The organism is Ensifer sp. LC163, from assembly GCF_001695855.1.
GTDB lineage: Bacteria > Pseudomonadota > Alphaproteobacteria > Rhizobiales > Rhizobiaceae > Ensifer.
The window spans coordinates 1-57,503 of sequence record NZ_MBSS01000030.1; the positions used below are offsets into that span (position 1 = coordinate 1).

At 60.3% G+C, this 57,503-nt stretch carries 54 protein-coding genes and 1 pseudogene (1 of these 55 running past the window's edge); 30 read left to right on the forward strand and 25 right to left on the reverse strand.

What is annotated here, in order from left to right; translation table 11 throughout:
• Positions 1-174: 174 nt before the first annotated feature.
• Genes BC360_RS21870 through BC360_RS21880 form a run of 3 tightly spaced genes read right to left on the reverse strand, consistent with a single transcriptional unit; the run spans position 175 to position 3,450 of the window.
• Positions 175-1,293 (reverse strand): iron-containing alcohol dehydrogenase, encoded by a 1,119-nt coding sequence (locus BC360_RS21870; protein ID WP_065796910.1) that lies wholly within the window; start codon positions 1,291-1,293, stop codon positions 175-177.
• A gap of 7 nt (positions 1,294-1,300) precedes the next feature.
• Positions 1,301-2,257, reverse strand: a complete 957-nt coding sequence (gene pdxA / locus BC360_RS21875; protein WP_065796911.1) for a 4-hydroxythreonine-4-phosphate dehydrogenase PdxA — start codon at positions 2,255-2,257, stop codon at positions 1,301-1,303.
• Positions 2,254-3,450, reverse strand: coding sequence for a sialidase family protein (locus BC360_RS21880; protein WP_065796912.1), 1,197 nt, complete (start codon positions 3,448-3,450; stop codon positions 2,254-2,256). Before BC360_RS21880 ends, pdxA begins: the two co-directional genes overlap by 4 nt.
• 237 nt (positions 3,451-3,687) lie before the next feature.
• Here BC360_RS21880 and BC360_RS21885 point away from each other — a divergent pair, with 237 nt between their 5' ends.
• From BC360_RS21885 to BC360_RS21910, 6 genes are all read left to right on the forward strand, one after another.
• A complete protein-coding gene (locus tag BC360_RS21885; protein WP_065796913.1) occupies positions 3,688-4,572 on the forward strand; it encodes a DMT family transporter in 885 nt (294 codons plus the stop codon).
• A gap of 27 nt (positions 4,573-4,599) precedes the next feature.
• Positions 4,600-6,099, forward strand: a complete 1,500-nt coding sequence (locus BC360_RS21890) for an ABC transporter substrate-binding protein (protein WP_065796914.1) — start codon at positions 4,600-4,602, stop codon at positions 6,097-6,099.
• 88 nt (positions 6,100-6,187) lie between these two features.
• On the forward strand, positions 6,188-7,102 hold the full coding sequence (locus tag BC360_RS21895) for an ABC transporter permease (RefSeq protein WP_065796915.1): 915 nt from the start codon (positions 6,188-6,190) through the stop codon (positions 7,100-7,102).
• An 11-nt stretch (positions 7,103-7,113) separates the two neighbouring features.
• Positions 7,114-8,037, forward strand: a complete 924-nt coding sequence (locus BC360_RS21900) for an ABC transporter permease (protein ID WP_065796916.1) — start codon at positions 7,114-7,116, stop codon at positions 8,035-8,037.
• Positions 8,030-9,649, forward strand: a complete 1,620-nt coding sequence (locus BC360_RS21905; RefSeq protein ID WP_065796917.1) for a dipeptide ABC transporter ATP-binding protein — start codon at positions 8,030-8,032, stop codon at positions 9,647-9,649. Before BC360_RS21900 ends, BC360_RS21905 begins: the two co-directional genes overlap by 8 nt.
• A gap of 27 nt (positions 9,650-9,676) precedes the next feature.
• On the forward strand, positions 9,677-10,558 hold the full coding sequence (locus BC360_RS21910; protein ID WP_065781779.1) for a dihydrodipicolinate synthase family protein: 882 nt from the start codon (positions 9,677-9,679) through the stop codon (positions 10,556-10,558).
• A 167-nt stretch (positions 10,559-10,725) separates the two neighbouring features.
• Here BC360_RS21910 and BC360_RS21915 read toward each other — a convergent pair whose 3' ends face one another.
• Both BC360_RS21915 and BC360_RS21920 read right to left on the reverse strand, forming a co-directional pair.
• A complete protein-coding gene (locus BC360_RS21915; protein WP_065796918.1) occupies positions 10,726-11,847 on the reverse strand; it encodes an HPP family protein in 1,122 nt (373 codons plus the stop codon).
• A gap of 61 nt (positions 11,848-11,908) precedes the next feature.
• Complete coding sequence (locus tag BC360_RS21920) at positions 11,909-12,793, reverse strand: LysR substrate-binding domain-containing protein (RefSeq protein ID WP_065796919.1); 885 nt, start codon at positions 12,791-12,793, stop codon at positions 11,909-11,911.
• 118 nt (positions 12,794-12,911) lie between these two features.
• On the opposite strand from BC360_RS21920, the gene BC360_RS21925 reads away from it, so the two are divergent.
• The gene (locus BC360_RS21925) at positions 12,912-13,583 is read left to right on the forward strand and encodes a 5-formyltetrahydrofolate cyclo-ligase (RefSeq protein WP_065781869.1); all 672 of its coding nucleotides are present in this window, start codon (positions 12,912-12,914) and stop codon (positions 13,581-13,583) included.
• A 39-nt stretch (positions 13,584-13,622) separates the two neighbouring features.
• Here the strand turns inward: BC360_RS21925 and BC360_RS21930 are convergent, their stop codons facing one another.
• A complete protein-coding gene (locus BC360_RS21930) occupies positions 13,623-13,949 on the reverse strand; it encodes a hypothetical protein (protein ID WP_065781782.1) in 327 nt (108 codons plus the stop codon).
• Positions 13,950-14,184: 235 nt separating this feature from the next.
• On the opposite strand from BC360_RS21930, the gene BC360_RS21935 reads away from it, so the two are divergent.
• Positions 14,185-14,580, forward strand: a complete 396-nt coding sequence (locus BC360_RS21935; protein ID WP_139110150.1) for a hypothetical protein — start codon at positions 14,185-14,187, stop codon at positions 14,578-14,580.
• Positions 14,581-14,620: 40 nt separating this feature from the next.
• Here the strand turns inward: BC360_RS21935 and BC360_RS31795 are convergent, their stop codons facing one another.
• Positions 14,621-14,950 carry a DUF6522 family protein gene (locus BC360_RS31795; RefSeq protein WP_139110151.1) on the reverse strand — a complete coding sequence of 110 codons (330 nt, stop codon included), beginning with the start codon at positions 14,948-14,950 and terminating at the stop codon, positions 14,621-14,623.
• Between the two features lie 280 nt (positions 14,951-15,230).
• On the opposite strand from BC360_RS31795, the gene BC360_RS21940 reads away from it, so the two are divergent.
• Positions 15,231-15,914: a pyrroline-5-carboxylate reductase gene (locus tag BC360_RS21940; protein WP_244512851.1), complete on the forward strand. Its 684-nt coding sequence runs from the start codon at positions 15,231-15,233 to the stop codon at positions 15,912-15,914.
• Positions 15,915-15,979: 65 nt separating this feature from the next.
• Here BC360_RS21940 and BC360_RS21945 read toward each other — a convergent pair whose 3' ends face one another.
• From BC360_RS21945 to BC360_RS21960, 4 genes are all read right to left on the reverse strand, one after another.
• A complete protein-coding gene (locus BC360_RS21945; RefSeq protein ID WP_065796920.1) occupies positions 15,980-17,590 on the reverse strand; it encodes a DHA2 family efflux MFS transporter permease subunit in 1,611 nt (536 codons plus the stop codon).
• Complete coding sequence (locus BC360_RS21950) at positions 17,587-18,684, reverse strand: HlyD family secretion protein (protein WP_065796921.1); 1,098 nt, start codon at positions 18,682-18,684, stop codon at positions 17,587-17,589. The genes BC360_RS21945 and BC360_RS21950 overlap by 4 nt, the downstream gene beginning before the upstream one ends.
• 92 nt (positions 18,685-18,776) lie before the next feature.
• Complete coding sequence (locus tag BC360_RS21955; RefSeq protein ID WP_065796922.1) at positions 18,777-19,190, reverse strand: cupin domain-containing protein; 414 nt, start codon at positions 19,188-19,190, stop codon at positions 18,777-18,779.
• Positions 19,191-19,270: 80 nt separating this feature from the next.
• Positions 19,271-20,023: an SDR family oxidoreductase gene (locus BC360_RS21960; protein WP_065796923.1), complete on the reverse strand. Its 753-nt coding sequence runs from the start codon at positions 20,021-20,023 to the stop codon at positions 19,271-19,273.
• A gap of 251 nt (positions 20,024-20,274) precedes the next feature.
• On the opposite strand from BC360_RS21960, the gene BC360_RS21965 reads away from it, so the two are divergent.
• Positions 20,275-21,870: a winged helix-turn-helix domain-containing tetratricopeptide repeat protein gene (locus BC360_RS21965; protein WP_065796950.1), complete on the forward strand. Its 1,596-nt coding sequence runs from the start codon at positions 20,275-20,277 to the stop codon at positions 21,868-21,870.
• A gap of 163 nt (positions 21,871-22,033) precedes the next feature.
• On the opposite strand, the gene BC360_RS21970 is transcribed toward BC360_RS21965, so the two are convergent.
• From BC360_RS21970 to gspD, 10 genes are all read right to left on the reverse strand, one after another.
• On the reverse strand, positions 22,034-22,828 hold the full coding sequence (locus tag BC360_RS21970; protein ID WP_065796924.1) for an ABC transporter ATP-binding protein: 795 nt from the start codon (positions 22,826-22,828) through the stop codon (positions 22,034-22,036).
• Entirely contained in the window at positions 22,821-23,774 is a 954-nt protein-coding gene (locus tag BC360_RS21975; protein WP_065796951.1) for an ABC transporter ATP-binding protein, read from the reverse strand. The genes BC360_RS21970 and BC360_RS21975 overlap by 8 nt, the downstream gene beginning before the upstream one ends.
• Positions 23,761-24,603: an ABC transporter permease gene (locus BC360_RS21980; protein WP_065781799.1), complete on the reverse strand. Its 843-nt coding sequence runs from the start codon at positions 24,601-24,603 to the stop codon at positions 23,761-23,763. The genes BC360_RS21975 and BC360_RS21980 overlap by 14 nt, the downstream gene beginning before the upstream one ends.
• Positions 24,600-25,619, reverse strand: coding sequence for an ABC transporter permease (locus BC360_RS21985; RefSeq protein ID WP_083222684.1), 1,020 nt, complete (start codon positions 25,617-25,619; stop codon positions 24,600-24,602). Before BC360_RS21985 ends, BC360_RS21980 begins: the two co-directional genes overlap by 4 nt.
• 18 nt (positions 25,620-25,637) lie before the next feature.
• On the reverse strand, positions 25,638-27,215 hold the full coding sequence (locus tag BC360_RS21990; RefSeq protein ID WP_065796925.1) for an ABC transporter substrate-binding protein: 1,578 nt from the start codon (positions 27,213-27,215) through the stop codon (positions 25,638-25,640).
• Positions 27,215-28,378, reverse strand: a complete 1,164-nt coding sequence (locus BC360_RS21995; protein WP_065781804.1) for a DUF917 domain-containing protein — start codon at positions 28,376-28,378, stop codon at positions 27,215-27,217. The genes BC360_RS21990 and BC360_RS21995 overlap by 1 nt, the downstream gene beginning before the upstream one ends.
• On the reverse strand, positions 28,375-29,928 hold the full coding sequence (locus tag BC360_RS22000) for a hydantoinase/oxoprolinase N-terminal domain-containing protein (protein WP_065796926.1): 1,554 nt from the start codon (positions 29,926-29,928) through the stop codon (positions 28,375-28,377). The genes BC360_RS21995 and BC360_RS22000 overlap by 4 nt, the downstream gene beginning before the upstream one ends.
• A complete protein-coding gene (locus BC360_RS32210) occupies positions 29,925-30,446 on the reverse strand; it encodes an Lrp/AsnC family transcriptional regulator (RefSeq protein ID WP_065781808.1) in 522 nt (173 codons plus the stop codon). The genes BC360_RS22000 and BC360_RS32210 overlap by 4 nt, the downstream gene beginning before the upstream one ends.
• Positions 30,447-30,896: 450 nt before the next feature.
• A complete protein-coding gene (locus BC360_RS22010) occupies positions 30,897-31,469 on the reverse strand; it encodes a prepilin peptidase (protein WP_244512853.1) in 573 nt (190 codons plus the stop codon).
• A complete protein-coding gene (gspD, locus tag BC360_RS22015) occupies positions 31,469-33,472 on the reverse strand; it encodes a type II secretion system secretin GspD (protein ID WP_244512856.1) in 2,004 nt (667 codons plus the stop codon). The genes BC360_RS22010 and gspD overlap by 1 nt, the downstream gene beginning before the upstream one ends.
• Before the next feature lie 470 nt (positions 33,473-33,942).
• Here gspD and BC360_RS32560 point away from each other — a divergent pair, with 470 nt between their 5' ends.
• The 8 genes and pseudogenes from BC360_RS32560 to BC360_RS22050 all read left to right on the forward strand — a co-directional run bounded on the left by BC360_RS32560 (position 33,943) and on the right by BC360_RS22050 (position 42,795).
• Positions 33,943-34,269 (forward strand): hypothetical protein, encoded by a 327-nt coding sequence (locus BC360_RS32560; RefSeq protein WP_139110152.1) that lies wholly within the window; start codon positions 33,943-33,945, stop codon positions 34,267-34,269.
• Positions 34,270-34,405: 136 nt separating this feature from the next.
• Positions 34,406-36,727, forward strand: coding sequence for a multicopper oxidase family protein (locus BC360_RS22025; protein ID WP_065796929.1), 2,322 nt, complete (start codon positions 34,406-34,408; stop codon positions 36,725-36,727).
• A gap of 108 nt (positions 36,728-36,835) precedes the next feature.
• The gene (locus BC360_RS22030; protein WP_065796930.1) at positions 36,836-37,825 is read left to right on the forward strand and encodes an SCO family protein; all 990 of its coding nucleotides are present in this window, start codon (positions 36,836-36,838) and stop codon (positions 37,823-37,825) included.
• A 226-nt stretch (positions 37,826-38,051) separates the two neighbouring features.
• Positions 38,052-38,299, forward strand: a pseudogene (locus BC360_RS32810) (hypothetical protein); the annotation flags it as partial.
• 404 nt (positions 38,300-38,703) lie between these two features.
• Positions 38,704-38,991 carry a DUF982 domain-containing protein gene (locus BC360_RS22035; RefSeq protein WP_413813764.1) on the forward strand — a complete coding sequence of 96 codons (288 nt, stop codon included), beginning with the start codon at positions 38,704-38,706 and terminating at the stop codon, positions 38,989-38,991.
• 1,115 nt (positions 38,992-40,106) lie between these two features.
• On the forward strand, positions 40,107-40,880 hold the full coding sequence (locus BC360_RS22040; protein ID WP_065796932.1) for a helix-turn-helix transcriptional regulator: 774 nt from the start codon (positions 40,107-40,109) through the stop codon (positions 40,878-40,880).
• A gap of 716 nt (positions 40,881-41,596) precedes the next feature.
• Positions 41,597-42,166 carry a recombinase family protein gene (locus BC360_RS22045; protein ID WP_065796933.1) on the forward strand — a complete coding sequence of 190 codons (570 nt, stop codon included), beginning with the start codon at positions 41,597-41,599 and terminating at the stop codon, positions 42,164-42,166.
• Positions 42,167-42,477: 311 nt separating this feature from the next.
• Positions 42,478-42,795 carry a hypothetical protein gene (locus BC360_RS22050; RefSeq protein ID WP_065796934.1) on the forward strand — a complete coding sequence of 106 codons (318 nt, stop codon included), beginning with the start codon at positions 42,478-42,480 and terminating at the stop codon, positions 42,793-42,795.
• A 19-nt stretch (positions 42,796-42,814) separates the two neighbouring features.
• On the opposite strand, the gene BC360_RS22055 is transcribed toward BC360_RS22050, so the two are convergent.
• On the reverse strand, positions 42,815-43,111 hold the full coding sequence (locus BC360_RS22055; RefSeq protein WP_244512858.1) for a hypothetical protein: 297 nt from the start codon (positions 43,109-43,111) through the stop codon (positions 42,815-42,817).
• Positions 43,112-43,759: 648 nt separating this feature from the next.
• Here BC360_RS22055 and BC360_RS22065 point away from each other — a divergent pair.
• A complete protein-coding gene (locus BC360_RS22065; RefSeq protein ID WP_065796935.1) occupies positions 43,760-44,062 on the forward strand; it encodes a hypothetical protein in 303 nt (100 codons plus the stop codon).
• Positions 44,063-44,881: 819 nt separating this feature from the next.
• On the opposite strand, the gene BC360_RS32815 is transcribed toward BC360_RS22065, so the two are convergent.
• A complete protein-coding gene (locus tag BC360_RS32815) occupies positions 44,882-45,067 on the reverse strand; it encodes a hypothetical protein (RefSeq protein WP_065796936.1) in 186 nt (61 codons plus the stop codon).
• 719 nt (positions 45,068-45,786) lie between these two features.
• Here BC360_RS32815 and BC360_RS22075 point away from each other — a divergent pair.
• Together BC360_RS22075 and BC360_RS22080 are read left to right on the forward strand one after the other, a co-directional pair.
• A complete protein-coding gene (locus tag BC360_RS22075; RefSeq protein WP_065796937.1) occupies positions 45,787-46,185 on the forward strand; it encodes a hypothetical protein in 399 nt (132 codons plus the stop codon).
• A gap of 138 nt (positions 46,186-46,323) precedes the next feature.
• A complete protein-coding gene (locus tag BC360_RS22080; RefSeq protein WP_274533948.1) occupies positions 46,324-46,962 on the forward strand; it encodes a response regulator in 639 nt (212 codons plus the stop codon).
• A 499-nt stretch (positions 46,963-47,461) separates the two neighbouring features.
• On the opposite strand, the gene BC360_RS22085 is transcribed toward BC360_RS22080, so the two are convergent.
• On the reverse strand, positions 47,462-48,559 hold the full coding sequence (locus tag BC360_RS22085) for an IS1595 family transposase (RefSeq protein WP_065796939.1): 1,098 nt from the start codon (positions 48,557-48,559) through the stop codon (positions 47,462-47,464).
• Positions 48,560-48,701: 142 nt separating this feature from the next.
• The gene (locus BC360_RS22090) at positions 48,702-49,598 is read right to left on the reverse strand and encodes an SMP-30/gluconolactonase/LRE family protein (protein WP_065796940.1); all 897 of its coding nucleotides are present in this window, start codon (positions 49,596-49,598) and stop codon (positions 48,702-48,704) included.
• Between the two features lie 109 nt (positions 49,599-49,707).
• Here BC360_RS22090 and BC360_RS22095 point away from each other — a divergent pair, with 109 nt between their 5' ends.
• The 9 genes from BC360_RS22095 to BC360_RS22135 all read left to right on the forward strand — a co-directional run.
• Positions 49,708-50,430, forward strand: coding sequence for a FadR/GntR family transcriptional regulator (locus BC360_RS22095; RefSeq protein ID WP_244512859.1), 723 nt, complete (start codon positions 49,708-49,710; stop codon positions 50,428-50,430).
• Positions 50,431-50,441: 11 nt separating this feature from the next.
• The gene (locus BC360_RS22100; RefSeq protein ID WP_065796941.1) at positions 50,442-51,644 is read left to right on the forward strand and encodes a mandelate racemase/muconate lactonizing enzyme family protein; all 1,203 of its coding nucleotides are present in this window, start codon (positions 50,442-50,444) and stop codon (positions 51,642-51,644) included.
• 40 nt (positions 51,645-51,684) lie between these two features.
• Entirely contained in the window at positions 51,685-52,665 is a 981-nt protein-coding gene (locus BC360_RS22105; RefSeq protein WP_065796942.1) for a sugar ABC transporter substrate-binding protein, read from the forward strand.
• Between the two features lie 141 nt (positions 52,666-52,806).
• Positions 52,807-53,784 carry an ABC transporter permease gene (locus BC360_RS22110; RefSeq protein WP_065796943.1) on the forward strand — a complete coding sequence of 326 codons (978 nt, stop codon included), beginning with the start codon at positions 52,807-52,809 and terminating at the stop codon, positions 53,782-53,784.
• Positions 53,785-53,787: 3 nt separating this feature from the next.
• A complete protein-coding gene (locus BC360_RS22115; RefSeq protein ID WP_065796944.1) occupies positions 53,788-54,519 on the forward strand; it encodes an ATP-binding cassette domain-containing protein in 732 nt (243 codons plus the stop codon).
• Positions 54,520-54,531: 12 nt separating this feature from the next.
• The gene (locus BC360_RS22120) at positions 54,532-55,272 is read left to right on the forward strand and encodes an SDR family oxidoreductase (RefSeq protein ID WP_139110153.1); all 741 of its coding nucleotides are present in this window, start codon (positions 54,532-54,534) and stop codon (positions 55,270-55,272) included.
• Positions 55,273-56,172, forward strand: coding sequence for an aldose 1-epimerase (locus BC360_RS22125; protein ID WP_065796946.1), 900 nt, complete (start codon positions 55,273-55,275; stop codon positions 56,170-56,172).
• A complete protein-coding gene (locus BC360_RS22130) occupies positions 56,159-57,295 on the forward strand; it encodes a fumarylacetoacetate hydrolase family protein (protein WP_139110154.1) in 1,137 nt (378 codons plus the stop codon). Before BC360_RS22125 ends, BC360_RS22130 begins: the two co-directional genes overlap by 14 nt.
• 12 nt (positions 57,296-57,307) lie before the next feature.
• Positions 57,308-57,503, forward strand: the 5' end (the start) of a protein-coding gene (locus tag BC360_RS22135) for an aldehyde dehydrogenase family protein (RefSeq protein ID WP_065796948.1). 1,238 nt of this gene lie beyond the right edge of the window; the window shows 196 of its 1,434 coding nt (coding positions 1-196); it begins with the start codon at positions 57,308-57,310; its stop codon lies off the right edge, out of view.

The following is a 57,503-nucleotide window of genomic DNA, read 5'->3' on the forward strand; positions in this document are numbered from 1 at the left end:
GGCACCAGACTGTCGAGCGTCACCATCTCGAGCGCCGTCTGTTCGGGAACGGGTTTCTTCAACATGTCCCAATGAATCATAAACCCCTGGACGGTGCCAGGGGTTTGTCAGCGGTCTGATGCCTCGGCTTTCCGCCGAGGCATTTTTCTTTGAGGGGAAGGCAGGCTGACCCGTCTAAAAGGCTGCGCGATACACAGACAGGACATCCTCGACACTCATATCGATCGGATTGTTGTCCATCAGGCGGCGGTTTGCGTGCGCTTCACTTGCATAGCGAGGCAGATCATCCGCTGTCGCGCCGTGGGCTGCAAGTGACATCTCGATACCGAGGTTGCTGCAAAAGCCGTGTGCAGCGCTCAAAAGCTGAGCTTCGGACAGGGCTTCGCCGAACCCGAGGGCAAGCGCGATCTCATCCGTCTTCTTCGCCGCAACTGCTTGGTTGAAGGCGAGCACGTGCGGAAATATGATGGCGTTGGCGAGCCCGTGCGGCAAACCGAGCCGTGTCCCAAGCGGATAGGCAATGGCGTGTCCGGCTGCCGTGTTGACTGGGCCGAGGCAGATGCCGCCGTAGTAGGACGCAAGCATAAGCCCTTCCCGCGCCTCTGTGTCTGACCCGTCTTCGACCGCGCGCGCCAGATATTTGCCCACAAGATGGAAGCCCATTCGCGCAAACCCGTCGATCATCGGATGCGCCCGCCGATTGGTGAACGCCTCGACGCAATGGGCCATCGCATCGACACCAGTCGCTGCCGTGACCGCCGGCGGCACCGAATAGGTCAATTCCGGGTCGAGGACGGCAAAATCCGCGATCATGTGCGGGCTTTCCACGGCGATCTTGTTGCCCTTTGCGGGGTCGGTAATCAACGAGCGGATACCCGCCTCAGAGCCGGTTCCCGCTGTTGTCGCGACCTGAACCAGGCGCGTATTGCGGCCAGCAACGCGGTTCGGCCCGGCGACGTCCGCAAGCGTCTGATCCGAATCCCAAAGTACGGCAACCAGCTTTGCCACGTCGAGCACCGAACCACCGCCGAGCCCGACGATCAGGTCCGGCTTGCACCGGCGCGCTGTATCGAGCGCCGCCTCCAGCGTCGCGATATCCGGTTCCCCCGGGATTGCGTCGAACACCGTGATGCGGCCGGAAAGCTTCAGCCGATCGGCAAACCCGGCCGTTATCGGCGTTGCTATCACCAAGGTGGACTGCGCGTCTGCCGCCCAGGCGCCGACCTCGCCGATGAGACCGGCTCCGACGGCCAGCCGGCGGGGTTGATGAAGGGTGATTTGAGCGATGGTCATGGCTTGGTCATCCTTGCTTGGCACGGCCGGCGACGAGCTTGCGCGCGTAGGCGATGGCGGAGTTCATGTTGCCGTGGTTGGCGATGCCCTTTCCGGCGATGTCGAAAGCCGTCCCGTGGTCGACGGACGTGCGATCGATCGGCAGATCCACCGAGACGTTCACAGCGGTGTCGAAGGCGACGAGCTTGATGGGGATGTGTCCCTGATCGTGGTACTGGGCGACGATGAGATCGAATGCACCGGAATAGGCGCGATAAAACACGGTGTCGGCCGAAATCGGCCCATGAACGTCGATCCCTTCCGCACGCGCCGCTGCGACCGCGGGCGCGATTTGGTCGTCATCCTCCATGCCGAACAGGCCATTCTCGCCGCAATGCGGATTGATGCCGGCGACCGCGATTTTTGGCGCGGCGTAACCGATGCGCTTCAGATGCGCGTCGCCTGCCCTGATCGTCGCCAGCACCCTGTCGGTCGTCGCCCGCCTGATGGCTTCCTGCAGCGAGACGTGCGTCGATACGTGGATGACCTTCAGCCGGTCGGAGGCGAGCAGCATATAGGCGGCCTTCGACCCGGTCAGGCTGCGCAGCATGCCGGTGTGGCCATCATAGTGATGGCCGGCGAGGTTCAGCGCCTCCTTGTTGATCGGTGCCGTGACGATGCAGCCGACCGCACCGGTTTCGGCGTCCCGCACCGCCTTCTCGATAAAGCGGAAAGCCGCGTCGCCCGCGACCGCGCTCAATTGCCCCCACGGCAGAGGTGCGCCTTCGATCGGCAGATCGACCACGAAAGGCGCAAGATCGATATCAAGGCCGAGTGCGGATCGAGCTGTTTCGAGCGTGGTCAGATTGCCGTAGATCCGCGTCTGGGCACGATCCTCAGGGGACATTTCAGCCAGGGCGCGGACCGAGATCTCGGGACCGACCCCACATGGGTCACCCATGGTTATTCCGATGATGTTGCTCATGAAACACTCCGTCGAGCCGCACTGTCCCAGCCGGGAGCCAGGCGGACATATTTGATCGCGCGCCGATGATAGGTGTAGGCGAGATGCATGGTGCCGTCGGGACCTTCGAGCAGCCACGGGTAGGACATTTCCTGGTTGCGGCCATCGGTCGAATCATTGGACAGGCAGGTACCGGGACCATCTTCGATTGACTGGCGCATCGCAAAGGAACGCCCCCCATCGTCGGAGAGGCAGAGCGCCACGGGTGCGCGCGGCACACCCCAGACCGGAACGCAACCTCCGCTTGGATCCGCATCGGGCCGGCTATCCTCCTCGCCCAGCTCGTCATAGAGCGAGGCGCGTCGATCGGTCGACGAGAGCGCATTGACGGGATTGCAGATCATGGCGATCCGACCGTCGCGAAGACGGGCGGCGGCAAGTGATGAATTATTGTTCGGCACATCAGTGGCGTGAGGCACGGACCAGGACCGCCCGCCATCGCTGCTGTCGCTGCGATAGACGAAGTCGGCCTGCCGACGGCGAAAGAAGGCGGCATATCGGTCCTCTCCGAGCGCCACGGGCGACATGTGCACGCAGCCCGTGGACTGGTCGATATCGTCGAGGTGCCAGCTCTCGCCGCCATCGATCGATACGCCGACGGCTGCCGTATCGTGGCTGCCGTTCCATTTCTGGCCGGGGCGCTGCACGCAGCGGAAGATCGGCAAGAGCCACGCTCCGTCATCGCGAACGACAACGGGTGCGCGGACGAAGCAACCACGCGGCAGATCGAGATAGTGACCTTGTTTGGCGACGAGCTTTTGCGGATCCGCTGGATCGCGCACTACCTCGGCCATGCGGATCCGGCATTCATCCTGATTTCCGGAAGGCTGGGAAGTATGAAAGAGCCAGAGTGCCCCGCCCGGCGTGGAAAACAACACCGGGTTCTGCTCCGAGTGCGAGGGATCATCACTCAGGCGCTGGGGCGGTCCCCAGGTCGTCGCGCCTTCCGTCAGCACCGAAGCGAAGATGGAAATATCCGACTTGCCCTCGAGCGTTCCACCGAACCAGGCGCACACGAGCGTGCCGTCATCGAGCAGGTGCAGAAATGCCGCATGATTCTGAATCATTGGCGAAGGCAGCAAGGCTTCGTCGCGCCCTGGGGATGCGGATCGAAGCACGCCGTTCATGTTGCGAGCGATTTCATCGGGATGCATTTAGGCCCTCCAGTCACGCTCGAAAATCGCCAAATTTTCCAAGTTGTCAAGTTTTTTAATGTTATTTTGTTAGCATCTGCAACATTACATTACATCTTATCTTATTGAAGATAAAGCCTTTTCTAGAAATGAAAGATCGCAAATAAATTTTACATAGCAAAATAATTTGACAAACTTCTTCGAACGTTAGATGGTCACGACAACCCGGCGCGAGGATGCCGGGGACGGAGGACCTTCATGTACAACGCCAGCAGCCGCCACCAGGCTACGACGGCCGTCGTCTTTGCAGCGGGAGCAGCAACGCTCGCAGCGACAGATGCCGTGATCGTGCGGGCGCTGAGCGGTGCGGTACACCCTTTCGTCATCGGATTTTTTCGCGCGTTCTTCGGCGCGCTCATCCTTCTTCCCTGGATCGCGCTGCGCCCATCCGTTCTGCGTACGACGCACCCGATGCGTCAGCACGCGCTCCGCGCCGCTTTCAAGCTCCTTGCGATGATCGCACTGTTTGCCGCCTTCAGTTGGGGACCGCTGGCCGACGTGACCGCCATCGCCTTCACCTCCCCGATCTTTGTCGTGCTTGGCGCAGCATTGACGTTGGGCGAGCGACCAGGCCCGGCGATGATAGCAGCGGTCGCCCTCGGTTTTGCCGGCGCCATGCTGGTGATCGGCCCGTCGGGAACAGGCTTCACGCTGGCGATCTTGCTGGCGCTTGCAGGCGCCATGCTTCAATCAGCGATCCAGCTGATCCTGAAATCCATGTCGAAAGGTGACGCCACGTCGACGCTCGTGGTGTGGAACCTTCTCCTGACCGTGCCGATCGCCCTGCTGCTCGCCATCCCCTTCTTCGCCATTCCTGGCCCAAGGGAAATGGGGCTGCTTGCGCTTCAGGGCGTGGTCGGTACCGCCTGCATGGGACTGATGACCCATGCCTTTTCGTTGGCGCCGGCGACCGTCGTGGCGCCGGTGGACTTCCTGCGCCTGCCGCTTGTGGCCTTCGGCGGATTTGCCCTGTTCGGCGAAACCGCCGCGCTGACCACCATCGGCGGCGGTGCGCTCATATGCTGCGCCGCATTGATGGCCGCGCGTTCCGGAAAAATCGGATCTGACAACACGTCGAACTGAACCAGACTTTCTAGGGAGGAGAATGCAATGAAGAAAACGCTTATCCTGGGTGCGCTTATGTTGGGCTCGGCCATGTCGCCCGTCTTTGCAGCATCAGGGCCGATCAAGATTGTGCTGGCGGAGGAAGCCGATCTGCTCGAGCCCTGCATGGCGACCCGTTCGAATATCGGCCGCGTCATCATGCAGAATGTCAGCGAAACCCTGACCGAACTCGACGTTCGCGGCGGCAAGGGCGTCATGCCGCGCCTTGCCGAGAAGTGGGAGCAGAATGAGGACGGAAGCTGGCGTTTTCATCTTCGCCAAGGGGTGACATTCTCTGATGGCACGACCTTTGACGCCAAGGACGTCAAGCATAGTTTCGACCGCATCATGAGCGACAAGAATGCCTGTGAGTCCCGCCGCTACTTCGGCGGGATGACGGTCACCGCGAACGTCGTCGACGATCATACGATCGATTTCAGCGCCGATCCGGTCCAGCCGATCCTGCCGCTGTTGATGTCGCTGGTCACGATCGTTCCGGAAGAAACGCCGCTCGAGTTCATCCGCGAGCCGATCGGCACCGGCCCCTACAAGCTGACCAACTGGACGCCAGGCCAGCAGATCGTTCTGAGTGGACGCGATGACTATTGGGGCCAGAAGCCGCAGGTCACGGAAGCGACCTATCTGTTCCGTGCAGACCCGTCCGTGCGTGCCGCGATGGTTCAGGCCGGCGAGGCCGACCTCTCGCCCTCCATCTCGCAGCTCGACGCAACAAACCCCAAGACCGACTTCTCCTATCTCGACAGCGAGACCGTCTATCTGCGCATCGACCACAACATCGAGCCGATGAACGACGTGCGCGTCCGCCGTGCCCTCAACATGGCCATCGACCGTCAGGCGTTCCTTGGCACTCTGGTTCCAGACAGCGCGCTACTCGCTACGGCAATCGTGCCGCCGCCGACGCTCGGCTGGAACCCGGACGTCAAGGTTTCCCCGTTTGATCCGGAGGGAGCGAAAAAGCTGCTGGAAGAAGCCAAGGCGGAAGGCGTGAAGGTCGAGACACCGATCACCATCATCGCGCGCTCGGCAAACTTCCCGAACGTGACGGAGATCATGGAAGCCATTCAGGCCCAGTTGCAGGAAGTCGGCTTCAAGATCGATCTCAAGTTCGTCGAGGTGGCAGAGCATGAAGGCTACTATTCCAAGCCGTTCAAGGAGGGTCGCGGCCCGCAGCTCGTCGCCGCCATGCACGACAACTCCAAGGGTGACCCGTCCTTCTCGATGTTCTTCAAATACGCAACCGAGGGCACGCAGTCAGGTTTCTCCGACCTCAAGGTCGACGATCTGATCAAGCGCGCCTCGGCAGCTGTCGGCGAAGAACGCGCCAAGCTCTGGTCGCAGACCATCGCCTATGTGCATGATGAGGTGGTGGCCGACGTGCTGCTCTTCCACATGGTCGGCTTCTCGCGCGTTTCCGAACGCCTGGACTTCAAGCCCACCATGGCGACCAACTCGATGCTTCAGCTTTCGGAGATCGGCATCAAGTGAACCGTTCTGGCGATCGTCAGATCCGCCAGGGACAGACGCAATCAAGGCGGCGGGACGATCTCGCCGCCCTATGCAATGGAGGGGCACAATGATGAGCTTCATTCGTAAACGCGCAGTGGCCAGCCTGATTTCCCTTATCGGGCTGATCGTGATGGTCTTCTTCCTCTCGCGTCTGACGGGAGATCCCGCCGCCCTGTTCCTTCCCGTCGAAGCCTCGGCGGAAATGAAGCAGCAATTTCGCGAGATCCACGGCCTCAACGATCCGCTCATGGTTCAGTTTGCCCGCTATGTCGGTGACGTCGTAACCGGCGATTTCGGCGAGTCCCTGCGCAAGGCACGCCCGGCGCTCGACGTCGTTCTGGAAGCTTTCGTGTGGACGCTCTGGCTTGCCGCCATCACCATGTCCCTGGTGACAGGCGCTGCCATCGTCGTCGGCTCGCTGGCCGCATTCCGCGCCGGCGGCTTTTTCGATCGCCTCTCTTCGGTCATCTCGCTGATCGGTGCGGCCGTACCGGATTTCTGGCTCGCCATTGTCGCGATCGTGGTTTTCTCGGTGAACCTTGCCTGGCTTCCCACATCCGGCACCGGTTCGCTCCTGCACTGGATCCTGCCCATCAGCGTGCTTTTCGTTCGCCCGTTCGGCATCATCGTCCAGGTCGTTCGCGGCTCGATGATCGGCGCGCTTTCTTCGGCTTACGTCAAGACGGCACGCGCCAAGGGCGTCAAATCAGGGCCGATCATCTTCCTCCACGCGTTGCGCAACGCCATGCTTCCCGTCATCACCGTCATCGGCGATCAGGCGGCCAGCCTTTTGAACGGCGCGGTCATCGTCGAAACCATTTTCGGTTTTCCCGGCGTTGGAAAGCTGATGATCGACAGCATCCTGCAGCGTGACTTCAATGTCGTGCTCGCCGCCATTCTCGTCACCGCGCTCGCGATCTTCGTCATGAATCTGCTGATCGACCTCGCCTATGCGCTGCTCGATCCACGCATCCGTCATTGAAGAGTTCTGCCATGACCTTACAGACGACAGATACGACGATCGCCGCCGAACCGGGGTTCGTGGTCCGCATGGCGCGCATGCTTTGGGCGGACAAGTTCGCCCTCTGTGCCGCCATCTTCCTCATCGTCATCCTCGTCCTGGCCATCGTCGGCCCGAGTTGGCTCGGCGATCTTGCGACCAAGCAGAACCTGCGAGGCCGAAATGCTGCCCCGTTCGAGTGGGAACGCGGCTGGGTCTGGTGGATGGGGGCGGATGCCCTCGGGCGTCCGCTGTTTGCCCGCATCATCGTGGCGACGCAAAACACGCTGATGGTCGCGGCCGGCGCCGTGGCGATCTCCGCCGTCGTCGGCACGACCCTCGGCCTGATCGCGGGCTTCTCCTCCGCGCGCGTCAACCAGATCATCATGCGGCTGGCCGACGTCATCATGTCGTTCCCGTCGCTCTTGATCGCGGTGATCGTGCTTTATGTCCTCGGTTCGTCGATCCTGAACCTGATGCTGGTCCTCTCGATCACGCGCATTCCGGTCTACCTGCGCACGACCCGCGCCGAGGTGCTGGAGATCCGCGAGCGCATGTTCGTGCAGGCGGCGCGCGTCATGGGCGCATCGAGCAGGCGCATCCTGTTCCGGCATATCCTGCCGGTGGTTCTGCCGACGCTGACAACGCTCGCCACCCTCGACTTCGCCTATGTCATGCTGGCGGAAAGCGCGCTTTCCTTCCTCGGCATCGGCATTCAGCCGCCCGAGATCACCTGGGGCCTGATGATTTCCCAAGGGAGGCAGTATCTCACCAATGCCTGGTGGCTGTCCTTCTGGCCGGGCCTTGCAATCATCCTGACGACGATGTCGCTGAACCTGCTTTCGAACTGGATGCGCATCGCGCTCGATCCCGTCCAGCGCTGGCGCCTGGAAATGAAAGGCCGCAGAAATGGCTGACCATCTGCTGGAAGTGCGCAACCTCTCGGTTGAATTTCACACGGTCATGGGCGTGGTCAAAGCCGTCCGCAACATCTCCTACCATCTCGATCGCGGCGAGACGCTGGCGATCCTTGGAGAAAGCGGGTCGGGCAAGTCGGTCTCCTCGTCGGCGATCATGAACCTGATCGACATGCCGCCAGGGCATATCAGCTCGGGCGAGATCCTGCTCGACGGCGTCGACCTCCTGAAGATGCCGGCGCAGAAACGACGCGAGGTGAACGGTCGCCGCGTTGCGATGATCTTTCAGGATCCGCTCAGCCATCTGAACCCGGTCTATACGGTCGGCTGGCAGATACGCGAGGCATTGACGACCCATGGCGCCGCGAGCGCCGCGGCACAGTCGGAGGCCCTGCGCCTGCTCACCCGCGTCGGCATTCCCGACCCGGAAAAATCGCTCGACAAATATCCGCACGAATTCTCCGGCGGCCAGCGCCAGCGCGTCATGATCGCCATGGCGCTTGCGCTTCGCCCCGATTTGCTGATCGCCGACGAGCCGACGACGGCGCTCGACGTGACGGTACAGGCCGAAGTGCTGGCGCTTCTCGAAGAGCTGCAGCAGGAAACAGGTATGGCGGTTCTCATCATCACGCATGACCTTGGCGTCGTCGCCGAGATCGCCGACCGCGTCGTCGTGATGGAGAAGGGCGAACTGGTTGAGGCGGGAACGGTCCGCGATGTCTACAAGAACCCGCAGCACCCCTACACGCGCAAGCTGATCGCCGCCGCCCCCGGAAAGGGCAAAATGCACGCGCCAGGCGCGCGTGGCGAGCCGGTTCTGTCGGTCCGCGACGTGCGCAAGCATTACGGCAACTTCGAAGCGCTGAAAGGCATCTCCTTTGACCTCATGCCCGGCCAGACCATGGCCGTCGTCGGCGAGAGCGGCTCGGGCAAATCCACTCTCGCGCGCATTCTGCTCAGGCTCGACGAGCCCGACAGCGGCAGCGCGCTGTGGAAGGGCCGCGATCTTTTTCAGCTGTCGCCGGCGGAACTCTACAAATTGCGGCGCGACCTGCAGATGGTGTTCCAGGATCCCACCCAGTCGCTTAACCCGCGCATGACCGTCTACCAATTGATCTCCGAGGCCTGGGTGATCCATCCGGACATTCTGCCGAAGTCAAAATGGCGGGAACGTGTGGCCGAACTCCTGGTTCAGGTGGGCCTCGGCCCGGAACACATGGGGCGATATCCGCATCAATTTTCCGGGGGCCAGCGCCAACGCATCGCCATTGCCCGGGCGCTGGCGCTCGAGCCGCAGTTGATCATCTGCGACGAGGCGGTTTCGGCGCTTGACGTCTCGGTCCAGGCCCAGGTCATTGCCTTGCTCGACAAGCTTCGCAAGGACATGGGCATCGCCTTCATCTTCATTGCGCACGACCTTCCCGTCGTGCGTGACTTCGCCGACCACGTCATGGTGATGCAGAAGGGCAATGTCGTGGAATTGGGCACGGTGCAGGAGGTATTCGAAACCCCGCGCCAGAACTATACCCGCGCGCTGCTGGCAGCCGGACTTGATCCCGACCCCGATGTTCAGGCGGCCAATCGCACTGCCCGGCTCGAATGCGCCTCTTGAGGCGTCCCCCAATCCCTGGAGACTGAAATGTCCAAGCAAGCCTTTGTCGCGCTCGTCACCTGTTTCAACGACGATGAGACAATCAACTACGAAGCAACGCGCGCCCAAGTCCGCCGACAGGTCGACGCCGGCAACAACATCATGTGCGCGGGCACCAACGGTGACTTCAGTGCCCTCACCTTCGAAGAAAAAGTTCGCCTGACGACGGAGGTGGTTGATGAAGTCGCCGGTCGCGTCAAGGTAATCGTCAATGCGGGCATGCCCGCCACCTTCGAAACGCTGAAGCTCTCACGCGAATTCGACCGCATCGGCGTCGACGGTATCGCCGTGATAACGCCGTTCTTCATCGCCTGCACTCAGGACGGTCTGATCCGTCACTTCTCGACCGTCGCCGATGCCGTCGAAACGCCCGTCTATCTCTACGACATTCCCGCCCGCACGCAGAACCACATCGAGCCGGAGACCGCCCGCACGCTGTCGCGCCACGGTAACATCGCCGGCATCAAGGATTCGGGCGGAGCGAAAGAAACGCTTGAGGCCTATCTCGAAGTGGCCGGAGACGTGAAGGGTTTCGAAGTCTACTCCGGCCCCGACCATCTGGTCCTCTGGGCGCTGCAGAACGGCGCCGCCGGATGCATATCGGGCCTCGGCAATGCCATGCCGAACGTTCTGGCGGGGATTTTGAACGCCTTCAACACCGGCGATATCGCCGAAGCCGAGCGGCAACAGGCGATCTACTCCGCCTTCCGTACGGATCTGTACGCCCTCGGCTTCGCGCCTGCGATGGTCAAGCGCTCGCTCTATCTGCAGGACGCCTCCGTCGGCGCCAGCCGCCAGCCGGCCCTTTTGCCCAACAGGAATCAAGACGCCCAGATCGAGGAAATTCTGCGCCGGTACGAGCTCCTGTGACCGGCGCCACCTTTCGCCATCGCCGTTAAATCCCTCCAACGCCGTCGATGGGCCTGCGACGAAACCATCTGAAGGCAGGCGGCATTTGCACGGTGAGGGGAGTGGCAAGATAGGATGGTCGCCGGGATACCAGCCACGAGGATGTGCCATCGGCCGTGCGTTGTCGATTACGCCGCGTCCTCGTCGGCAACCCTGCTTTCAAAAATCGCTCTTGCGGCCGCAGCTAACAGATCGGTCTGAGAGATTAGCCCCAGGACATGGCTGTTTTCATCGACGATGATGACGGCGTGTATCCTGCCGCTCGTCAAAGCGGGCAGAAGGCTCATGGCCCGGTCCTGCGGGCCGGCTGTTACCGGCACCGCGAGACTGTTGGAAAGCGTCGTGCCGGCTTGTGAGAGCTCTCTCAGCCCAACTGTGCCCACGAGCCGATCATCCCCGTCCTTGACCGGCAGAATGCGAACATTGTGCTTGAGCAGAAGCGAGCGCGCCAAATCACTGTTGTCTTCATCACGCACGCTGATGACGTCGCGCGACATGATATCGCGGCACAGAATATTTGGTGTCGCGCGGATCGCAGCCTGCAATTCCACCTGCCGCAACAGCCGATCGAGGTCGTCGCGACTAATGTCGAAAGTCTCCTCGAGCGCCTCGAGTGCCGCGTCGACGTCAGCACTCGTGAAACCGACACGTCGATCCGACGGTGGGTCAACTGTCTGATGGGCATTCGAAACCGGCGCCGCCACATGAGGGTAGTTGCGTCTGGCGAGCTTGTGAAACAGGACGCCGAGCGCAACCAGCAGGCACGAATTGAGCGCAACGGGCACCAGAGGGAACCAAAGGCCCCAATTTGCAACGACCGGACCTCCAAGCACCGCCGTCAAGGCGGCAGCGCCGCCTGGCGGATGGAGGCAGCGGGCAAATGACATGGCAGCGATTGCAAGCGCAACACCGATACCGGTCGCAACTAGCGGGTCCGGTATAAGCATCGCTGACAGGACGCCGATAAACGCTGAGATCGTATTGCCCCCGATGATTGACCAGGGCTGAGCAAGTGGACTGGCCGGCACAGCGAACAGGAGAACTGCGGACGCACCCATGGGCGCCACGATCAGCGGAAGGCTGGCACCAGCACCGAAAAAGCTGCCGCTAATCATACCGGTCAACAGGATGCCAACCAGTGCCCCGAGGCAGCCGAGCAGACGCTCGCGCAATGTGGCTCCGGCAAGAATTGGCACAAAGAAACGCCGGGGCGGCCTTGCGGGCGGCACGATGTTGGGTGAATCGACCATGGGGTTTTCCGTTACTGGCGGTGCGTTCGAAATCGAGATAGCCGATTGCCGGTTCGAGAAATCAGCGTGCGTACGGGCCGGGATTGGCCAGCATCGCGTGATGCAGGATCTCGACCGCCGGGGAGCGACTGCCCTTGCGGCAGATAAGCAGTGTCTGGACATCGCGCAACGGGTATATCCTGACCGCACCCGGCCAATCCATGAGATCAAATACGGATCTCGGCATCACACCGATCGCGTCGCCCGCTGCGACGCTTGCCAGCATCGCGTGGTAGGACGAGACTTCCGTGGTCGTTATCGACCCGGCTGACCTGGTCCAGGTTTCCGCCACGCGCCGATAGGTGCAGCCGGGCTCAAGCGCTGCCAAGGAAGTGACCCGCACGTCGGCAGCCGTCGTGATCGGCGGGTGGGAAGCGGGCAATACGATGAGCACCTCCTCCCGGTAGATCGGCTCCGCATCAAGATCATCTGATATCTCTGACCGTGCATCGACAATGTCGGCTGGCATCCGTGCGATCAAGGCGCAGTCGATTTCCTCGGCAAGGACAGCGCGGGTCAATTCCTCCGACGAACCCATTGTCAATCGCACGGCGATATCCGGATGGGCCAGATTGAATGCCTGCAGCACCAGTGGCAGACGTGTGGCGGCGGTACTTTCCATGCTGCCTACCCGCAGCATGTTGGGCATCGCCGAAGGCTTGAGCGCGTCGCGCGCTTCCTTGCCTAGCGCGAGCAGACGGCTGGCATAGGACCGAAACGTTCGACCATCGCGCGTCAAGGTCATCTTCTTGCCTTGGCGACTGAAGAGTTCGACGCCCAGTTCCTCCTCAAGGGCACGAACGCGGTTCGTCACATTGGATGGTGCGCGACCCGCCGCAGTGGCTGCCCGCGTCACGCTGGCATGCTCGGCGACCGCCAGAAAGATTTCGAGACTCGTGAAGTCCATTATCAGCCTGCAGGAAGAATGAAACTGCCTTATTGTTCTCGATGTCGGAATGACAATCAAGGCGGCCGCAGGAATTGGATTTCGAAACTTCGCCGGATCAAGAGAAAGGCAGACGATCATGAACGGAAACAATGAGGACGACATTTCGCCGACCTATTCGTCGTCACCATGTCGCATGAACGAGGTGGATCCTACCTATATCGGTCTCGGAGAGGCCGAACCGAACTCGACCTACGAATGGCGCAAACCGTTGCGTCAAGCGCTGATCAATTCGAGACAGACCCCACTTGCTGCGGAACGCGCAGTGTGGTCACAGGCGATCCAGGCGGCGATTGATCCACTCGTGCCTGACGTCGAGGGCAAGGCGATTGCTCTTTATTGGCCGTTTCGTGGCGAACCGGACCTGCGCCCCTGGATGAACGCGCTCGTTGAGCGCGGAGCCCTCTGTCTGTTGCCGGTCGTTGTTGCCAAAGCGCAGCCGTTGAGTTTTCGATCATGGCGACCGGGCGAACCGCTGGAAAGAGGCGTCTGGGGCATCCCGGTGCCGGCCGGCGGACAGCCTGTCGAACCGTCGGTCGTCGTTGCACCTGTGGTGGGTTTCGACAAGGACGGTTTTCGCCTGGGCTACGGCGGCGGCTATTATGACCGCACGCTGGCCGTTCTCAGGCCAAAACCACTTGTGATCGGAGTGGGTTTCGAACGGCAGAAGATCGAGAGCATTCGTCCGCAATGGCACGACATTGCCATGGACGCGATCGTCACCGAAATGCGGACACGGTTGCGAACATGAGGCCAATGCACGGGCCTGCGCCTACTCTCGGGCCGGTGGTCAAACGGTTGAAACCAACAGCCCCCCTAGCTGCAAATAGACGCAAAGGGCGACGGTCGAGATGATGAGCGAGGTCGTCTGCGACATCAGCCGGCCAGCCACAAGCGAAAGTCCCACTCCAAACAACACGGCTGCCACGCCAAGCCACAGACCCTGATAGCTGAACACCAGTCCGAGCGCGGTCAGGCCGACGGACGTCGCGACAGTTGCCCGCACCGCGTTGCCGCGCGCCACCTGGACATGCTCGCTCAATACGGAGCAGACCCCCTTGAGACTGAGCCCCATCGAAATGCTCAGCAACAGCGATAGCAGCAATCCATTCCACATCGTCTCTCCAACCCTTGAGCTCGTGCGCCAGATGGAGAGAAGCAAAAGGCGGGCCATCCGGCGACACCTCGCTTCGGCGCGCTTAAACCTACGCAAAAGGAAACGGTTTGCGGGAAAATCCGGCACGCGGCCGGGCAGATTGCTCGTTCGTTGTGCAGATCAAGCAATCGCAGCGAGGGCTTCAGCAAGATCATCCCTCAGATCCCGCTCGCGCAATTCACCTGAGCGTTCTTTGTTGGAACGCAAGTTCAATACGGCGAGATCGCGACCACCGCCGCTTTTCTCCCGCTCTGGCATGAATGCACTGCAGACAACGGATCGCCGCCGCTGCAAAGACCTGAGCGCGTTGCCGCAGACGCTTTTCGTGCTCGCGCTCGCAAAGGTCGAGGTGTCGCTCGATCAGGAATTCGCAGAGCACCGCTGCCGAAATTGGCTCACCCACTGGTCGCGGCACGAGCCCCGACGGCGCGGTAAAGGGAACATCGGCATCTCGCCAATGGCGAACGCTTCTGGACCCATGCCTTCGAATAAACGCGTGAGCGTCATTGCGGATGACGCAGTGAGCGCGGATCTCGGCATCGACCTTTTGAGCCAGGCGGGCAATCGGGCGCGCTTCAGTCTCGTGGCGTAGGAACCGGGCGCAACGGAAGTCAGGGCGACGTGGGCGGTCGTCAGCGACACGAACCATGGTTACCGTGACGGCGGCGCCAACTGGCCAGACGCTCGCGATCAAACGAGAAAACTTCGTCCATCACCGTTCCGTCGGCAGAAACCGTCGCGGTCCAGAGGCGACCCCCGCATCGCAACGTTAGTCTGAATGTTCCAGAGTGCTCACCTTGACCGATCTCGACCTGGCTTTTGACTTCCCCGCGGCTCAGGCGGTTCTTCAACTCCGTCGGCGGCAGGCGGAGTGCTGACGACATCGTTGCTGCCGGAACGGAAAAATCACCGCCGGCGTCGCGCTCGACACGTAAAACCCGTCTTTTTGTCAGCGTCAGCATTGAACTGCTCTTCCTGAGGATGCGGCTCTCTCGATGAGGCGCAAAGCGCCGATGTTCGCCCTCTTCGAGGTTTCAATCTTCGCGCTACCAGCCAAGCCAAGGCAATAGCAAATGGTCGTAAAAAGGGATCTCAGACCTGTTTCCAACGATGAAGGACTGTTGTGACAAATAAGGGTACGCGGGCATCCATCCTGATCACCATGGTCATCACGGCATGCGAGCTCACAGATCACAACAAAACCGCTTCTGGCCATCAGAAGGTCCTCGCCAGTCGCCGTTCATGCTTTCGTCGCGCAATGCGGAAATTTCCGCAAAACTCGCCGCCGATCTCCCCAACGTTGTTGTCTCAGTCGACAACCAGACGATCATCGATGAGTGCGATACCGTCGTCCTTGCGATCCGGCCGCAGATTGCCGAAGCGGTCATCCGCCCCCTCCGGTTCCGCAACGGCCAGAAGGTAATCAGCGTCATCGCCGCAACCGGCCGACCCGTGCTATCGGACTGGATCGGGGCGGACGTGCACCTGACCCAGGCTATTCCACTGCCTTTTGTGTCCAGGCGGAAAGGTGTCACGGCCGTCTATCCGCCGGATCGCGAAACCGCTGCGATCTTCAATGCGCTCGGCAACGCCGTCGAATGCGATACCAGGGAAGAATACGATCTCCTCGCGGCGGCGAGCGCCTTGATGGGCACCTATTTCGGGATCATGCAGCGCACGACGGAGTGGCTCGCCGATCAAGGGCTGCCGGAAGAAAAAGCCCGCGCCTATCTCGCTCCCCTGTTCGTGGAGCTGTCACAAACGGCGGCCGCGGCGGGCGAGGACGTTGCTTTCATCGAGCTCAGCCGCGAGTTTTCCACCAAGGGTGGATTGAATGAGCAAGCTTTCCGGGACTTCGAGCAAGAAGGCGGATCAGACGCTCTGGCGCGAGCGCTTACCAATGTGCATGCGCGAATTAAGGGTTAGTTTTCGAGAGGATCGCCTTCATTGCCGCGATCGATGATCCGGAAAATCCTGTTCGGTCCGCCTTTTTACAGTTGAACTGCTTTGCCTTGCATCCGCCGAGCGGGTGCCCTTGCACATCGGGACAATCCGATCTTGATGCCGACCAGCAGGGGGGCGGCGATCAGAAAAAGCAGGGCGACTGCGTTGAACGCAGTGTCGAAGGCAATCACCGTCGACTGACCTGTCACGACCCGGCCCAAAAGGCTCGTCGCGGCCCGGCTTGCGGCGGCTCCTTCCATCCCTTTCGCCATCAGCATGGCTGTGGTGGCCTTCAGCCGTTCGAGGACCGCAATCTCCCCTGCGGTCACGTCGGCGGCAAGCACTGCGACATTGGCGGCGACGTTGTGATCGATCAATGTCTGGAGGCCTGCGACCCCGATAAGTCCGCCAAGCTGGCGACCCGTATTGAACAGGCCGATCCCGGAAGCGAGGTTTCGGCTGTTGAGGTTGCTGAAGGCAATCAGGGTAATCGATAGAAACAGGAAGCCAAGACCCAGACCGCGCAACAGGATCGCTGCCATCATATCGTCCGCGCCACTCTCGCTGGTCGAGCCTGACAGCATCCACATCGCTCCCATGATCATCAGGATGCCAAAGGGCACCGTGGCAAAAGGAGGAAGGTGGCAGGCCTGCATCAGGAAGGCGGCCAGAAGAAGCGCGCCGATGAAGAGTGCGCCGCTCGGCAACAGGAGCTGCCCGGCGTCGGTAGGGGTGAACGCGAGAACGGACACGGCAAATGACGGAATGAGGAAGGCGCTCCCGAACAATGCGGCGCCGGCAACGAAGCTGACGATGAAGGCGAAGCTGAAATCCTCCGATCTGAACAGGGTAAAGTCGAGCAGGCCCTGACCTTCAGCGAGTATCTGCTGGCCGAGAAACGCCAGCAGCGTGGCCGTACCAATCACCGTTAGCCACAGGATGCGCGGCTCCTCGAACCAATCCCATCGGCTGCCCTGGCCGAGGACATAAGTGCCGCAGAAGAGCGTGACGGACATCAATGTGAAGCCGATCCAGTCAAACGGTCGTTGCGCGGTCCTGGCGGGCATTGGTCCGTCTGCAATCAGCAGGAGCCCGGCCGCGGCAAGCGACACCGGGACGATGCTGAAGAAGATCCACATCCAGGATTGGCTGTCTAATAACCATCCCTGAAGGGCCGGCGCGATGGTCGCGGGCGCGACAACGGCTCCCATGGCGAACAATGCTTGCAGCACCGGCTGGCGGGTTCGAGGATAGGCAAGGAAGATAATCGCCTGGCCGCTAACCAGCAGGGTGCCGCCGGAGAAGCCCTGGATCAGGCGAAGGCCGACCAGCAGGTCCAGGCGAGCTGTCATGGCGGCAATGGCGCACGCCATGCCCATGGCAAGTGTCGAGCCAAGGATCAGCGCCCGCGGATTGATGCGGCTAAGCAGCCAAGGGGTCGCCATGAAGCCGATGAGCTTGAGAGTTGTGTATCCGATGTCCAGCCAGGCGAACTCATCAGGCGTCGCATAGGTGTCGCCGATGATATCACCGCGCCCGAGCGACAGGGCGGTGCTGGCAATTGCCTCCGTCAGTGCGGCAAGCACGATGCCCGCGACAAGAAGGGCCCCGGTTGTCGATCTCTCACGGCTCGGGATCGCGGTGACGGCCGTCGTCATGATCCCCTCCCCAGCTCGATCGCGACGCGCGCGGAAAGGCCTGACACGAGACGGCCGGGAAGCGGATTGCCGGCAAAGCGGATCTTCACCGGAACGCGCTGGACGACACGAACGAAGTTGCCTGTGGCGTTGTCGGCGGGGAGCAGGCTGAAGGCAGACCCGCTGCCTGGCGCAAAACTGTCGACCACGCCCTCAAGGGCCTCGTTGGGATAACCGTCAACGCGAATGCGAACGCGCTGGCCGTGCCGGATATGTTCGAGCTGGGTTTCCTTGAAGTTCGCCACGACCGACACGCCGGCGACCGGAACGATATCAAGCAAGGCGTTGCCCGGCGCTACAAGCCTGCCGACGCGAACCTGGCGGTTGCCGACAACACCGGAGACAGGCGCGCGAACCACTGTGCTTTCGAGATCGATCTGGGCTAAATCGCGAGCGGCCTCTGCCTGCGCCACGGCCGCAACGGCCGCTTCGCGCTGCGCTGCCAGGACGGCGATGCGTTGCTGTTGAGCCTCGACCGTTGCGGAGGCGGCGGATACGCTCGCCTCGGCTCTCGACCGCGCCGCGTCGCTTTCATCGACATGCGCCTGACTGATCGTCTTGCTGCGGATAAGCTCACGTCGACGCCCATAGGCCTTGGTCGCCAGATTCATCTCAGCGACGGCCGAACGTCTCTGAGCTTCGGCCTGTCGAATGAGCGCCCGCTGAAGCTCAGACTCCGCATCAACATTGATGAGGCGGGCTTGAGCGGCTTCCACATTCGCGACCGCCTGGGCAAGCCGTGCCCTGTAATCTCGATCATCGATCCGGAACAGCACCTGCCCTGTGCTTACGGTCTGGTTGTCATCAACCTCCACCGTCGTGACGTAGCCCCCAACTTTTGGGGCAAGCGAGGTAACATCTCCGCGCACATATGCATTGTCGGTCGATACCTCGCCGCTCGGACGAGCCCAGGCCCATCCGCCAGCAACGGCTATCACGGCGCCAAGGCACAGAAGCAGACCGACGATCTTTTTCTTGTTGGCTGGCGCGACGGCGTCACCGATCGCGGCGCGCTTGCCTGCGACGATGGCGGCCTTGTCCTCGAGCGAATCCATTTTCTCAGTTCCTGCTGGGTGTGGGTGACCGCGGGGCAGCCTTTAGACGGGAATTGCCGAAGGCTGCCCGCGCGGAAAAACGTTCGATGCGGCTATTCGCCGATGGGCGTGGTCAGTTCCTTTTCGTCGGTGTCGACGATGAACACCGCGAGCAATCGCGCCGGCTTCGTGTCGCTGGCGTTTGCGCTGACGCCGTGACGAGCGCCGGGCTCCTCGTAGAAGTTCTCGCCGGCTTCGTAGACCCGTTCCGGCGCGCCATTGACGCTGCTGCGGATCGAGCCTTCAAGCACCGTTGCGTAGATGAAGGCGGAGTCCGGATGCGTATGGCCGGGCGATGCGCCACCTGGCCCATATTCGACGAGCACTCCCTTCATGCTCTTGCCGGGGACATTCGGAAGGGCGTGATCGAAGACGATCGTCACCTTGCCCTCCGGCTGATCGGCGGCCGACGCCGCGGTGATCGAGAGCGCGGTGAGGGCAAAGGCCTGAAGTAACCGTGTAAGCATTGTCATTCTCCTTTGAGAGTATCTATCGGGAAGTGGCGCCCGGTCCCGGGCGAGGCTCTTCTGTTTTGTCCGCGCAAGCCTCAGTGTGCGGCTTGCTGGCCGAGCCAGTCATCGAAGCGGATCCTGCCGAGGCGCGGTTTTTCGCCTGGTGTCAGCGACTGATCGTCGAGCACGGCGCCGAAGTAGCGTGCGTGAACGTCGGGCACGACCTTGCGCGTGTCGCACTTTGCCTTCAGGAAGCGCCTCACCAGTTCATCGAGCGGAACAGCCTCCGGGCCGGCGACTTCGACCGTGCCGTTGACCGGCGGTGCGAGTGCGACATCGGTGAGCGCGGCCGCCACGTCGTCGGACGCGATCGGCTGGAAGAGCGCCGGCGACAGGCGGATCTCGCCATCGACGGTGGCCGATTGCGCAATGCCGTCGACAAACTCGAAGAACTGCGTGGCGCGCAGGATGGTGTAGGGAATGCCGGACGCCTTGATGAGGTTTTCCTGCGCGATCTTCGCTCGGAAGTAGCCGTTGTCCGGAAGCCTCTCGCTGCCGACGATCGACAGGGTGATGTGATGGCGAACGCCCGCCGCGGCTTCGGCCGCCAGCAGGTTACGACCAGAGGTCTCGAAAAACTCCAGCACGGCCTTGTCTTCCCAAACTGGCGCATTCGCCACGTCGACAACGATCTCGGCTCCATCCATCGCTCCCGCGAGGCCCTCGCGGGTAATGGTATTCACGCCCGTGTTGGGGGCGGCTGCGAGCACGTCATGACCGCGCTCGCGCAGGTTCTTCACAAGTTTCGATCCGATGAGGCCGGTGCCTCCGATGACGACGATCTTCATGGGTTTTCTCCGCTTTTCCCGACCGCAACCATTGCCGTCTATGCAAATGGAGAGTACCTGCGGGTATGCGAGAAGTCCTTGAGGCAGGCTTGAATTGCCCTTGGAGGATGCTTGAATATATGTCCAAGACGCCTGCCTGGCCGACGCCCTTGCGGGCGGGTGGGCGGGCCAGGCGTTCGCCATCGATGTCAGATATTTTTCGTCAGTTGCCTCGGCCGGGAGCCGGTGGCGCGCGGTCAGGGATGCCGGCCTTGCGGTTCATGTTTGGAGACTACGTGCTCGATCAGGAGCGCAGGGAACTGACCTTGCGCGGGCAAGTCGTGGGCGTTGGACCGCAGGTCTTCGACCTTCTGCTGCACCTGGTGGCGAACCGCAACCGGGTCGTCAGCAAGGACGACCTGCTGGAGGCGGTGTGGGGCGGCCGGGTGGTCTCGGAATCGACGATCACCAGCCACATCAACGCGGTTCGCAAGGCCATCGGAGACAGCGGCGAGGAGCAGCGCCTGGTTCGCACGATCGCGCGCAAGGGCTTCCGCTTCGTGGGCGACATCGCGGTCGATGAGACCGGACAGGCACGCCAGCCTGGCGGGGCTGGCGCCACTGAAGACGCCTCCGACAGATTGAAGGAGCAACCGTCTGCGCTGGTACTTCCGGACAAGCCATCCATGACCGTCCTGCCGTTCCAGAACCTGAGCGGCGATCCGGAGCAGGAGTATTTTGCCGACGGCGTGGTCGAAGACATCATCACGGCGTTGTCGCGCATCCGCTGGCTGTTCGTCATCGCGCGCAATTCGAGCTTTACCTACAAGGGCCGAGCGGTGGATGTGAAGGAAGTCGGCCGGGAACTGGGCGTGCGCTATGTGCTCGAAGGCAGCCTGCGCAAGGCCGGCAACCAGGTGCGCATCACCGGGCAACTGATCGACGCCACGACCGGCGCGCATCTGTGGGCAGAGCGCTTCGAGGGCACGCTCGACAACATCTTCGAACTTCAGGATCAGATTTCGGCAAGCGTCGTCGGCGCGATCTCGCCGCAACTCGAACGGGCGGAAATCGAGCGCGCCAAGCGCAAGCCGACGGAAAGCCTGGATGCCTACGACTACTACCTGCGCGCCATGGCAAAGCTGCATATCGGCACCCACGAAGCGATCGAGACGGCACGCACCCTGTTCTACAAGGCAATCGAGCTCGACCCCGAATTTGCATCAGCCTATGGCGGGGCGGCCTGGTGTTATTTCTGGCGCAAGCTGAACGGCTGGATGGTCGACCGACCCCGCGAGATCGCCGAAGGCGTGCGGCTGGCGCGGCTGGCCGTGGAACTTGGCCGGGATGATGCGGTGGCGCTGACGCGAGGCGGGCACGCGCTCGGGCATCTTGCCGGCGATCTTGACGGCGGCATCGCGCTCATCGACAGGGCGCGGCTGCTCAATCCCAATTTTGCCCCCGCCTGGTTCCTCGGCGCGGCGCTGCGCGTTTTCCGTGGTGAAACGGGGAGCGCGATCGAGGATCTAGCGCATGCCGTTCGCCTGAGCCCGTTGGATCCGGAGATGTTTCGCATGCAGGCCGCGACGTCTCTCGCGCATTTTTTTGCCGGGCGCTTCGATTCCGCCTCTGCCTGGGCGGAAAAGGCGCTCGGGAACTTGCCGAGCCTGCTGGTCGCAGCCGCCCTGTTGGCGTCGAGCCAAGCGCTTGCGGGAAGACAAGAGGAAGCGCGGCAGGCGATGCAGCGCCTGCGCACGCTCGACCCATCCTTGCGCATCTCCAACCTCAAGGACTGGCTTCCGATCCATCGCTCGGAGGATTTTGCGCGGTTCGCCGATGGCCTGCGCCGGGCGGGGTTGCCCGAGTGACCACGGCGCGATTTCTCCCCGCCGACGCTTCGCGGATCACGGTCCTCCGCCCGCACGCAAGTCAGAACTTGGGCCGGTGCTGCAGCATGTGCACCAATAACCGCACCACGACACCTTGATCTAGCTTTCGCCGGCACCGCCGTCGGCAGCGCGGTGACTTCCATCATCTGGACCTATCGCGCAGATTGCCCCCATATCCCATCAGCTGGCGCGTGTACTCCTCCGCTGGTGCAAACGATATCTGTTCGGTCGAGCCGGCTTCGACGACCCGACCGCTCCGCATGACGACCAGCGTATCGGAAACATGGCGGACAACCTTGAGATTGTGCGTGACGAACAACATCGACAGCCCCAACTCCTGCTTGAGGTCGGCCAGAAGGTTGAGGATCTGGGCCTGCACGGAAATGTCGAGTGCCGAGGTCGGCTCGTCGAGAATGAGGAGCTTGGGCTGCAGCACCAACGCTCGCGCGATGGCGACACGCTGTGCCTGCCCACCTGAAAGTTCCCGCGCCCGACGGGTGAGGAAAGTGCCGGGCAGCCCACAACGTTCGAGCATGTCGGCTGCACGCTCACGCAGCTCCTGGGCAGGGACACGGCCTTGTGCCGTCATAGGTTCCGCCAGGATTTCCGCGATGGTCAGCCGCGGACTAAGGGAGAGGAAGGGGTTTTGCGCAACGACGCCGATCGCGCGGCGGCGCTCGCGCAAGACCTGTTCCGGCAAAGCCAGCCAGTCGTCGCCGTCGAGCCGGATGGTGCCGCTTTCGACCGGGACAAGCCGCAGGATGGCCCGCAGCAGACTGCTCTTGCCCGAGCCGGATTCACCGACGAGACCAAGCGTGCTGCCGCTCGCCAGTTCGAGGCTAATTGCGTTGACAGCCGGTGGCGGCGGGGCCGAGAAAAAGCCCGTTCGGCGATAGCGCACCACGAGATCGCGTATCTGTAGCAACGGCTCATCCATGGTGGGGCTCCAGGTGGCATGTCCAACAATGCTGCCCATCGCCCCGCTGCGGTGGCTTCGCCTCGCGACAGATCGGCAAGGCGCTTGCGCAACGCGGCGCGAAAGCACAGCCCTGGATCACGGCAAAGGGAGGTGGAATGTGGCCTTCGATCGACGCCAGCTTCTCGCCTTTGGCCACCGCATCCGGCAGTGCCGCGAGCAGGGCCCGGGTGTAGGGATGGCATGGCGTCGCCAAGAGTTCGCTCGTGCGTCCTGTCTCCACCGTATGGCCGGCATAAAGCACGGTGGCGCTGTCGCAACATTCGACAACGACGTCCATGTCGTGCGTGATCATCAACACCGTCAGTGCACGCTCGCGAACAAGCCGCTTCAGCAGCGCCAGCACCTGCGCGCCGACCGTCACGTCGAGCGCAGTCGTCGGCTCGTCGGCGATGATGAAGTCGGCGCCGGTCGCAAGCGCCTGCGCGATGACCACACGCTGCTGCATGCCGCCCGAAAGCTGATGCGGATAGCTCTTCAGGACCCGCCGCGGATCCGGAAGACCGGTCGCCGCCAGCAATTCCTCGGCCGCTGCGCGCCGCTGGAAGCGCGGCAGGCCGCTGTGGCTCTTGAGCACATCATCCATTTGCCTGCCGATCCGCAGCACCGGGTTGAGAGCTGCGGCAGGGTCCTGCGAAATCATGGCAATGCGCCGACCGCGCAGGCTTTTGGCGACATCGAGAAGATTGAGGCCGTCGAAGCGAAAGACGTCGGCCGAAACGCGCGCACTTTGCGGCAACAGACCGAGCAGCGCCATGCCGGAAATGGTCTTGCCGCAGCCGGATTCCCCGATCAAGCCATGGATCGTCCCGCGCTCGATCGTCAGGTCGACGTGACGAACAGCATGGATGGGATTGTGGAGGCTGCCAAAGCGGATCGACAGGTCCTTGATTTCAACGAGCGGCATCGCCCAGCCCTCCATCGTCGCCGCGCAGCGCGTCTCCCAGCACCGAAAAAGCAAGCGCAAGCACGAAGATGGTCACGCCCGGGGCAGCGGCGTACCACCAGCGCAGCGGAAAGAAGGAGCGACCGGCGTTGACCATCTGCCCCCAGTCGGCCGTCGGCGGCAGGATGCCAAGACCAAGAAATGACAGCGCTGACGCCGTCAGGAGTGCCGGACCGAAATCGAGCGCCGCCTGCACGGCGAGCGGTCGGCTGGTGCTCGGCAAGATGTGACGCAGGATGATCGTGCCATGAGAGACCCCCATCACCCTTGCCGCCTCGACATAGGGCTGGCCGCGCAGGACGAGGACTTCGGCACGCGCCAGCCGCGCATACCACGGCCACCAGGTGACAGCGACAGCAACGGTCGAGTTGACCATGCCCGCTCCCATTGCCGCCGCCATGAGAACCGCGAGCAAAAGCGCCGGGAAAGCCAGGAAGACATCGGTGACGCGCATCAGCGCATCATCGATCCACCCGCCGAAATAGCCCGCCAACAGGCCGACAGGCAGCCCGATTGCCAGCGAAAGGGCAACGATCAACATGCCTGTCGTCAAGGAGACACGAGCGCCATAGATGACCCGGCTGACCATGTCGCGCCCGAGATGATCGGTACCCAACCAATGCTCGGCCGACGGCGGCATCAGCTTGTCGGTGATATTGGGCGTGCCCATGCCCTGCGCCGGAAAGGGCGCGACCACAGGTGCAAGGATCGCCAGGAGAAAACAGAAGACGATGATCCCGAGGCTGATGGAGCCGGCCCAGCCCAGCCGCTTGAAAAGACTGCGCATCATAGGGCCACCCTCGGATCAAAGATCGCCTGTGCAAGGTCGATCAGGAGGTTCATCGCGACATAGCAGATCGTCACCACCAGGGTTGCCGCCGCGATCACCGGAAAGTCTTTGGACAGGATCGCCTCGGAGACATAGCGGCCAAGGCCGGGCCAGGCGAAGATGATCTCGACCAGCACGGCTCCAGTCAGCGCATAGGCAAAACTCAAGCCGACAACCGTCAGCGCGGGCCCCATGGCGTTCGGCAGCGCGTGTCCAAAGAGGATGCGCGACCCCGACAGGCCGAGCGCACGCGCGGCCACGATGTGCCGTCGCTGCAGGATCTCGATCATGGCCGATCGAGTGAGCCGCATGGCCACACCAGCGGGATAGCTGGCAAGGGTCAATGCCGGCAACACGAGATGCGACACGGTATCGAAGAACGCCGCGGGGCGCCCGGCCAGGAGCGAATCCACCAGGTTGAAGCCAGTGACGGTTGGCAGCGGCGCAAGCACCGCGAACTCCTTTGACAGTCGGCCCGAAAGCGGCAGGATGCCGAGCCACTGCGCAAAGAAAGCCTGCAGAAGCATGGCCAGGAAGAAGGTGGGCATCGCCACAGCGGCAATCGAGCTTAGTCCGCCCAGCCGATCGAGCAGCCCGCCGCGCCCGGCTGCCGTCAGCACACCGGCTGGCACGCCGATCAGCAGCGCCAGCACAGTGGAGAAGACAGCGAGTTCCAGCGTCGCCGGTAGAAAGACGGACAAGTCATCGGCGATCAACCGCCGCGTCTTGTAGGAAGCGCCGAATTCTCCGGTAGCCATTCTGGCGGCGAAGGAGAAGAAGCGTTCATGCAGCGGCGCATCGAGCGCCAGCACCCTGCGCGCCGTCTCGATCTGTTCAGCCGTCGGCCGAGGACCGGCATAAAGTGCCGCCGGATCGGAGGGCACCACCTGGGCCACGACGAAGACCAGCAGAGTGACACCGAGCACGACGAAGACCGAGAGAACCAACCTTCGCAACAAATAACGCATCAGGTGCATGACGCCTCGCTCCCCGCCTCAGCGGCTCAGTTCGTGGACGAAGGTCACATGGCCATAGGCCGGGTTGTCGGCGTAGTTCTTGATATCGGCGCGAATGATGTGAACATTCGGCTTGTCGACGACAAAGACGGCAGCTGCCTCGTCGATCAGGATGCGCTGCGCCTTTTTGAAGGACGCCTCCGCAGCGTGCCTGTCGGTCGCCGATCGTGTGTTGGCCTCATCAATCAGCTTGTCGAATTCCGCATTGGCGTAATAGCCGAGGTTGAAATTCGGCGCCGTCTCGGAATGGAAGAGATTGAACAGGTAATCGTAGGGCGTGACGAAGGTCGGCCACCAGTACATGAGGAAGATATCCTGCCCCGCCGCGGGATCGGCCTTGGCCAGTTGCCATTGCGCCTCCCAGGCCATCGGCTGCAGCGTCAGCGTAATGCCCAACTGCTCGAGATTGGCCTTCCAGAGTTCGCCGGCCAGCGCCTCGAGCGCGTCGCCGGTCGCATAGGTGAGCGTCAGCTCCAGTCCGCCTTCGGCAATGCCGGCTTCCGCCAGCAATGCCCGTGCCTTCTCGATGTCCGTTACCGGGATCGGCGCCTCCGCATCGTGCCCCCAGATACCAGGCGGAATGACCCCCTTGGCACGGGCGCCAAGGCCAGCGGTTCCGGCGGCGATGACGTCGTCATAGGGAAATGCGATGGACAGCGCCTGGCGGACCTTGACGTTGTCGAGTGGAGCACGGCGCGTGTTGTACATGCCCACCAGCGTTTCGAAGGACGGGTTCGCCACGACGGCCAGTTCCGGGCGTTCCTTCAGGCTTTCGAGATTGTCGTAGGGAATGCCGAAGGTCCAGTCGGCCTCTCCGCTTTCGAGCTTGTTCTGCGCCAGCACCACATCTTCGATGACCTCGAAGACCACCTTGTCGAAGGCGCCCTGCTGCCACCCGCCCCAGTAACCTTCGTTGCGGGTGAGGATCGCGCGTTGGCCGGGCTCGTAGGATTCGATCTTGTAAGGGCCGGTGCCGGCGCTGTTGCCGGCGTTGAACCAGGCATTGTCCTTGTCGATCGAGGCGGGGCTATAGATCCAGGCGGCAAAGCCGGCTGCCGCGGTTATGTCCATTGGCTGCGCCGTCTTGAGACGCATGATCACTGTTGCGGCATCCGGCGTCTCGATCGTCTCGACCGGCGCCCAGATGAAGGAGGCGCCGCCGGCTATCTTCTTGGTCCGTTCGATCGAGGCTTTTACCGCCTGCGCGGTCAGCTCCGCCCCATCATGGAACTTGATGCCGGGGCGCAGGCGGAATGTCCAGGTCAGGCCGTCCGGCGAGGACTGCCAGCTTTCGGCCAGCAAAGGCTCCACCTTGGCCTCGACACCGTCGCGTGCGGGAATGTAGCGCGTCAGGGTTTCGTAGGTATTGGCCAGCACAGCACCGTCATTCGAAAACGAGGTGGCGGGGTCGAGATCGGGAAAGCCCGCGGGATAGGCGAGCGTGAAGATCGACGTGCCATCGGCGGCCATCGCCTGGCGCCCACGCAAGGCAGGCACCCCGGCACCGAAGGCAAAAGCGGCAAAACCAGCAGTTTTCAGCAGATCACGACGGTTCATCACAGTGCTCCCACGGGAGCCGAAGAGGTTTCGCGCTCCATCTGTTTGTCGTTGACATAGGCATGCACGGGCTCGGCCATGTTCGGCTTGCCCAACGGCTCAAAATCAAACCCGTAGCCGAAAGCACGCGGGCCGACGGACGCAAGCGCCCGCTCGGTGCGCAACAGCGCCGGCGACGGGATCGCGAAGACGCTGACACGCAGACCGTAGCGCTGCTCTTCCGTGGCGATCGGCCGCCCCGTTTCACTGTCGACCATGCAGATCAGGTCGGGGACCATTGCCAAAGTCCGCCCGTCCTCGCGTGCGACCAGATATTCGTTCTGAATATCGACCTCGACCGAACGGCCCGAGAACTGACCCAGTCCGGCGATCGTCATCCGCCCGCGCACGAAGCCGCCCTCGATCTTGCGACCGATATCGATGACCTTGCCCTGCAGGAGCAGCGTTCCGCCTTCCTGGTTCAGCACGGCAGCCACCGGGTCCGTCTTGGCAGCGCGCGCTGCAAGGACGGCATCGCCGAGCCGCCAAGCCTGGCTCACTGTGTGCGGAACGCCGAAACGGCGGACGAAATCACCGGTCATCGGCGCCGTGCACATATGCGCTGTGCACCCCATCGCAATCGTTCCGGCACGCATCAGCTTTTCCAGCATTTCCGGGCTGGTCGCTTCGGTGACGACGAGCACATTTCCGGAGGCATCGGCGAGTGCAGAGGGTGCAGAGGGATGGCCGTTGATGAAGAACGTGGTCATCTGCACTTCGGGAAAGGCGCGCCCCATGCCGTCGGCATCGACGACCGGGATGTCGAGTTTTGCCGCGGTGATCATCGGCGAGATGCCATTGGCCCCGCCGATCTCATCGGCGATGACGGCGTCGATCTGGCGGCCGATCAGCGCTTCGATCGAGCGCAGCACCCGTATGCCTTCGTCGCCCTCTTCCATCTTTTCGATGCCGACGGTCGGCGCACCGATGCCGCCAAGCGCCAATATCATGGAATCCGGCGCCAGGTCGGCCGGGCGGACCACCCTGATTTGGCGCCCCTGCCGAAGTTGCGCCTTGGCCATCAGCGCGCCGAGATAGGGGCTGCCGCCGCCACCGGTGCCGAGGATGCCGGCACCAAGCGCGATCCGGTCGATATCGGTTTCCTGCAAGTTCCAGAACTTCATGGGCTGAGATCCCCTACCACCTTGGCCGCGATCCGCATGGCATTGCCGGGCAGATAGGAGAGCGGCGTTTCATCGATTTCGGCGAGCGTCACGGTTGCTTCTGCCGCCCCTGCTTCGACAGCACGCCGGCGCGCCTCGGCGATAACGCCATCAAGCGCCGCCTGTCGCGACTGGCCATCAAGCGACACGATGTTGTCGACTTCTCCGGAGACCTGGGCGATCGCTGCACCGATGGCGTTTGCCGAACCGAAGTGGTCGGGCCGCAACGAGACGCTCGTTCCCTCCAAGAGGCCATCGACCAGCACCGAGCCGCCGCCGACAAGGATCGCCGGAATGGGCTCAGGCCCCGGCTTCATCTGGTCGACAACGGCCTCGACATCGCTTTTCATCTTGGCAAGCGCAGCCGCCACCATTGCGCCGTCGAGATGTTTCAGTCGCGTCTTGTCGCCAAGATCGACGAGCCCGGCGGCAGCGGCGACATCGGTCGCCGTCAAAGTGTCCCCGCCAAAGCAGAGCGCCTTTTCCGGCAGACGGAAGCCAACAGACTCTGGCCCGATGCGCAATCCACCCTCGTCACGCACGAGGCTGCCGCCCCCGAGGCCGAAGGAGAACACGTCCGGCACCCGGAAATTGGTTGGTACGCCGGCAATCGATGCACCCTCGCCGCGGCTGCGCGGGAAGCCGCCGATCAGCATGCCGATATCTGTCGTCGTGCCGCCGATATCGATGACGACGGCATCTTTCAGGCCGGTAAGGAAAGCCGCACCGCGCATGGAATTGGTCGGGCCGGAAGCGATGGTGAAGACGGGAAAGCGCTCTGCATAGTCCGCCGACATCAACGTGCCGTCATTCTGGGTGAGGTAGAGTGGGCAGGACAGTCCGAGCTCGCCGAAGGCCTGGCGAAAGGCCGCGATTGTCTCATGCCCGATGCGGTGGAGGCTGGCATTGAGGATCGCGGCGCTCTCACGCTGCAAAAGCCCGGTGCGGCCAATGCGGTGGGACAGGCTGATTGAGGCGCCGGGCAATTCCTCGGAGACGATTGCAGCCGCCTCCTGCTCCATACGGGAGTCAACCAGTGCAAACACCGAGCAAATGGCAATTGCGCTGATACCGCGGTCGCGCCAGTCGCGGCAGGCCTGCCGGATCGCATCGGCGTCGAGCGATGCGATCGCCGAACCATCGTAGTTCACGCCGCCGCCGACAAGTGCGGCGCCGCCATCAACGACAAGCCTGAGATCTTCGGGCCAGTCGATCATCGGAGGCAGTGCCCGCGTGGAAGAGCCACAGAGCCTCAGCACGCCGGTGCGCTGCAGGCGGCGGCGCTCGACCAAGGCATTGAGAAAATGCGTCGTGCCGATCATCACTGCGCCGACCTGATCACCAGGGATGCCCGCAGCCGAAAGCACCGACCGGATCGCGCCCGAGACGCCATCGGTGACATTCTCCGTCGTCGCCGTCTTCACCGTCGCAAGAACTTCGTTGCCCCGCAGCAGCGCCGCGTCCGTGTTCGTTCCTCCGACATCCACGCCAATGCGCAAACGCTCCGTCATTTAGTCCTCCTGGCGCGGCGCCCCGCTCCGTTTGCCGACGGCTCGCGCTGGCTCAGCGCCGTCGTGCGAGTGCCGTAGATCTTGTACATCCGTAGGATCATGTTGGTGACGACCCGGTGCACCCCGGGGATCTTGCCGACAGTGCCCTCGGTGAATTCGAAGAGTTCGGCATTGGTATCGAAAAAGACCGAAGCAGCGAGCGCGTAGCGCCCGGTGATCGCCGCGAGATATCCGACCTCGTCATACTCGCCGAGTTCGGCTGCGACCTCATCGGCCTTGCCCGGCTCGACCTCGATCAACAGCTCTGCCTGAACGTCACGGCCGATGGCCGTTGGATCGGGAATGGCGCCGATAACGATGTGCCGGTTCTGCAGGAGCGCGGCGATGCGGTTACGCACCGTGCGTTCGGAAACATTGCCGATGCGCGCGGCGATTTCCGATGCGGAAAGCCGCCCATCCTCGGTCAGCATGGAAATGACCGTTCGGTCGAGCTCGTCCAGATCGTCTCGGTTCGTCACCAGCTGCTCCTCAGGCTTATCTAACCAACAGCTTATTTTCCGAACCGGCACAAAGTCAATTGTCTTATTCCGAATCGGCATAAAATATTTCCATGCTGCCGTTTCGGAAAAGGTATCATTGCCATAGCGGCAACTCTCAGCGACTGCGCAGCAGATCGGCAAGGTGTCGCGCGAAGACACCCTGCTTGCTGGATCGGGACGGTGGGGGCGAAGTGAGCGAAGAGCGTATCGGTGGCGTCGAGAGCCGCTTCCCGTGCTGTGATCCTGAGACGGACGCTGCCGCCCTCGTCGCTGAGATCGAAATCGAGCCGCCCGAAGTTTTGACGCCATCGCCCAGACACTCGGCGACATCTGCAACCTCTCCGGCGTGGATAATGCCGCAACGACTCCAAGACTGCCGGATATGAGGCCAATTAAACGCGACAAGCGCCAGGACACGCAGGCGACAATTTACCTAAAGACCTGGGCTAAGTACCATGCGCCCCAAACTGCCGGGGCTAGAAACGAGGCGTAAGGAATGCGTCGCCCTGCCGGCCAATGACCGTGCTTCATCGTCGAACCCAGTACGAACAAAAGCGCGCCCAACGTTGCACAAAAAACAACCAACGCAAAATTTTCCCAGCCGATCCAAATACCTGCAGCAGCGCCGAGTTTGATATCGCCCAGTCCTAACCCCTCGACACCGCGGAGCCTGAAATAGAACTCTCGCACCAACAGCAATGCCCCGCCGGTCAGTGTGGCATCGCGGGCGATCTGAAGGAGAGTTCGCGACGTCGCCACTCCCACCGGATCGACGCCAACGAACCATGCTGTGATACCGATAACGGCGACCATCGCATTCGTAAAATCCGAAACCCTGAGGCTTCGCCAATCCTGAAGCGTGATAGCTGTCATGCAGCCAGCAAGGAGCACCGACAGAAATATTCGTGCCGCTTCGAGGGTTGCGAGCCCAACCACGAGCGCAGCCACGGTCGCGACGACGACCGGAAGTAAGTCCGGGCCAATGTGCTTGGAAAGCAGCACTACTTCAATGCTTTCGAGCCCATGCCCCACATCCGCCCCTGCAGCTCCTCGGCAACGCTCTGCGCATCGCGTGAATCGCGGATGACCATCGGCCTGATCATGATCAGCAGCTCGGTTCGCGCATTCGACCGGTTTTTGCTGCCGAACAGGCTACCGACGTGCTTCAGGCGGCTGAGGAATGGAATGCCGTCTTTGCCGCGCTCCTGCGTTTCGCTGATCAAGCCGCCAAGCAGAACCGTCTGGCCGTCGAGGACCGATACCGAACTCGAAATGCTTCTGTTGGAGATGACCGGCGTCAGGCTGTCGCCATTGGTTGCGTTCGATATTTCCTGGTCGATTCTCATCGCCACTACGCCGTTCTCGGCGATCCTCGGGCGCACGTTCATGATGATGCCGGTGTCCCGGTATTCCACCTGGTTGCTGACCGGCGCATCGGGGGTTTCGACGGGCACAACCGTACGTGTAATGATCGGGATCTGATCGCCGACCTGGAAGCGCGCGACTTCGTTCTCGACCACCACCAGCGACGGCGACGACAGTATCTGAACGTCGGTGATCTTATCCAGCGCACTGATGATCACATCCGGGCTGCTTTCCGAACCCAGGACGAAGTTGAAGCCGGGAACCTCGCGGGCGACGTTGTCGGCCAGAACCTTGAACAGACCGAACGATCCGTTGTCGGTGCCCAGACCGACCGATTTGCTCTTCACGAAATACTGGACGCCGAAGCGCAGTTCGTCGGTGAGCCGAACCTCCGCCATCGTCACGCTGATCGCGACCTGGAGCTGGGGAACGTCGATCCGCGTCAGGGCGGCAAGCACTCGCTTGCGCATCTCGAGATCGGCGTAGATCACGATCGAATTGTTGGATGGATCTGAGCGGATGCGAACCGGCTCGGCCCCAAGCTCCGGTTCCAAAGGAGCGCCGAAGCGCGCCGGGTCGATGTCGACGACATCTTCGCCGGTGGCCGTTGGCTCCTGCGTCGCCGCTTCATCGGGAGCCGCCTGCTCTTCGGTTTCAGCCTCTTCGTTGGCCGCAAACAGGCGCTGCAGAAGTTCGGCAATCTTCGTCGCGTCGCGATATTTGACGCGATAGACATGAACGCTTTGCCCGAGATCAGGGTTCTCCCGGTCGAGACGGCGGACCCAGGTGTGGGCGCGTTCCGTGAGCGCGCGGTTCTGCGAAACCGCCAGGACTGCACGCAGCCGCGGCATCGACATGAACTGTATGACGTTGTCGCCATTGCCGCCTTTGCTGGCGAAAATCCGCTCAAGCTCGGGAATGACGGCTTCGGGACGGGCATGCTGGAGCGGCAGGACTGCCACCGACTGATCCTTCATCCAGTCGACGTCGAATGCCGTCACCGTCTCCAGCGCCGCTTCGCGATCCGGCCCGCTGCCGGCGATCAGAATCGCGTTACGCGTGGTGTCAATTCGCAGCGAGCCCGGACGCGCGCCGAAGCCGTCGACGAGTCGCGAAAGCGCCTGCGCCGAAACATACTTCAGCGGCACGACCGTAATGCCAAAGCCCGTCGGGCGACCTTTCATGCTGACCTGGCCGGCAACCGAAGATCCAGCCTCGACGATCTGAAAGGCACTGCCGCGCCGAACCAGATCGGCACCATTCATTTCAAGCAGCGTTTCGAGAATGGACATCAGGTCGTCACGAGGAACCGGCCGCGCGCTCGACAGCGTCACCGTCCCGCTTACCGTTGGATCGATCGTGTAAGTCTGGCCAAGCGTATCGCCAAGGATGGCTTGCACGACGTCACGAAGCTCGGCCCCCTGAAAATTCAGATTGACGCTATCGCCGCTTGCGCCTTCCCCGCCACCTGGAGCGGCGACAACCCCGAGGCGAGAGCTTGAATAGATCGCCGGCTGGCGGGCGTCTGCCGATCCGGCAGACGCATAGCCCATCGTCGAATTACCACCATTTCTGAGTGTGCGCGCCTGCAGGTCCGCGCTTGTCACCGAGCCAAGGATCGAGTCGACGTCGTTCCCCAATCGACCCTCTTCCGGAGCGACACAGCCCATGGCCAGCAGACAGACACCGAAAAACAAAGCCGTCCGAAGAACTGTCCTGCCAAGTCTCATTTCACCACGACTGATTCTCGCTTCACCCATGGCGAAGCCTAGCATTTCTGCAAAGCATCACTGTTATTATCAGCGGCTAATCCACCTCCTCCATCACGGTTCCTGGGGATAACGGCCTATGATCCCAAGGGCCGGCATCTAACGGCCGTCAATGTCGCAAGCCACCAAAGATGGCGGTCGAACAAGCGGGGCAGTGCTGAGACATACGGCGGCGGGACGGATGAATACGGCAAAGACTGTAACGCAGTTCATTCGCTATCTGTTGACGAAGGATGACCTGATCGGGCTGGCAGAGAGGCCGTCCCTGGAGCGGCTTCTTGCCGATGCGCCCTCGAACTATACGGGCCTCTGGGAAACCGGGCTTTTGTCGGGAGAGCTGCTTGCCGACGCTATTGCCGTTTCACAAGCTGGATCGCGCCGCATTCAACCGCGTCGAATTTCGTCCGGAACTGACCGAAGATCTGTCGGCCCGGTTCCTGCGCGCCGCGCTTGAAGCCGCGTCCAGATACCCCTCGAGTATGTGTCCGGACTGGTCGATAGCCCGATACCCGAACCTCGGTATAGCCATTCACCACCACTGGAGTGCTGCAGACGGGCGAGAACTCAACCCTAGCGATAAAGCCGGATCGAATACTAAGCTCAAGGCAACTATAAAAGAATGTCGGAAATCCTCAACGGAGGACAACGGTAAAAATTACTCTTTGTAAAATTTCGCTCGATCTAAGTCGGAACAATCATAAGACTAAGGTCTGATCTAATCATTGTGGTTGCAAGTGTTAATGCGTATTCTCAGAAATATTAAGATCGGAGGACCATGAACTACATTTGATAGGGGCGGATTAAATGTACATTTCTAACGACGCGTCGCGGGCGCGACAGAGAGAAGCGCAGCTCGCACGGGATAACCGTGCCGAGATCGCGCGGGCAATCAATCAGGAACAGGTGACACGTCGTGAGCTGTTGCGATGGGGCATCTTCACGGCCAGCGGAATGCTCGCCATGAAAAATGGGCTCAGTCCGTTTGCGACGAGCGCCTATGCGGCGGTGCCGACCGGGGCGCCGCGAACGCCGCTGTTCGGCGTCAAGAAATTCTCCCAACCCATGCATCGTCTGCATCTGCTCAATCCCGTGCCGATGACGCGCACTTCAGAGGGTCACGCCGCGTTTCCCGCGCAGCTGGCCGAACGGCCGGCGAAACGATTGTCCTACCACACCGATTTTTCGGCCGATCCGACAAACAGGCAATTCATCAATCCCAGGACCTATCGTGGCCCGATCGAGGGCCGCCCGCCGGGAGAGATCTTCGCGCACCAACGCTGGGACGAGTACTTCCCCAAAGTGGGTTACATCATGAGGCTCGGCCAGATTACCCAAACCGGCAGCGGATACTTCCATGACAACTTCCCGGTGCAGCAGCCAAACAGCGTCTGGAGTTATGGCGCCGGTAGGACCGGTGAATGCACCCTGCCTCCGTTCCTGATCAAGGGCCGCTACGGCGAACCCATCATCACCCGCGTCTACAACGACCTGCCCGTCAACCGGGCGGAGAACAACGGCTTTGGCCGCAACGAAACCCAGCTTCACTTTCACAATGCGCACAATGGCGCCGAAAGCGATGGCGCAGCGAATGTGCACCACTTCCCAGGCACGTTCTACGACTACCGCTGGAGCACGACGCTTGCCCGACGCGACAAGATCAACACACAGGCCACCGATCGGCGGGCGTCGGGTCCTGACGACAGCACCGGCCTTGTTAACGTTCCCGGAGACTTCCGCGAGCTACAAGGCAGCATGTGGGCGCACGATCACCGCTTCTTCTTCACCGCGGAGAACGTCTACAAGGGCAATCTCGGTGCCATCAACTATTACAGCGGCCCCGACCGCGGCAACGAGGAGCTTTCCGACGGCGTCAATCTGCGGCTGCCCAGCGGCAAGCTTCTGGGTTGGGGCAACATCGACTTCGACGTCAATCTGATCTTTTCCGACTGTGTATGCGACGCTTCTGGCCAGCTCTTCTTCGATATTTTCGATACGGACGGAATGGTTGGGGACGTGCCACTGGTCAATTTTGGCTATGCGCCATTCTTCGAAGTGTTGCCGCGAAAATATCGCTTCCGCATCCTGAACGCCTGCATGTCACGCTTCCTGAAGCTTGCCCTGGCCGATGCCAAGGGAAATCCTGTCCCGATCAAGTTCATCGCCAATGACGGAAACCTTGTGGTCACCCCCCTGACCTTGACGTCGCTTCCGGTGCAGGGCATGGCGGAGCGCTACGACATCATCGTCGACTTTTCCGGCTTCCGGATCGGCGACAAGATACGGGTCGTCAATCAGATCCTCCATGACGATGGTCGCGGGCCGAAGGAAGAGCTCAGCCTGGCAACGGCTATCAAGGGCCTTTCCAAGGATCCGGTCGTCGGGCCGATGCTTGAGTTTCGCGTGGTCGGCGCCGTCGAAAGTGTCGATGTGCCCGGCGTCATCCACCGCGCCACGGACCCGGACGTCAGCCGCGTTCCGCCCAAATTGACCGAACAAATACCGATCGTCACGCCGGTGCGCACGAGGCTCGTCGAGTTCGGCAGGTCGGGAGAAGGGGATTCCCGCGGGCCCGACGGGTGCATTCCGGATTGTGGCGAATACGTCAATTTTCCCTGGACCATTCGCATCAATGGCGAGTCCTCCCACTCAATGAACGCCAACAGGATTTCGTTGCTCATTCCAAAAGCCGGCGAGGTCGAGCACTGGACCTACAAGAACGGCGGCGGCGGATGGGATCACCCTATTCACCTGCACTTCGAGGAGGGCGTCACCATTTCGCGGACAGGACTGAAGCTTGCAGCCACCGAGGCTTTCCAGCGAAAGGACGTCTGGCGCCTGGGCGAAAACGGCAGCGTCACCTTCCAGGTGCAGTTTGGCGAATTCGGCGGCGCCTACGTCAACCATTGCCATAACACCATTCATGAGGACTTCGCGATGTTGGCACGCATTCAACTGCTGACCGGTGTCGCGGGCACACCTCAGACCGCGGTGACCCCGACCCCCAATCCCACTCCGGACGGCGTCATTTTCACCGCGCCGGAAATCTTGCCCGAAGGCGCGCCCAAGGGCTGGCAGGACAGCCAGCCGATGCAGGCAGCGCAGCTCGAAGACACTGTTAAACCGTGAAACGATGGCAAAGCGCCTTATCGTCAGCAATGAGCAACGGCCGTTGGCCATCGTGGCACGAAGTTCGAGCGTGTTCGCGTCGGCGGCGCCACTGCACGGAGGGTCCAAATGAAGCGCTGGTCCATGATTTTTGCAGCAGTCATCACAATTTTACTGTCGAATACCGGCGAGCCGGCCGCAAAGAGTTCACGGTGGGGAAAGGACTATTTTCCAAACGTCAAAGTCGTCACTCAAGATGGCAAGAAGGTGAAATTCTATGACGATCTGATCAAGGACAGGATCGTCCTCATCAGCTTCATCTTCACCAGCTGCACGGACCTCTGCCCGCTGACGACAGCGCGTATCGCCCAGGTGGTGGACAGGCTGAGAGACGAAATCGGCAAGGACATTTTCGTGCTGTCGATCACGGTCGACCCCGAAAACGACACGCCGGACAAACTGAGAACCTTCGCCAACGCCTTTTACACCGGCCCTGGCTGGACATTCATCACGGGGAAGCCAGCCGACATTCGTGCCATCAATTCAAAGCTTGGCAACAAGAGCGATGTGGCGACCCAGCACCGCAACGAAATCGTTCTTGGCAACGACAAAACTGGCGAATGGACAAGAAACTCGCCGTTCGCGGACATCGAGAACCTGGAGCTTGCCATCCGCGACATGGACCCGGACTGGCGGGATCGTCGTCACGTTCGGCAGGATGCCTTGGCAGCAGACCATAATCCACATGGCCTGACAATCGGCCGCGAACCGGGGCAGGTCCTGTTCAAGAAGATCTGTGCACCTTGCCACACAGTGGGCGTAACCGACCATATCGGCCCCGATCTGCTCGGCGTCACGGACCGGCGTGACCCCAAGTGGCTGGTGGAAATGATCATGAACCCGGCCAGACTGCGCGCAAATAGAGACCCAATCCTCGCCGACCTCGACGCGAAATACAAAGGCGTCCGCATGCCGAATCTCGGCCTGTCGGCGAGCGACGCATCGGACCTCATCTCGTATCTGGCCAGCAGAACGGTTCAGATAGAAGAATTGCGGGCCCAGCCCGAGGAATCGCATCTCCACCCCACACAAGGCGGGTCTCATCACCAGCACAAATAGACGACCGCTTCCGGTGAAGTCGTGTTTGATTCGCGCCCGTTTGACGCTGTGCTCTTGGACGACGTTTGAGCTTTGCGGGTCAGCTGCAGTCATGTCTGGAGTGATGAGGTAGACGGCCTCCGCTCCTGGCATCGCTGTGGCATGCTGTGGGCACCGTGACGTTAACGGACCGGCGAACAGACTGTGTGATGCTGCAGCATGACCCGCGTCGCCCGAGATCCGCTCTATCGCTGCCACCGATTTGCGAGGGAATCTCGGCGCAAAGAGTGTTTTCCAGCTTCACTGTGTTGACACCGATTGGCAGGTCGTCCTGCGCAGTCGCTGCGACGCGGGCAGATGCAGCCATTCTTCGAGAAGCCTGCTCCTTGCCTGATCGGCATGGAAGTCTGCGCGACAGCGCATCACTGCTGGGCGGGAATGCCGAGGGAGGCTGGCCATGAGGTGCGGCTGATTCCATCAGGCTACGTCAAACCATGCCGCATCGAGCCCTCCGGCGAGAGTATGCGAAAACAGAAAGCCGTGACCACAGACCAAACAACCCTAGTTTGATCGCGAAATGGGTTCAGGTCAAAAATCCGCACGACCCAGGGGCACGCCGACTGTTCGGCTTCAGATTGGAATCACCGTCCGGCATCACCGGAACACGCAAAAACAGCTATCGGGACTGAAACCTGCTACTCGCTACGACAACAAACACCGGTTGAAAGGTGCGTTGGCAGCAGTTGACGGTGAGGAAGGATGCTCCGGACATCTTGTTGCCGGGCGACGGCGACACAGCCGACGGCTTTTGTAGCCCAATAGGCTGACTTGAACGCGTCACACTCGTTGCTTAGTTTCCGTTTTGGAGGAGCCGTGAAGGGGAGGGCGAGATGGCCGCAATGCCTTTTGGACATGCTGTGTATGTTCAACGCAAACAATTCATCGAGAAGATCACGTCTCTCGATGAAGTCTTCGATTTCCTAAACCAATGGCCGGAACAGCGAAGAGATCTCGCTCATGAGACGCTGTTGAAAGCCTGCCGGGATGCCGCCATTGGCCGGTTTCCGCTCGGTGCCGCGAGGGAGAATTTCCGGCGTTTTATCAAGAAAGCCGGGATGCTTGCGGAGGTCGATCAATTTCCGGGTCTGGGGAGGCCGAGCGCCGACCGAAACATCGGCAATACCTAGCACTTTGAACCCGCGTGCTGTGTCTGACACGGTGCTGTTGGCACGAGCCTTAAGGCTCCCCCGGCGGAGGTCTCCTTGGCAATCCTTTTGAGCAAGGGCATTACTTTGCGCTCGGCTGCGGAGAGCAAGGGGGTCGGCTACGAACGGTCCGGACACAGCTTCCTCCATCTTCGACAAAACTGGCGTCCGACGCCAGTCGGAACTGGTTGCGTTGATTGGCACGATGGCGACGGTACGCTTGTGATTTCCTGCTGCCGCTGCGCTAGCCGTGAGCCTGTCGGGTCGCTTTCACTCCAATGGTATTCGGGTCGAGCGCCCAACCACGCATCGGGGTACCCCAAAACAGGCCAGCCGATTGCCTGAAGTCACCGCAACCGCCGTTCCGGCGGGACATCACGGGTTCCGCAGTGCGTGCCTGGCGCTACTATGGACGGTGAGGCTGTCTCGACCATCGCCGGGCACCAGCGTTGCAGCAAGCTGGGTCTCGATATCCTTGTCAAAGGCGATGCGGTTCATGGTGTGGATCGGTGATCCATGACGTCGTCAGGCCGAAGCATCGCAGTCCGGCACTGAAGATCTGCATTCCATGGTGAACTTCTGGCCGCGGGGTGAGCTTCTGGCCGCGGCAGTGGCCTCGCAGGCGCACCGTCTTCGAGGGGTCAACATTCCATGTAGGATCAGATCACCACCCTGGCGAAGGTGGCGCAAAACTCGATTGACGATTGTCGGCAATTGAAGAACCGAAACCCACGCCTGTTCTTCTAAGTGGCCGCTGATCCGGCAGCAGGCCGAGCGTCACACGGAGACGTAAGCCTCATTCAAGATTGCTGATCAATGCTGTCTGTAACACTCTGAATCCAATCAACTAATGGATGTATTCCCGTTGAGATACGTGGTGGAAGTGGTTGATGATGCGGATGAAATCCGCTGTTTTGCAGGCGAGTTGATCCGGCGAGACGGTAGCAGACTGGTGATGCGCCATCACGATATGGAATACTCGTTTGATTTGGCCTGCCTTTCCGATTGGCTCGCCGTGGATTGCCCAGAAAACTCTCACCTCGCGTCGAACTAGGCTGTACACCATAAAAATAGACGGGAAAGCGGAGGGAGGGGGAATGGCGGAATGCTCTAGCACGGGCGATTTTGAAGACAGCCACAAGGCTTTGTCGCACAAGAAAAAGATCGTCGTGCTTGCCAGGTTTGATCTGTTTGCGGAGTCGTTCATTCGGGCGGTCGGCAAACGGTTTCCCGAGCACGACGTCGTCGGATACTCCGATCGCGACAACTTGCTGGACGGCAAACTCGGCGAGGTCACGTTGATCATGCTTTACCGCATATCGTCGAAGACCGTTCCAAGCATTCTGCGAACAATTCACGAGTTCCACCCCGAAGCGTCCATCGGCCTGTTGGTAAACGATGCCGATGAAATCGACCTGTCGATCGCCAGCTTCGTTGAACAGAAGTCGATCCATGGCGTTCTGCCCCTGAACCTGCGCTTGGATGTTTGCCTCGCGGCGATCGACCTGCTGATGAAGGGAGGCGAGCACTTCCCCTCTGCGCTGCTGCGACGGCTGCCGCCGGAGCCGTTCACCTCGACCAGCGCTTCCGCTCGGCAAGCCGAAACGTCCGATGGCACCGTCTTTGCCAACCAGGGGCGGCGTCGGCGCGAGGCCGGTCTCGATGGATTGACGACCCGAGAGGTGCAAATTCTCGATCTGATCTGCATGGGCACGCAGAACAAGGTCATCGCCGCGCGGCTCGGGCTGTCCGAAAACACCGTGAAGGTTCACGTCCGCAACATCTATCAGAAGATGAACGTGCGCAACCGCACCGAGGCGGCCTCGCGCTATTTCACCGCCGAAGCCGATTGCGAAGATGCGCACGAGTAGATCGGGTGTCCGATATTGTTACGGTTCGCGGCCATCGCCACCCGCCATTTCCGGGTGTCGTCGCGGTTTGTGAACAATCCGCTGCTCCTCGCACCCGAGCGCCGGCACGTGAGCCGCGGATCAGGCGGTGCGACGCGCGCGCCATGAACGCACATCTTCCGGACGTCGGCGGCGAGGTCGATTCCGATGCGCACGCGGTCCTCGACCAGACCAATCACGTAGGCATTCATCGGCCAAGCTGGTTGCGCCGGAAAACATCACCTTGCGGTCCTGCCGCCACGTTTCTCCGGACTGAACCCGGTCGAATATGTCTGGAAGTTCCTGCGCGGCGACTGGCCCTCAAGCTGGGCCTTCACATCCTGCGACGCCATCGTCGAGCGTCGCTGCGCCGCTTGGAACAGGCTCGTCGCACAACGATCGAGATCCATTGCGTTCGGAGTGCTGAACTGGGCGCATCGGTTCTGATCAATGCCGCCCAAGGATCGCCAAGAACGGCGTGGCGGCGATGAAAATCGACCAGGAAATATCGAACGCAGCTTCCGGCGACAGCCCGATGCAAGCGTCGGTGCACCTCCCGCCACGTCTTACCGTCCACAAAAGGCCCACTCAATCTGTGGACACGCTCGCGTGGGGAGACGTATTCAGTGGACAGATCTTCCAAATGTGACAGGTCTGGTCACGACCATCCACAGCACGGTCATTTCGGAGACCCATTCATGGGAACTATTATCGGCTACACCCGCGTCTCGCCCGGCGACCAGGATGCCGCCGGTCAGACCCTGCGTCTCGAGCGGGTTGGCGCCATCAAGGTCTTCACCGACGTCAAATCCGGGAGAAACATCGACCGGCCGGGCTTGGCGGAGTTGCTGGCATATGCGCGCGCCGATGACACGCTTGCGGTCGTCAGGCTCGATCGCCTCGGCCGTTCGCTTGCGGAATTGCTGGAAACGGTGACGATCCTTCGCGAGCGCCAGATTGCTCTTCTCAGCCTCGAGGAGAAGATCGACACCTCCTCTGCCGCTGGCGAACTGATCTTCCAGGTGTTCGGCGCCATCGCTGATTTCGAACGCAGGCTGATCTCGGAACGAACCAAAGACGGTGTGGCGGCCGGCAAGGCGAAGGGAAGACGCCCCGGACGTCAGCCGCTCGACATGAAAAAGGTCGATGCCGCCATCGAGCTCATCGCGACAGGAAGCACCCCGACCGAGGCGGCAAAGCAACTCGGTCTCGGACGCTCCACGATCTACCGTGAAATGTGGAGGCGCGGGGTGAGCCGATCGGCGTGACAATCGTTCCTTGCAGTTCCCGACGCAAGGTTATGTATCGGGAAAGGAACGCCATGCTCTCGACGCCGCCCGTGTGTCCGCACTCATCCCTGAATTGCCAACCACTGGCTCCCGAAGCCAACATCTAGCCCGTCAGGACGGCCCGACTTCAACCTTGGCGGTGGCGGTCAGGCCAGAATGTAACCAAGTAACGATATTGCGGAAATGCTTCACGGACAATGCGAAATGAAAGGGGTTGAGTGAGGTGTGATTTAATCAATGCTTAAATTGTAACCAATACTTTTATCGGCGGGGTGGAGGAAATTACGTCGATGAAAACTATACATCATAAAGTGATCTTTGTTGGTATTGCAGTATTTGTTGTCGCAGGCGGTGGCGCGGCGGCGGGCCTTGGGGCCGCAAGCAGGCTTACGCAAAATGTCGAGGTGGTGACGCAAGACGCCCAGTCGCTTCGCAATCACATGCAGGCCGACATGATGCATGACGCGCTTCGCGGCGATGTCCTTGCGTCACTACTGGCTCGGGATCCGGGCGCAGGATCGACATCGTGCAATTTATTGAATTGTAAGCAAATATTAATTCAGTTCATGATTGCATATGCAAAAATCCCACAAAACTCGCACCCATGACAGGTGGGTCTAACCCACTTCACCGATTAGGCCGTTCGAGCAGCGCCACCACGTCAGCCTGCATATCGAGGCATAAACTCTGATATTCGAGGATCAGCTCTTCCTGTCGAGGAACCTCCCTTCGGAGGTCATCGAGCTTCTTGGCGGCTAACGCGTAGCTTTCGAAAAGGTCATCCAACTCGTGGCTTTTGACAGAACGCAGGTGCCCTCTATGACGAGGCAAGGCCAGCGCTAAGCGGGCTCTGCCGTTCTGAACCAAGGACATTTTCTTGTCTTCCCGTTGCGATCCAGGAACTTTAATCGAGACGGCAAACATATTCGACTAACCGGTGGGGCCGGTGTTGGGCATCATGCGCCGAAAAAAGTGCATCGGTGGGCCCTGCGGTGGATTGTGAGCCATTCGCGCATGGCGCGACTCGCCACAATTTAACAGCGATGCATCACTTACAAAGCATTGTGTCCATTCAATATTCCTAACAATAAATTTACCACAAGAACATATCGAGGACATCGGCTAGTCAAATGGCTGAAATAACCTGCAGAAATCAGGGGTTTGGTTGTGAACCATCTAGGAACGCACCGGAACATTTCGCGCCCGCAGCAAGAAACTTGCGCATTCCCCCTACAATCTGGCTGGCGGATTGTTGCTGCGAACGTGTCGGCTGTCCCCTAAGCTGCCTCTTTCTTGATCATTGGAGGAGATGATCTGCTCAGACGCCGAAAGAAGCATTTCAAAGGGAGGCATGACTGTGATCACGAAGCGATATGACCTAAGGCGTGAACTGGATGGGACTTCAACGGTGTTCGACGTGTTCACCGGGAGGCCAGCTACGGTCGACCATCAGCTTGCCGTAGGACTGTCCGCTGAGTTAGCGGACGATACGCTCCAAGTACTCAACCTTGAGGATGCCATTCGAAGAGGCTTCATGTGGAAGCCCAGAGTTAGGCGCTAGGGGGTAACACCATGAACGCCATCAACAACCGCTGCCAGCCCAAAGCCACAACCTATCGTGCTCGCTCCTATTTCCCCCTAACGGGTAAGGTCACTTGGTACCTCACGCATGACTATCATCACGCTCGGTGGTGCTGGACCAAGGATGCCGATCGCCAAGCATCGTTTCGAGATGATGGAGAGCTGTTCAAAGCGATCGCAGAAGCTGGAAGCCGAAACGAAAAGATTGGCGTCCGCAATGTGATCGTCGAAACAACCACTCACGAGGAGCAGGAGCTTAGCCACTTCGATCACCCACGGGAACACGCCGAGTGAACCAACGCACCAATGTCCTACAATTCATTCTCCTTACAAACCAGCCAGAGTGAGATCCCCTAGCCCTTGGACAGCCAAGCATAACCCACTCCCCCAAGGGGGCATGGCAGGGGGGGGGCTGGAAAGGGGGGCACTTTTTCTGGCGGCCATGCTTGTGCGTTGCAGGGCTGGCCGGTGGTGGATAAGGCGATGTTTTTCTTGCCGAGATAGCCTCCTGAAAAATGGCATGAAAAGGAGGGTGGGTATGAAGGCGCTGTGCTTCGCAGCCACCGAGCATCCGTCCCCGCTAACATGCTGAAAACAAAGGGCGGCAGTGCCGACCAAAGGATGCCATGTCCTCTTATCGCTGCCTCGCAGCGCTTGACCAGACGGAAAAACAACGGCAGGGATACGAATGGGTCTCATCGCGCATCCCTGCTCAGTGGCAAGGGCTTACGGGAAGTGGGCAACTTCCCGCGCTTCTCATGCCCTGCTGGGGAAACTTCCTCATCAAAGCCGGTCACGCTCGCGTCGGTCGTGCTTCTCCCCCTATAACGGGCGATTGTGGATTTGGTTCCCGTGGGGCAGATTAGTTGCATTCCAACTTTTCCCGCGATCGTGCAATCTTGAAAAAAGGCGCGCGCAACGCGCAATGTGGCACATTCCAGCCTTTGAACGTGCGCCAATCGAGGGGAGGCCATCGATTTTGTCCGTCTGCGGCCCCGCATCGCTGCGCACAACATTCGTTAAGTATTTGATTTTTAACGATAAAACGAGTCTTCCATCAACGCCGGATCGAGCGACCGTTGGCCCAGCGTCAAGCAGAACCGCTGCTGGATGTCATTGGCGCGGCGAGTTCGTATCCGTTATCTGCGGCGTGTATACGACCGTCTGGGTTTCTTCGTCCAGCAGCACACCGATCGCCAAGTAGACGAAGATGGCGCATATCAGGAGGAGTAGGACGCTGATAGGGAGTGCGGCTGACGATCGCCTTTCGGGAGCATTGTGGTGATATCGGCTGAACATGTTGTTCACCCATTAGTGTTTTATCGAATGCCATCATAAGCCGCCCAGGTCGTGGCAAAGGTGCGTTAAAAGAGCGCAAGCCGTTAAAAGGCCGTTGTTTTCTTCCGCCGCTTCCTCCGAACGCGTTGCGTGCTCTTCGTCACCGGCACTTCGGGCAATCCAAAGCCTGCAAGGGCGGCCAGCACAGCTGTGCTGTGTACGCCAAGCATGGCTTGTGCACCTTGCTGCACTGCGGCCCTAAACACCGGAACCAAGTCGTCATAGCCCAGTTCAATAAGCGCTCTTCAAAGCCTTTTTGTTCTTGCAGCATTGGTTGGTTACTCCATGTGGGGCAAAAGAATTAAATGTAATTATACGTCGATTTCGCGCGGATTTCCATGTATCCGCAAATAAAACCGCCGCTTCACCTGGCTTAGCAAACGTTTCCAAGCTATATTTCTGGATTGTCGCCTAACCTATTGGCCGAGCGCTTGGCGCGACTTCATGGACACTTCGTCATGTCAGTCAACGACGTGCCAGCGATCCGCGAGACCTTCGCGAGGTTCGCCTTCTACGAGGCTGAGCGTGGGCGGTGGAAAATGAACGCCGGAGCTGATCATCAGCGGGCCGCGCCGCTTGAAGTCCAACTGACAGTTCACCACATCAAATGCGAGGCGGCAGAGCCAAAATATACGCGGGTTCCATGTTAATAAGCGCCGCCCGCCTTTCAGTGTGAACCGATGAAGAAAGAACTGGACATCTCAACGGTCTACCTCGCCTTGTCGTTGTTGAAGGAGCCAGCGCGCAAGGCTCTAGCAGGAACCGGGCACACGCGTCGTCGTGATCAATCGAGCGCGGTGGCTATCGCCCATCACGTCGTCAGCTATTTGCGGCGGAACTGGGAGTTTCATCGACACGGCAAGGCGGTGGCGAACAGCGAGGTAGTTGCGCATCTGGCCAGCATCATCTGGAACGTTCCGCCAGAGATTACAAACGATCACGCCGCCATCGACGCCAATAATCGAGAGGACGCTCGCCAGTTCATCGCCGAGGAAATCTTCGCGACGCTGACAGCCGAGTATGAGCCGGTCTACGCGCCCGAGCGTTACACTGGCTGGGGTGGCCCGCGCTTAGCTTGAACAACGACCGACGCCGGCTGCTAACGCTTATCTGGCCAGGTCGCGCCGCGCCAGAGTTAGCATCGACCCGGTTGCATTCGGCTGCATCCAACGAATGTTAGCAGTTGCGAGCCATTAAAATCATTCGACCCGATCCTCCTGGAGGGACTGGTTAGTTTATATTCTGGAAAAAGTGACCTCGAGATCGTCGCCAAGGGCGAAAACGCGGTCGATGCTTTGAAAATTGTTGAAGAAATTTCGCCGCATGTCCTCGTGCTTGATCTGAGCATGCCCGGCAACGCCATGGCCGCCATCGAACGGATCGGGCAGAACTATCAAGCTACGCGGATTATTGTCTTTACAGCAAATTCGAGCATTGAAACAGCGATCCAAGCGCTGAACTATGGCGTTACGGGCTATGTGCTCAAAGGCAGCAGCGCCGATGATCTGCATGAAGCGATCCGGGTTGTGCATGACGGCGACACATTCATCACTGCCGGCTTTGCCACAAAGGTCATGATGGCCATGAAGACCGCAGACCTTCGCCGTCGTACCCAAGCGCAAAAGCGCCTGAGCCTGCGCGAAGAACAGATCGTTCGCCATCTCATGCGTGGCAGCACGAACCGTGAGATCGCCGCCTGTCTCGACATCACCGAGACGACCGTGAAACACTACATGACCATGCTGATGCATAAGCTTGACGCACGGAACCGCGTCGAGGTTGTACTTGCCGCCCAGAAGTTGAACGTGATTGCTGATGGCGGTGCCAACCGGGGGATGTCCGGGCGGTTCAAATGAACCGTGCTTGAGCCAGCGATTTCGCCGGCGTGTCTCCGGTGGGATGGGGCGGGTGGTCAGGTGTGCGCCACTGACCGGCTCCAGCGGGATACGGGCAGAAAACCACACGTTTTCCCATTCTTCGGCGTCTCCGATGGCTTTTTCGCAGCGAAAAGAACTTGAAGTGCGGCGATGCGCGGCCGTAATTCCGGGAATGCCAGGGCGTCCAGGTCGAAAAGGACCGCGGAGGATGGGGTGCTTAGACTCCATGACGATTCGCGTGGCAACCGTAAAAATGCAACAATACCAGATACTTACTATCAACTGGTGCATATTTTCCCGAACGAACGCAGCGATACTCGTGACTTAAAGTTCCATAAATCGCATTACGCCTCAACCGTCTCCAGTTGGGCGGATGCAACGCAAGTTTCGTGCAAACCGGCCCCCGCAACTGACTCCAGCAAACGGGCGGCTGTTCTCGTTCTGTGCTCAAATGATCGCATAATGTATCGGGCCTTTATCAACCAAAAACAGCTACTGCTGATTTGACGATAATCCCGCCGTCCAGACTTCTGCGCATTTGGCGACCGGTAGCAGCGCGAAAGACCTGCAGCAATTGCAGTGCCGGCGGCACCCGCGACCACATGGTTTTCATGCGTTCCCTGCCATTTCGGCTTTTCCGCACCACCTGGCCCGTCACAATGCGCTGTGACCATCGGAAACCGATCTCGTGGAAATACAGGTCGGCATGCTGCGGGCTGATATGATGAAAGACGCCGGCAATTGTGCGGCGGACGCGGGAATTGAAACCTTCGACCGAATTGACATGAACGTCGTCACGAACGTATTCGCGGCTGGAATGCTTCACGGTATCATGCCTGGTATAGTTCTCGCCAAGGGCCATGAACGCTGTCGCCTCATCGCTCATCAAATAGGCGTCGGGATCGATCTGCGCTTCGGCGGTGCGCGCCGCTGCGCGGAGCGAAAGACCCGTCACTACCGCAGCACGCGCGTCACCGGCCGGAGTGCCGGGTGTGACGTCATCTGGTCGCTGCACGATCACCATGACAGGCGTCTTCTGGGTGTTCGGTAGACCTTTTCGGCCTCGTCCAGGCGGTGGATCATCCGGATTTATTCTCGCTCGCCCACCGAGATAGAAATGGTCGATCTCCACCGTGCCATCGAGCATGCGCTCGCGCGCCGCCATGAGACGCAGCGCGTGTCCCATCCGCCAGGCCGTCGGTTGACTCACCCCCAGAGCCTCGGCCAGGCGCACCGAGGACAAACCTTTATCCGACTGCAGAATAAGCCACATGCCCTTCAGCCAGACACTCAGAGGAAGCTTTGTGGAATGCAGCGGCGTGTGTGTCGTCACCGTAAACTGGAAGCGACAATCGCCGCTGGAGCATTGATAGAGACCCGGGCGCGCACGCCGCTTGCCCATATCGCGCCCGGCGATTGCGATCGAGCGCTTGTAACCACAGGCAGGGCAAACTCTCCCGGCCGGCCACACCATGCTTTCCAGCAATCGCCGACACTGCTCCTCATCGCGAAACGCCACGATCATATCTTCCGCGGTCCGAATGTTGGTTAGCGCTGCAAGCATCGTTTCCGACATTCTCATCTCCCCCGGATCATGCCCGAAGAATCGCACGGCAATCCCTAGACAGCAAGGCTATTGCTGTCTTTGGTTGATAAAGGCCATGTATCGAGTGGAATGAACCGAAGCCGTCCTTCTGAACGGCTTTCAGCTTGGTCCGTCACTCTACGAAGCGGTTAGCCGGTAGTCCGCGAACACCGGGGTTTACTGCGAACACCGCGCCTTCCTGTGGGTTGGCTGCCAGGTGTTCATCGCGCATCGTGAAGCGTGCTGAAGTTACGAAAAGAGTCTCAAATCCAGGCCCGCCGAATGTGCAACTTGTCGGCCAGGAACAGGGCAGTTCGACGACGCGATCTATCCTGCCATCCGGGGCAAATCGAACGACGCAGCCGCCGCCCGCAACGCGACAATTCCATATGAAACCTTCGGCGTCCACGCAGGATCCATCCGGCCGGCCTCGTTCAAACCCCGAAAGAATGGTTCGCCGATTGCGTAGCAACCCAGACTCTCTATCGAGCTTGTAGCTGTAGATAGCGTTTTCTTCGGTGTCCGCCGTGATGAGGCGGCCGTCGCTGGTCCAAATGAGCGTGTTTGTGATGCCAAAGCGGTCATCACATACGGGACGCAATTCTCCGTGCGCATAGCGATAGAGCCTTCCTGTTTTAGCCGACATCGCAAGCGGCGTGCCGTCGGCGGCGATGTTGTCTTGCATCGTCCCCACCCAGAAGCTGCCGTCCGGTGCGACGACGCCTTCATTCAGTCGGTTGCCTGGCTGTTCAGGCTCGACCTCCGTCACAAAACGAAGTGGCCCGTCGAAGTCCCATAGCGCGATCGACTTTCTCGACCCGACAATTGCGCCACCATCGGCTCGAAGACCGATCGAAGTGACCAGATCGGGAACGCGCCATGTTTCATGCTTGCGAGACGTTGGGCAGAACCGGTGGATCGCTTTCCCCACGATGTCGACCCAACAAAGCTTGTGCTGTCGATCATCCCATACTGCACTCTCGCCGACGATATTTTCCGCCACGAGGACAACGCCAACTTCGACTCTCATAACTCCTCTGACTGTCTTCAAAATGGTTCTTGACACACAGCTTACCTATAAATTATGACTCAGTTCAATTCAACCTGTCGGACAGGTTTTATCAAACCGGGAGACGAAAATGACCATGGCGCCCCTTGACGAAGAGCAATTTGCATCCGGCAATCTCGTCGGCACAGCTATCGGCGCCATTACCCAGCACATCCGGACAAACGAGCTTGGCCCGGGCGATCGGCTTCCGAGCGAGGCTACGCTGTCGAAGGAACTGAGCGTCTCACGATCGGTGGTTCGTGAAGCTTTCCGGTCACTCGCCACCATGCGGCTGATTGATCTCAACGTCGGAAAGCGCGCGACCGTGGCTCTACTTGATCATGGCGCAATGTCCCTGATGATCGAGCACGGCGTGCACACCGCCCAGATCAACATCAATCAGGTTTATGACGTGCGCCGCACGATCGAAATGCGAACGGCGACGCTAGCGGCGTTGAGGCGAACGGATGCGGAAGCGCGCATCATCCTCGACCACGCGCAGGCGATGGAGCAGAATTTCGCCGATGCGGACAAGGTCATGGAAAGCGACCTTGCCTTTCACCTGGAGATCGCGCGCGCCTCCAAGAACCCGATCTTCTCCATCATTGTCGGAGCGTTTCAAGGTGTCTCTCGACAGACCTGGCCGATCGGGTGGCGCAGTCGCGCCTCCGACGCGGAGCGGTACGCCATGAATCGCATCCATATTGAGTTAGCTGAGGCGATCCGTGCCGGCGATCCGCAGGCCGCCAGCCAGCTTATGGCTCGCCATTTTGATGAGAGTGCCAAAGCACTGATCGCTGCCGGTATCGCTTAAAGGATAGCCCTATGCAAATAACGAGACTTGAAACGCTCCGCGTCGCGGAGCGACCGAACCTGCTTTGGCTGCTCGTACATACGGACGAGGGACTGAGCGGACTTGGAGAAACTTTCTTCGGCGCCGAGACTGTCGAAGCCTACATCCACGAGTATGTCGCGCCGCGCGTTATCGGCCGAAACCCGCTCCAGATCGATCTTCTCGCGACTGACCTGGTGGGTTACCTCGGGTTTCGCTCGTCCGGTGCGGAGGTACGCGGCAATTCGGCCTTTGACATTGCACTCTGGGATATATTCGGAAAGGCGACTGGTCAACCTATCGCGCAACTGCTCGGTGGCTTCAGTCGCAATGAAATCCGGACCTATAACACCTGCGCCGGTACGGAATACATCAAGAAGGCGACTGGCCAGACAACGGCGAACTACGACCTATCCTCTGCGGCCAGCCGCAACTACGACGACCTGAATGGTTTCCTCCATCGCGCCGACGAACTTGCCTTGTCTCTCCTGGAGGAGGGCATTACCGCGATGAAGATATGGCCATTCGACATCGCAGCGGAAAAGACGCGCGGCCAATATATTTCGGTTCCTGATCTTAAATCGGCGTTGGTACCGTTTGAGAAGATCCGCGCCGCGGTCGGCGATCGTATGGACATAATGGTCGAGTTCCATTCGATGTGGCAGCTCTTGCCGGCAATGCAGATTGCCCGCGCGCTCGAGCCGTACCAGACATTCTGGCACGAAGACCCCATCAAGATGGACAGCCTCTCGAGCCTCAAGCGTTATGCGGCGGTCTCGCCTGCGCCGATTTCAGCGTCGGAAACTTTGGGTTCGAGATGGGCCTTCCGCGACCTCTTGGAAACTGACGCTGCAGGCGTGGTCATGCTGGACATAAGCTGGTGTGGCGGACTGTCGGAGGCGCGGAAGATCGCCGCGATGGCGGAGGCATGGCATCTCCCGGTTGCGCCGCACGATTGCACTGGTCCGGTCGTACTTTGCGCTTCGACGCACCTGTCACTCAACGCCCCCAATGCGTTGGTTCAGGAGAGCGTTCGAGCCTTCTACAAAACCTGGTACCGCGACCTGGTGACGGCGCTTCCAGAAGTTCGAAACGGAATGATCACGGTCCCACCCGGTGCAGGTCTCGGGATGGAGCTCAACCCAGACCTCGAAAAGGCATTCACGGTGTCACGCCGCGTCTCAAGCGCGGACTGAAGAAATTCGACAGCAATCTGCAGCTTAAGGAGGAGTAAGCATGCGAACGGTTTTGATTGTAAGTGCATTAGGGTTGGCGCTTCTCGGCTCGAGCGCGCTTGGCGCATCGGCCGAGCCGTTGAAGATCGTCTTTACACATCACTCGTCGGCTTCGAATACGTTCTGGCAAGCGGTGAAGAAGGGGTTTGACGACGCCTGTGAGAAGATCGCGGCAAGCTGCCAGATGGTGTTTACACAGACTGAAGGGTCTGTGGAACAACAACTCTCCAACATGGAAGCTGCGTTGGCGAGCAAGCCCGACGCGCTTCTGACCTCCATCGTTGATGACAAGGCGTTTGACGACGTCATCGCGCGGGCCACCAAGAATGGCGTGGAGGTGATCGGCGTCAACGTTGATGACAGCGAGGGAGCGAAAGGAAACGCGCGCGCCGCTTTCGTCGGACAGGGCTTCCGAAAAGCCGGGTACTCGCTCGGGAAGGCGATGTCAGAGAATTTTCCGAAAGAAGGACCGATCAAGGTACTCGTCGGGATCTCGGCGCCGGGGCAGAATTGGTCTGAAGCACGCGGGCAGGGCGTGATGGACTTCCTTGAGGAGTTTAAGGCTGCAAATCCTGGCCGTGACATCTCTTGGGAACGGATCGACAGTGGAACGGACCTTGCGGTCACGTCGGATCGTGTTGGCGCCTTTCTCAACGCGCAGCCCGACACGACAGCCTACTTCGACACCGGCTTCTGGCATGCTGCCGTAGCGCGCATGCTCAAGGACCGTGGGGTCGCACCAGGCAAGGTGCTCCTGGGCGGTTTCGATCTTGTGCCCGAGGTCGTCCAGCAAATGCAGACTGGCTATGTCCAGGTGCAGGTCGATCAGCAGCCCTACATGCAGGGATTCATGCCTGTCATGCAGGTCTATCTCGCCCGGAATTTTGGCCTCGCTCCGGCGGAAATCGATACGGGGCAGGGGATCGTGCGCCCGGAAGATGCCGACAATATCATGGACCTGTCTGCAAAGGGCCTGAGGTAAGCGCCTCTCTCCAACGCTCAAGCGATTAGAGAGTAACGAATCGATCAAGCATCGGCTTTGCGCGGCAACAGTGGCGCGCAAAGCCATGAATTTGGCTGGAGGCCTGCGAACGAGCAGCCCTGCCGCACGGGAGTGCATGTAATGAAAAGAATGCTGAAAATGTACATGGAGAAGCCGGAACTGGCGGCGCTTCTCCTCCTCTTTCTCTTGATTGTTCTCTTTCAGATAAGGTCGGGAGGCGTCTTCTTGAGCCTTGATAATCTGCGAGGCTTCTTTGGGATCCTGCCGGAAATGGCGCTGGTAGCGATCGGCGTCACAGTTTTGATGATTTGCGGTGAATTCGATCTGTCGGTGGGAGCGGTGTTCGCCCTGATGCCGATGACGATGGCAGTCCTGATGGCCATGGGGATCGCGTTCCCGTTGGCCTTTATCGCGGGCGTGCTGGTCTGCGTGGCAATAGGATTCCTGAACGGCTTTCTGACGATCCGGTTCGCCATTCCGAGTTTCATCACCACGCTTGGCATGATGTTTGTGGCGAGGTCTCTCACCGTGGTGATCTCCGGCGGCTTTCCGCCACTCCTGCCGGCTGATCTTCCCATATGGCTCTTCACCAGTTTCGTGGGGCCAGGGCAACTTCTTCGCATGTCGTTCATCTGGTTCGTCGTCATTGCTGTCCTTGTGTCTCTGCTTCTGAACCGGACGAACCTGGGAAACTGGATACGAGCAACTGGCGGGTTCCTGCCGGCCGCAGATGCGCTCGGGATCCCGACGGCGCGCGTCAAGATTGCCTGCTTCATTCTGTGTTCGGTGCTTAGCGGCTTTGCCGGGCTTATTCAGGTGCTGCGCCTTGGCTCGCCGCTGCCTTCGATTGGCGAGGGTATGGAGCTCCAGGCCGTCGCCGCAGCCGTCATTGGCGGAACCGCCTTGAATGGCGGAGTGGGGGCCGTCCTCGGGGGCATCATTGGCGTCGTGCTCATCCGTGTCATCGATAACGGTCTGATCCTCAGCCAAGTCGATGCCAACTGGTTCAAGTTCGCGATCGGAGCACTGACCATCTTTGCGGTCGTCGCCAATTCATGGCTGCGCAAGCGGGCCAAAGCGATTAAGGTGGAGATCTGAGCGATGAACGGTCCAATTGTTTCCGTCAAAAACCTGCACAAATGGTATTCCGGCGTTCATGCCCTTAGGGGTGTCTCGGTCGATTTCGCGCGCAATGAAGCTGTCGGCCTGATCGGCGACAACGGTGCGGGCAAGTCGACGCTGATCAACATCCTTTCCGGTGTCCAGAAGCAGGACGAAGGTCGCATTTTTGTCGAAGGCAAGGAGGCGACGATATCAAGTCCGCGTGACTCGATGCGGCTCGGTATCGAGACCATCTATCAATACAACTCCATGGTGCCGACCATGTCGATCGCTCGGAATCTCTTCATTGGCCGCGAGCCGATCAAGTACTCCCTCTTCGGCATTGGCGTGCTCGACATGCGCAAGATGCGCAAGGAGAGCGTACAGGCCATCGCGGATGTCGATCTGCACCTGCGCTCGCCCGACGCTTTGGTTGGCGAACTCTCGGGCGGCCAACGACAGGGCGTCGCTATCGCGCGAGCCATGCACTTCAAGTCGAAAGTCATGATCCTCGACGAGCCGACAAATCACCTGTCGGTGAAGGAAACCAATAAGGTCATAGGTTTCGTTCGCTCGTTGAAGGAACAGAACGTCACCGGCATCTTCATCAGCCACAATATGCACCACGTGTTCGAGTCCTGCGACCGGGTTGTCGCTATGGCGCGTGGGCAGATCGTGCTCGACAGGCGCGTCAGCGAGACGTCGATCGACGAAGTTCAATCCGTGCTCTGAGGAGGAATGCAGGTGAAACCACTTGAGGGAAGGGTGGCGCTGGTCACAGGCGGTCTCGGCACGCTCGGTCGCGCGCAGACCAGTAAACTCAGCGCCGAAGGCGCGACCGTCATCGTGCTCGATCGCCCCGGTCACGAGGGACAGGCCACAACGCAAGGCCTTGGCGAGAATGCGCGCTTTCTCGGTTGTGATCTCAACGACCTTGCGCGGTCAGAGCAACTCATTCGAGAGGAGGCCGAGGCATCAGGCGGCATCGACATCCTGATCAACAACGCTGCGCTCATCATCAACAAGCCGTTCCAGGACTTCAGCCTCGAGGAGTACGAGGATCAAATCCGCGTCAATTCCTCGGCTGCTTTTGCAGCGGTGCGAGCCTGTGCCGAGTGGATGAAACAAAAACGAAGCGGAAAGATCCTCAACTTCGCGTCCATCACACTCAACGGACAGTGGGATGGTTATGTGCCCTATGTCGCTTCGAAGGGGGCGATGATCGGCCTGACGAAGTCGCTTGCGCGGGAACTCGGCCCCCATGGCATCAACGTCAATGCCATCTCCCCCGGAGCCGTCATCTCCGAGGCCGAAAACCGTGTCTTTGCAGATCGACTTCAGGAGTACAACGATTGGGTTCTGGAGCGGCAATGCATCAAGGCACGTCTCAAGCCCGAGGACGTGGCGGAGCTTGTCTATTTCCTCGTTTCCCCGGCCTCAGACATGATCACGGGTCAGAACTTCGCCATTGACGGCGGTTGGTAGATGGTTGTCGAACGGGTCACCGTCGAGAACGGCAGCGCGCACCTGCAGCTCGTTCCGGCGCTTGGCGGTGGGATCGCGGAGCTTGATGTGCGAACTGCGAGCGGAGACTGGGTTCCTGTATTGAGGCCCTGGCATGGCCGGTTGGAGGATGGTCCCTTCGAACTGGGATGTAACGTCCTGGTTCCGTTTTCGAACCGCATTTCCGGGGGCGGTTTCGAGCATGACAGTGAGTTCCATCGCGTGCCTGCCAACCTTGCCGGCGAGCCGTTCCCTATTCACGGCGACGGCTTCCAGCGGCACTGGCACTTGCTTGCTCACAATGGTGAGACAGTGGAACTCGGATGCGATGGGGAGATCGGTCCATTTCGCTATCGGGCTTGGCAGCTCTTTACCCTTCGGGACGACAGGCTGGTGGTGGAGCTGCGCGTCCAAAACCTCTCGCAGCAAGCGCTACCTTTCGGCATTGGGTTCCATCCGTGGTTTCCGCGAAATGAGGGCACTCGGCTGAAATTTCGGGCCACGGAGTTTTGGCTAGAGGACGGCAATCATCTTCCCGCTGGTCGGCGGAGCATTTGCGAGGTTCCGGACCGGAACTTTGGCGACGGCCGGGCACTGCCCGAGCATTGGATTAACAACGCCTTCGGTGGGTGGGCGCGAGAAGCGATCATTTCCCAGGAGGCGGGGGCCGCTTCGGTCAAGATCACTGTTTCCGATACTCTTGGATATGCGCTGGTCTATTCGCCAGGATCGAAGGCGGACTTCTTTTGTTTCGAGCCGGTTTCCCACCCGGTAGACGCACATAATCTCGTTGGCCGTCCGGGTTTAAGGGTACTCGAACGTCATGAGGAACTGACGGCTTCAATGACGCTGAATTGGGATGAACGATATGGAACTCGATAAGTCTGGCACCTTCGTTGGTCGTGTGTGGTCATCTGAGGAACAGGGACCGGTGTTGGTGACTGTCAGGGCAGGCGTAGTCTTCGACATCACGTCGAAAGAGGCGCCAACGATGCGGGATCTCGCGGAGATGGATGATCCTGTTAGATACGTCAGGGCGCAACGGGGGAGGGCGATCTGCGATCTGGTGGAGCTCCTCTCGGCAATTCCTGCGAAGTCCGAAACGCCACGGATCCTCGCACCATGTGACCTCCAGGCGATCAAAGCCTGCGGCGTCACCTTCGCACGATCGATGCTCGAAAGAGTCATCGAAGAGCGCGCTGCCGGCAATCCAGAACGTGCCTCCGAAATCCGCGAGCGCGTGACAATGCTCGTCGGCGATAGCTTAAGCAACCTCAAGGCCGGCTCACCGGCGGCGGCAAAGGTCAAGCAGGCGCTGATCGAAGAAGGCGTATGGTCCCAATATCTCGAAGTCGGGATCGGTCCCGACGCCGAAGTCTTCACCAAAGGCCAGGTTATGTCAGCCGTCGGCTACGGGGATGAAGTGGGTCTGCACCCGATTTCGAGATGGAATAACCCCGAGCCCGAGGTCGTGCTGGTTGTCAACAGTAGAGGCATAGTCAAGGGAGCCACGCTCGGTAATGACGTGAACTTGCGTGATGTTGAAGGGCGGTCAGCACTCTTGCTTGGCAAGGCCAAGGACAACAACGCATCCTGCGCGCTCGGACCGTTCATTCGGCTGTTCGACGAGAGCTATTCGCTCGACGACGTGCGCAATGCAGAGCTAAATTTGCGGATAGAAGGCCAGGATGGGTATGCGCTGACAGGCCGGAGTTCCATGAAGGAAATCAGCCGCGACCCGCTTGACCTCGTCGCACAGACCATCGGTGACCACCATCAGTACCCCGATGGCTTCATGTTGTTTATGGGCACACTGTTTGCGCCCGTTGAAGATCGCGACGTTCCAGGTCAGGGTTTTACGCACAAGATCGGGGATCTAGTCACAATCTCGAATCGGCAACTCGGGGAACTGGTGAACACGGTGCGTCTGTCGACCGAGTGTAGCCCCTGGACATTTGGCACATCGCACCTGATGCGTAATCTTGTGGCGCGCCGGCTGATCTGAAGGGAACCGACCATGACATTGCACCAGAACCTGATTGCCGGCGAATGGGTTGGCGGTGATGGCGTTGCCAACATCAACCCGTCCGACACCAACGACGTGATCGGGGACTATGCCCGCGCCTCGGCCGAGGATGCCAAGGCGGCGATCGCCGCCGCCAAGGCGGCGTTTCCGGCCTGGTCGCGCTCCGGCATTCTCGAACGCCACGCCA

Bases quoted from the DNA above. Each gene is read 5' to 3' on its own strand.
- BC360_RS21870 (WP_065796910.1), bottom strand. From the start codon at position 1,293: ATGACCATCGCTCAAATCACCCTTCATCAACCCCGCCGGCTGGCCGTC.
- pdxA (WP_065796911.1), bottom strand. From the start codon at position 2,257: ATGAGCAACATCATCGGAATAACCATGGGTGACCCATGTGGGGTCGGT.
- BC360_RS21880 (WP_065796912.1), bottom strand. From the start codon at position 3,450: ATGCATCCCGATGAAATCGCTCGCAACATGAACGGCGTGCTTCGATCC.
- BC360_RS21885 (WP_065796913.1), top strand. From the start codon at position 3,688: ATGTACAACGCCAGCAGCCGCCACCAGGCTACGACGGCCGTCGTCTTT.
- BC360_RS21890 (WP_065796914.1), top strand. From the start codon at position 4,600: ATGAAGAAAACGCTTATCCTGGGTGCGCTTATGTTGGGCTCGGCCATG.
- BC360_RS21895 (WP_065796915.1), top strand. From the start codon at position 6,188: ATGATGAGCTTCATTCGTAAACGCGCAGTGGCCAGCCTGATTTCCCTT.
- BC360_RS21900 (WP_065796916.1), top strand. From the start codon at position 7,114: ATGACCTTACAGACGACAGATACGACGATCGCCGCCGAACCGGGGTTC.
- BC360_RS21905 (WP_065796917.1), top strand. From the start codon at position 8,030: ATGGCTGACCATCTGCTGGAAGTGCGCAACCTCTCGGTTGAATTTCAC.
- BC360_RS21910 (WP_065781779.1), top strand. From the start codon at position 9,677: ATGTCCAAGCAAGCCTTTGTCGCGCTCGTCACCTGTTTCAACGACGAT.
- BC360_RS21915 (WP_065796918.1), bottom strand. From the start codon at position 11,847: ATGGTCGATTCACCCAACATCGTGCCGCCCGCAAGGCCGCCCCGGCGT.
- BC360_RS21920 (WP_065796919.1), bottom strand. From the start codon at position 12,793: ATGGACTTCACGAGTCTCGAAATCTTTCTGGCGGTCGCCGAGCATGCC.
- BC360_RS21925 (WP_065781869.1), top strand. From the start codon at position 12,912: ATGAACGGAAACAATGAGGACGACATTTCGCCGACCTATTCGTCGTCA.
- BC360_RS21930 (WP_065781782.1), bottom strand. From the start codon at position 13,949: ATGTGGAATGGATTGCTGCTATCGCTGTTGCTGAGCATTTCGATGGGG.
- BC360_RS31795 (WP_139110151.1), bottom strand. From the start codon at position 14,950: ATGCTGACGCTGACAAAAAGACGGGTTTTACGTGTCGAGCGCGACGCC.
- BC360_RS21940 (WP_244512851.1), top strand. From the start codon at position 15,231: ATGCTTTCGTCGCGCAATGCGGAAATTTCCGCAAAACTCGCCGCCGAT.
- BC360_RS21945 (WP_065796920.1), bottom strand. From the start codon at position 17,590: ATGACGACGGCCGTCACCGCGATCCCGAGCCGTGAGAGATCGACAACC.
- BC360_RS21950 (WP_065796921.1), bottom strand. From the start codon at position 18,684: ATGGATTCGCTCGAGGACAAGGCCGCCATCGTCGCAGGCAAGCGCGCC.
- BC360_RS21955 (WP_065796922.1), bottom strand. From the start codon at position 19,190: ATGCTTACACGGTTACTTCAGGCCTTTGCCCTCACCGCGCTCTCGATC.
- BC360_RS21960 (WP_065796923.1), bottom strand. From the start codon at position 20,023: ATGAAGATCGTCGTCATCGGAGGCACCGGCCTCATCGGATCGAAACTT.
- BC360_RS21970 (WP_065796924.1), bottom strand. From the start codon at position 22,828: ATGGATGAGCCGTTGCTACAGATACGCGATCTCGTGGTGCGCTATCGC.
- BC360_RS21975 (WP_065796951.1), bottom strand. From the start codon at position 23,774: ATGCCGCTCGTTGAAATCAAGGACCTGTCGATCCGCTTTGGCAGCCTC.
- BC360_RS21980 (WP_065781799.1), bottom strand. From the start codon at position 24,603: ATGATGCGCAGTCTTTTCAAGCGGCTGGGCTGGGCCGGCTCCATCAGC.
- BC360_RS21985 (WP_083222684.1), bottom strand. From the start codon at position 25,619: ATGCACCTGATGCGTTATTTGTTGCGAAGGTTGGTTCTCTCGGTCTTC.
- BC360_RS21990 (WP_065796925.1), bottom strand. From the start codon at position 27,215: ATGAACCGTCGTGATCTGCTGAAAACTGCTGGTTTTGCCGCTTTTGCC.
- BC360_RS21995 (WP_065781804.1), bottom strand. From the start codon at position 28,378: ATGAAGTTCTGGAACTTGCAGGAAACCGATATCGACCGGATCGCGCTT.
- BC360_RS22000 (WP_065796926.1), bottom strand. From the start codon at position 29,928: ATGACGGAGCGTTTGCGCATTGGCGTGGATGTCGGAGGAACGAACACG.
- BC360_RS22025 (WP_065796929.1), top strand. From the start codon at position 34,406: ATGTACATTTCTAACGACGCGTCGCGGGCGCGACAGAGAGAAGCGCAG.
- BC360_RS22030 (WP_065796930.1), top strand. From the start codon at position 36,836: ATGAAGCGCTGGTCCATGATTTTTGCAGCAGTCATCACAATTTTACTG.
- BC360_RS22035 (WP_413813764.1), top strand. From the start codon at position 38,704: ATGCCTTTTGGACATGCTGTGTATGTTCAACGCAAACAATTCATCGAG.
- BC360_RS22040 (WP_065796932.1), top strand. From the start codon at position 40,107: ATGGCGGAATGCTCTAGCACGGGCGATTTTGAAGACAGCCACAAGGCT.
- BC360_RS22045 (WP_065796933.1), top strand. From the start codon at position 41,597: ATGGGAACTATTATCGGCTACACCCGCGTCTCGCCCGGCGACCAGGAT.
- BC360_RS22050 (WP_065796934.1), top strand. From the start codon at position 42,478: ATGAAAACTATACATCATAAAGTGATCTTTGTTGGTATTGCAGTATTT.
- BC360_RS22055 (WP_244512858.1), bottom strand. From the start codon at position 43,111: ATGTTTGCCGTCTCGATTAAAGTTCCTGGATCGCAACGGGAAGACAAG.
- BC360_RS22065 (WP_065796935.1), top strand. From the start codon at position 43,760: ATGAACGCCATCAACAACCGCTGCCAGCCCAAAGCCACAACCTATCGT.
- BC360_RS32815 (WP_065796936.1), bottom strand. From the start codon at position 45,067: ATGTTCAGCCGATATCACCACAATGCTCCCGAAAGGCGATCGTCAGCC.
- BC360_RS22075 (WP_065796937.1), top strand. From the start codon at position 45,787: ATGAAGAAAGAACTGGACATCTCAACGGTCTACCTCGCCTTGTCGTTG.
- BC360_RS22085 (WP_065796939.1), bottom strand. From the start codon at position 48,559: ATGTCGGAAACGATGCTTGCAGCGCTAACCAACATTCGGACCGCGGAA.
- BC360_RS22090 (WP_065796940.1), bottom strand. From the start codon at position 49,598: ATGAGAGTCGAAGTTGGCGTTGTCCTCGTGGCGGAAAATATCGTCGGC.
- BC360_RS22095 (WP_244512859.1), top strand. From the start codon at position 49,708: ATGACCATGGCGCCCCTTGACGAAGAGCAATTTGCATCCGGCAATCTC.
- BC360_RS22100 (WP_065796941.1), top strand. From the start codon at position 50,442: ATGCAAATAACGAGACTTGAAACGCTCCGCGTCGCGGAGCGACCGAAC.
- BC360_RS22105 (WP_065796942.1), top strand. From the start codon at position 51,685: ATGCGAACGGTTTTGATTGTAAGTGCATTAGGGTTGGCGCTTCTCGGC.
- BC360_RS22110 (WP_065796943.1), top strand. From the start codon at position 52,807: ATGAAAAGAATGCTGAAAATGTACATGGAGAAGCCGGAACTGGCGGCG.
- BC360_RS22115 (WP_065796944.1), top strand. From the start codon at position 53,788: ATGAACGGTCCAATTGTTTCCGTCAAAAACCTGCACAAATGGTATTCC.
- BC360_RS22125 (WP_065796946.1), top strand. From the start codon at position 55,273: ATGGTTGTCGAACGGGTCACCGTCGAGAACGGCAGCGCGCACCTGCAG.
- BC360_RS22130 (WP_139110154.1), top strand. From the start codon at position 56,159: ATGGAACTCGATAAGTCTGGCACCTTCGTTGGTCGTGTGTGGTCATCT.